The sequence below is a fragment of the Nocardioides sp. AE5 genome (assembly GCF_031844485.1).
Taxonomy (GTDB): Bacteria; Actinomycetota; Actinomycetes; order Propionibacteriales; family Nocardioidaceae; genus Nocardioides.
The window spans coordinates 113,213-158,956 of the sequence record NZ_JAUZVI010000010.1 but is presented as its reverse complement, the minus strand read 5'-3'; the positions used below and the strand labels follow the sequence as shown (position 1 = coordinate 158,956).

General features: G+C 69.0%; 50 protein-coding genes (1 of these 50 running past the window's edge). 26 read left to right on the top strand and 24 right to left on the bottom strand.

Annotated elements, in window-relative coordinates; genetic code table 11:
• Nucleotides 1-113: helix-turn-helix domain-containing protein (locus tag Q9R27_RS18780; protein ID WP_397219836.1), on the bottom strand; the 113-nt coding region annotated here is incomplete at its 3' end.
• A gap of 396 nt (nt 114-509) precedes the next feature.
• Between Q9R27_RS18780 and Q9R27_RS14930 the strand changes: the two genes are divergently transcribed.
• The 4 genes from Q9R27_RS14930 to Q9R27_RS14915 all read left to right on the top strand — a co-directional run bounded on the left by Q9R27_RS14930 (nt 510) and on the right by Q9R27_RS14915 (nt 4,599).
• Nucleotides 510-902 (top strand): hypothetical protein, encoded by a 393-nt coding sequence (locus Q9R27_RS14930; protein WP_311253190.1) that lies wholly within the window; start codon nt 510-512, stop codon nt 900-902.
• Between the two features lie 65 nt (nt 903-967).
• Nucleotides 968-1,501, top strand: coding sequence for a flavin reductase family protein (locus Q9R27_RS14925; protein WP_311253189.1), 534 nt, complete (start codon nt 968-970; stop codon nt 1,499-1,501).
• Nucleotides 1,502-1,557: 56 nt separating this feature from the next.
• Nucleotides 1,558-3,156, top strand: a complete 1,599-nt coding sequence (locus Q9R27_RS14920; RefSeq protein ID WP_311253188.1) for a fatty acyl-CoA synthetase — start codon at nt 1,558-1,560, stop codon at nt 3,154-3,156.
• Between the two features lie 117 nt (nt 3,157-3,273).
• Nucleotides 3,274-4,599 carry an MFS transporter gene (locus Q9R27_RS14915; RefSeq protein WP_311253187.1) on the top strand — a complete coding sequence of 442 codons (1,326 nt, stop codon included), beginning with the start codon at nt 3,274-3,276 and terminating at the stop codon, nt 4,597-4,599.
• 52 nt (nt 4,600-4,651) lie between these two features.
• On the opposite strand, the gene Q9R27_RS14910 is transcribed toward Q9R27_RS14915, so the two are convergent.
• From Q9R27_RS14910 to Q9R27_RS14895, 4 genes are read right to left on the bottom strand one after another with little or no spacing between them, the layout of a single operon-like run.
• Nucleotides 4,652-6,223 carry an AMP-binding protein gene (locus tag Q9R27_RS14910; protein WP_311253186.1) on the bottom strand — a complete coding sequence of 524 codons (1,572 nt, stop codon included), beginning with the start codon at nt 6,221-6,223 and terminating at the stop codon, nt 4,652-4,654.
• A gap of 7 nt (nt 6,224-6,230) precedes the next feature.
• Nucleotides 6,231-7,382 (bottom strand): acyl-CoA dehydrogenase family protein, encoded by a 1,152-nt coding sequence (locus Q9R27_RS14905; protein WP_311253185.1) that lies wholly within the window; start codon nt 7,380-7,382, stop codon nt 6,231-6,233.
• Nucleotides 7,379-8,299, bottom strand: a complete 921-nt coding sequence (locus Q9R27_RS14900; protein WP_311253184.1) for a crotonase/enoyl-CoA hydratase family protein — start codon at nt 8,297-8,299, stop codon at nt 7,379-7,381. The genes Q9R27_RS14905 and Q9R27_RS14900 overlap by 4 nt, the downstream gene beginning before the upstream one ends.
• Nucleotides 8,300-8,305: 6 nt before the next feature.
• A complete protein-coding gene (locus Q9R27_RS14895; protein WP_311253183.1) occupies nt 8,306-9,112 on the bottom strand; it encodes an enoyl-CoA hydratase/isomerase family protein in 807 nt (268 codons plus the stop codon).
• A 132-nt stretch (nt 9,113-9,244) separates the two neighbouring features.
• Here Q9R27_RS14895 and Q9R27_RS14890 point away from each other — a divergent pair, with 132 nt between their 5' ends.
• The 7 genes from Q9R27_RS14890 to Q9R27_RS14860 are packed head-to-tail and all read left to right on the top strand — an operon-like array spanning nt 9,245 to nt 15,506.
• Nucleotides 9,245-9,871 carry a TetR/AcrR family transcriptional regulator gene (locus Q9R27_RS14890; RefSeq protein WP_311253182.1) on the top strand — a complete coding sequence of 209 codons (627 nt, stop codon included), beginning with the start codon at nt 9,245-9,247 and terminating at the stop codon, nt 9,869-9,871.
• 25 nt (nt 9,872-9,896) lie between these two features.
• Nucleotides 9,897-10,556, top strand: coding sequence for a nitroreductase (locus Q9R27_RS14885; protein ID WP_311253181.1), 660 nt, complete (start codon nt 9,897-9,899; stop codon nt 10,554-10,556).
• Nucleotides 10,557-10,590: 34 nt separating this feature from the next.
• Nucleotides 10,591-11,628 (top strand): phosphotransferase family protein, encoded by a 1,038-nt coding sequence (locus Q9R27_RS14880; RefSeq protein ID WP_311253180.1) that lies wholly within the window; start codon nt 10,591-10,593, stop codon nt 11,626-11,628.
• 35 nt (nt 11,629-11,663) lie between these two features.
• Entirely contained in the window at nt 11,664-12,893 is a 1,230-nt protein-coding gene (locus tag Q9R27_RS14875) for an acyl-CoA dehydrogenase family protein (protein WP_311253179.1), read from the top strand.
• Nucleotides 12,890-13,678, top strand: a complete 789-nt coding sequence (locus Q9R27_RS14870; RefSeq protein ID WP_311253178.1) for an SDR family NAD(P)-dependent oxidoreductase — start codon at nt 12,890-12,892, stop codon at nt 13,676-13,678. The genes Q9R27_RS14875 and Q9R27_RS14870 overlap by 4 nt, the downstream gene beginning before the upstream one ends.
• A gap of 31 nt (nt 13,679-13,709) precedes the next feature.
• The gene (locus Q9R27_RS14865; RefSeq protein WP_311253177.1) at nt 13,710-14,753 is read left to right on the top strand and encodes an LLM class F420-dependent oxidoreductase; all 1,044 of its coding nucleotides are present in this window, start codon (nt 13,710-13,712) and stop codon (nt 14,751-14,753) included.
• A 6-nt stretch (nt 14,754-14,759) separates the two neighbouring features.
• Nucleotides 14,760-15,506, top strand: a complete 747-nt coding sequence (locus tag Q9R27_RS14860; RefSeq protein WP_311253176.1) for an enoyl-CoA hydratase-related protein — start codon at nt 14,760-14,762, stop codon at nt 15,504-15,506.
• A 156-nt stretch (nt 15,507-15,662) separates the two neighbouring features.
• Here Q9R27_RS14860 and Q9R27_RS14855 read toward each other — a convergent pair whose 3' ends face one another.
• Nucleotides 15,663-15,893 carry a hypothetical protein gene (locus Q9R27_RS14855; protein ID WP_311253175.1) on the bottom strand — a complete coding sequence of 77 codons (231 nt, stop codon included), beginning with the start codon at nt 15,891-15,893 and terminating at the stop codon, nt 15,663-15,665.
• A gap of 53 nt (nt 15,894-15,946) precedes the next feature.
• Complete coding sequence (locus Q9R27_RS14850; protein WP_311253174.1) at nt 15,947-16,174, bottom strand: AbrB/MazE/SpoVT family DNA-binding domain-containing protein; 228 nt, start codon at nt 16,172-16,174, stop codon at nt 15,947-15,949.
• A 165-nt stretch (nt 16,175-16,339) separates the two neighbouring features.
• Between Q9R27_RS14850 and Q9R27_RS14845 the strand changes: the two genes are divergently transcribed.
• Nucleotides 16,340-16,834 (top strand): nuclear transport factor 2 family protein, encoded by a 495-nt coding sequence (locus Q9R27_RS14845; RefSeq protein WP_311253173.1) that lies wholly within the window; start codon nt 16,340-16,342, stop codon nt 16,832-16,834.
• Nucleotides 16,831-17,664 carry an SDR family NAD(P)-dependent oxidoreductase gene (locus tag Q9R27_RS14840; protein ID WP_311253172.1) on the top strand — a complete coding sequence of 278 codons (834 nt, stop codon included), beginning with the start codon at nt 16,831-16,833 and terminating at the stop codon, nt 17,662-17,664. The genes Q9R27_RS14845 and Q9R27_RS14840 overlap by 4 nt, the downstream gene beginning before the upstream one ends.
• Nucleotides 17,665-17,869: 205 nt before the next feature.
• Here the strand turns inward: Q9R27_RS14840 and Q9R27_RS14835 are convergent, their stop codons facing one another.
• The 7 genes from Q9R27_RS14835 to Q9R27_RS14805 form a co-directional block, all read right to left on the bottom strand.
• Complete coding sequence (locus tag Q9R27_RS14835) at nt 17,870-18,616, bottom strand: enoyl-CoA hydratase/isomerase family protein (protein WP_311253171.1); 747 nt, start codon at nt 18,614-18,616, stop codon at nt 17,870-17,872.
• 173 nt (nt 18,617-18,789) lie between these two features.
• Nucleotides 18,790-19,635, bottom strand: coding sequence for a 3-hydroxybutyryl-CoA dehydrogenase (locus Q9R27_RS14830; protein ID WP_311253170.1), 846 nt, complete (start codon nt 19,633-19,635; stop codon nt 18,790-18,792).
• A 140-nt stretch (nt 19,636-19,775) separates the two neighbouring features.
• On the bottom strand, nt 19,776-20,612 hold the full coding sequence (locus tag Q9R27_RS14825; RefSeq protein WP_311253169.1) for a helix-turn-helix domain-containing protein: 837 nt from the start codon (nt 20,610-20,612) through the stop codon (nt 19,776-19,778).
• Between the two features lie 34 nt (nt 20,613-20,646).
• On the bottom strand, nt 20,647-21,795 hold the full coding sequence (locus Q9R27_RS14820) for an acyl-CoA dehydrogenase family protein (protein WP_311253168.1): 1,149 nt from the start codon (nt 21,793-21,795) through the stop codon (nt 20,647-20,649).
• Nucleotides 21,776-22,885: an acyl-CoA dehydrogenase family protein gene (locus Q9R27_RS14815; protein ID WP_311253167.1), complete on the bottom strand. Its 1,110-nt coding sequence runs from the start codon at nt 22,883-22,885 to the stop codon at nt 21,776-21,778. The genes Q9R27_RS14820 and Q9R27_RS14815 overlap by 20 nt, the downstream gene beginning before the upstream one ends.
• Nucleotides 22,882-23,640: an enoyl-CoA hydratase/isomerase family protein gene (locus Q9R27_RS14810; RefSeq protein ID WP_311253166.1), complete on the bottom strand. Its 759-nt coding sequence runs from the start codon at nt 23,638-23,640 to the stop codon at nt 22,882-22,884. The genes Q9R27_RS14815 and Q9R27_RS14810 overlap by 4 nt, the downstream gene beginning before the upstream one ends.
• The gene (locus Q9R27_RS14805) at nt 23,637-25,136 is read right to left on the bottom strand and encodes an AMP-binding protein (RefSeq protein WP_311253165.1); all 1,500 of its coding nucleotides are present in this window, start codon (nt 25,134-25,136) and stop codon (nt 23,637-23,639) included. Before Q9R27_RS14805 ends, Q9R27_RS14810 begins: the two co-directional genes overlap by 4 nt.
• A 206-nt stretch (nt 25,137-25,342) precedes the next feature.
• Here Q9R27_RS14805 and Q9R27_RS14800 point away from each other — a divergent pair, with 206 nt between their 5' ends.
• The 7 genes from Q9R27_RS14800 (at nt 25,343) to Q9R27_RS14770 (ending at nt 33,089) form a co-directional block, all read left to right on the top strand.
• Nucleotides 25,343-26,872: an ABC transporter substrate-binding protein gene (locus Q9R27_RS14800; RefSeq protein WP_311253164.1), complete on the top strand. Its 1,530-nt coding sequence runs from the start codon at nt 25,343-25,345 to the stop codon at nt 26,870-26,872.
• Nucleotides 26,873-26,959: 87 nt separating this feature from the next.
• A complete protein-coding gene (locus Q9R27_RS14795) occupies nt 26,960-27,895 on the top strand; it encodes an ABC transporter permease (protein WP_311253194.1) in 936 nt (311 codons plus the stop codon).
• A complete protein-coding gene (locus tag Q9R27_RS14790; protein ID WP_311253163.1) occupies nt 27,895-28,812 on the top strand; it encodes an ABC transporter permease in 918 nt (305 codons plus the stop codon). Before Q9R27_RS14795 ends, Q9R27_RS14790 begins: the two co-directional genes overlap by 1 nt.
• Complete coding sequence (locus tag Q9R27_RS14785) at nt 28,809-29,822, top strand: ABC transporter ATP-binding protein (protein WP_311253162.1); 1,014 nt, start codon at nt 28,809-28,811, stop codon at nt 29,820-29,822. The genes Q9R27_RS14790 and Q9R27_RS14785 overlap by 4 nt, the downstream gene beginning before the upstream one ends.
• Complete coding sequence (locus Q9R27_RS14780) at nt 29,819-30,865, top strand: oligopeptide/dipeptide ABC transporter ATP-binding protein (RefSeq protein ID WP_311253161.1); 1,047 nt, start codon at nt 29,819-29,821, stop codon at nt 30,863-30,865. Before Q9R27_RS14785 ends, Q9R27_RS14780 begins: the two co-directional genes overlap by 4 nt.
• Nucleotides 30,862-32,364, top strand: a complete 1,503-nt coding sequence (locus Q9R27_RS14775; RefSeq protein WP_311253160.1) for a carboxyl transferase domain-containing protein — start codon at nt 30,862-30,864, stop codon at nt 32,362-32,364. The genes Q9R27_RS14780 and Q9R27_RS14775 overlap by 4 nt, the downstream gene beginning before the upstream one ends.
• A gap of 83 nt (nt 32,365-32,447) precedes the next feature.
• A complete protein-coding gene (locus Q9R27_RS14770) occupies nt 32,448-33,089 on the top strand; it encodes a TetR/AcrR family transcriptional regulator (RefSeq protein ID WP_311253159.1) in 642 nt (213 codons plus the stop codon).
• 100 nt (nt 33,090-33,189) lie between these two features.
• On the opposite strand, the gene Q9R27_RS14765 is transcribed toward Q9R27_RS14770, so the two are convergent.
• Genes Q9R27_RS14765 through Q9R27_RS14750 form a run of 4 tightly spaced genes read right to left on the bottom strand, consistent with a single transcriptional unit; the run spans nt 33,190 to nt 36,486 of the window.
• Nucleotides 33,190-34,215, bottom strand: a complete 1,026-nt coding sequence (locus Q9R27_RS14765) for a TIGR03617 family F420-dependent LLM class oxidoreductase (RefSeq protein ID WP_311253158.1) — start codon at nt 34,213-34,215, stop codon at nt 33,190-33,192.
• A gap of 17 nt (nt 34,216-34,232) precedes the next feature.
• Nucleotides 34,233-35,036 (bottom strand): SDR family NAD(P)-dependent oxidoreductase, encoded by an 804-nt coding sequence (locus tag Q9R27_RS14760; RefSeq protein ID WP_311253157.1) that lies wholly within the window; start codon nt 35,034-35,036, stop codon nt 34,233-34,235.
• Nucleotides 35,033-35,596, bottom strand: coding sequence for a nuclear transport factor 2 family protein (locus Q9R27_RS14755; RefSeq protein WP_311253156.1), 564 nt, complete (start codon nt 35,594-35,596; stop codon nt 35,033-35,035). Before Q9R27_RS14755 ends, Q9R27_RS14760 begins: the two co-directional genes overlap by 4 nt.
• Complete coding sequence (locus Q9R27_RS14750) at nt 35,593-36,486, bottom strand: LLM class F420-dependent oxidoreductase (RefSeq protein ID WP_311253155.1); 894 nt, start codon at nt 36,484-36,486, stop codon at nt 35,593-35,595. The genes Q9R27_RS14755 and Q9R27_RS14750 overlap by 4 nt, the downstream gene beginning before the upstream one ends.
• A 155-nt stretch (nt 36,487-36,641) precedes the next feature.
• Here Q9R27_RS14750 and Q9R27_RS14745 point away from each other — a divergent pair, with 155 nt between their 5' ends.
• From Q9R27_RS14745 to Q9R27_RS14730, 4 genes are all read left to right on the top strand, one after another.
• Nucleotides 36,642-37,343 (top strand): PaaI family thioesterase, encoded by a 702-nt coding sequence (locus Q9R27_RS14745; protein WP_311253154.1) that lies wholly within the window; start codon nt 36,642-36,644, stop codon nt 37,341-37,343.
• Nucleotides 37,340-38,179 (top strand): 3-oxoacyl-ACP reductase family protein, encoded by an 840-nt coding sequence (locus tag Q9R27_RS14740; protein WP_311253153.1) that lies wholly within the window; start codon nt 37,340-37,342, stop codon nt 38,177-38,179. Before Q9R27_RS14745 ends, Q9R27_RS14740 begins: the two co-directional genes overlap by 4 nt.
• A 28-nt stretch (nt 38,180-38,207) precedes the next feature.
• The gene (locus tag Q9R27_RS14735; protein ID WP_311253152.1) at nt 38,208-39,854 is read left to right on the top strand and encodes a class I adenylate-forming enzyme family protein; all 1,647 of its coding nucleotides are present in this window, start codon (nt 38,208-38,210) and stop codon (nt 39,852-39,854) included.
• 156 nt (nt 39,855-40,010) lie between these two features.
• A complete protein-coding gene (locus Q9R27_RS14730; protein WP_311253151.1) occupies nt 40,011-40,610 on the top strand; it encodes an ABC transporter substrate-binding protein in 600 nt (199 codons plus the stop codon).
• Nucleotides 40,611-40,683: 73 nt separating this feature from the next.
• On the opposite strand, the gene Q9R27_RS14725 is transcribed toward Q9R27_RS14730, so the two are convergent.
• Complete coding sequence (locus Q9R27_RS14725; RefSeq protein ID WP_311253150.1) at nt 40,684-41,967, bottom strand: DUF222 domain-containing protein; 1,284 nt, start codon at nt 41,965-41,967, stop codon at nt 40,684-40,686.
• 321 nt (nt 41,968-42,288) lie between these two features.
• Here Q9R27_RS14725 and Q9R27_RS14720 point away from each other — a divergent pair, with 321 nt between their 5' ends.
• The gene (locus Q9R27_RS14720) at nt 42,289-42,795 is read left to right on the top strand and encodes a hypothetical protein (RefSeq protein ID WP_311253149.1); all 507 of its coding nucleotides are present in this window, start codon (nt 42,289-42,291) and stop codon (nt 42,793-42,795) included.
• Nucleotides 42,796-43,006: 211 nt separating this feature from the next.
• Nucleotides 43,007-43,240, top strand: a complete 234-nt coding sequence (locus tag Q9R27_RS14715) for a FitA-like ribbon-helix-helix domain-containing protein (RefSeq protein ID WP_311253148.1) — start codon at nt 43,007-43,009, stop codon at nt 43,238-43,240.
• Between the two features lie 16 nt (nt 43,241-43,256).
• Here Q9R27_RS14715 and Q9R27_RS14710 read toward each other — a convergent pair whose 3' ends face one another.
• From Q9R27_RS14710 to Q9R27_RS14690, 5 genes are all read right to left on the bottom strand, one after another.
• Entirely contained in the window at nt 43,257-43,667 is a 411-nt protein-coding gene (locus tag Q9R27_RS14710) for a nuclear transport factor 2 family protein (protein WP_311253147.1), read from the bottom strand.
• Nucleotides 43,664-44,224: a nuclear transport factor 2 family protein gene (locus tag Q9R27_RS14705; RefSeq protein WP_311253146.1), complete on the bottom strand. Its 561-nt coding sequence runs from the start codon at nt 44,222-44,224 to the stop codon at nt 43,664-43,666. The genes Q9R27_RS14710 and Q9R27_RS14705 overlap by 4 nt, the downstream gene beginning before the upstream one ends.
• Nucleotides 44,224-45,078: an LLM class F420-dependent oxidoreductase gene (locus Q9R27_RS14700; RefSeq protein WP_311253145.1), complete on the bottom strand. Its 855-nt coding sequence runs from the start codon at nt 45,076-45,078 to the stop codon at nt 44,224-44,226. Before Q9R27_RS14700 ends, Q9R27_RS14705 begins: the two co-directional genes overlap by 1 nt.
• Before the next feature lie 168 nt (nt 45,079-45,246).
• Nucleotides 45,247-45,588: a DUF202 domain-containing protein gene (locus Q9R27_RS14695; RefSeq protein WP_311253144.1), complete on the bottom strand. Its 342-nt coding sequence runs from the start codon at nt 45,586-45,588 to the stop codon at nt 45,247-45,249.
• Between the two features lie 20 nt (nt 45,589-45,608).
• Nucleotides 45,609-45,744: the 3' portion of a DUF202 domain-containing protein gene (locus tag Q9R27_RS14690; RefSeq protein WP_311253143.1), read on the bottom strand. The gene runs 212 nt beyond the window's last position; 136 of the gene's 348 nt are visible here — the last part of the coding sequence; its start codon lies beyond the right edge, outside the window; it ends in the stop codon at nt 45,609-45,611.

Below are 45,744 nucleotides of genomic sequence, written 5' to 3'. Positions count from 1 at the left end.
CTGAGGGCACGCCGGACGGTGTTGCGGGAGATGCCGAGGCGACGTGCAATGCCCTTGATGGTTTCTCCCGACGCATGGAGAGTGTTTATCCGCTCCCATTCGTCGGCGTTCATTTGATCTCCAGGATTTCGAAATTCAGCGGTGATGCGGATCACTGTGATGCACGCGTCCGAGCATTGTCAAGCAAGCTTCGACGGTCGTCGTTGCCGGCGCGGGGTCGGGGTGGGCATGGGGGTCAACTTGCGGAATCCGGATCAGGCCGAGTGGTCCAAGCTTCCTGTTGAGATGTCGATCTTGTGCGTGATTTGGCGGCCGGGAAGGGGGTCACCCGGTTTGGGTGGCGGACCACGTAGTTGCCCGGTTCAGGCACGAGCCGGATCGCGGCAGAGTAATCGGCGTCACATCCGATCGCCCGCCAGGGTGGGCATCGAATATCAATTCCGATATTCGTTTGATCGCGCCATGTCGACGCAGGGTCCACCCATTTCTTTTTCATGGAGGAAATCATCATGTCCGCCAATATCGACGCCCTCAAGAATGCCTTTGCTGCTGCCGACGCCGGCGACGCTGGCCCGCTGGTCGCCCTCTATGACGACAACATGTCGTGGGCCGGCTTCACCCTCGAAGGCACCCAGACCGTCTACACCAAGGCATCGTTCCTGGAGGCGTTCGGCGTGCTGGCCAAGCTCGACGCCTCGGCCAACGAGGTGCTCGAGGCGACCGAGACGCCGGAAGGGATCGTCACCGCGACGCTGCGCCTCTACCGCAAGCTCGGCGACAAGGAACTCGACGTCCAGGGCGTCTTCACCCACCGCTTCGTCGACGGCAAGGTGACCGCCGGATCCGACGTTGTGCCGCCCGAGTTCGAGAAGTTCTGGGCCGAGACCGGCCTGAGCGCCTGAGCCGGCGCGGCCCAGGACCATCTAGAGATTCCGCGGAACCTCTCAAGGAGAGAACGATGACCGTCATGGCAATCCGACCCCACACCTCGGCAGCCCTGGGCCGCGCCGTCCGTCCGCTGCACAGCACCACGCCCACCTCGCAGTTCCGCGACGTGATGGCCAACATGGCCGCTCCCGTCTCGGTGATCACTGCCGCCGACGACGGCGTGGGCAGTGGCGCCACGGTCAGCGCGCTGATGTCGCTGTCGATGGATCCGGAGATGATCGTGGTGGCGCTGGACCGCACGTCGGCGACCTTGGGGATGATCCAGCGCACGCGCCGCTTCGGGGTCAACATCCTGGCCGCGGACCAGCGCGACGTGGCGATGGCATTCGCCTCCAAGGGCGCGGACAAGTTCATCGGGCTCGACCATTGCCTGGAGTCCGGTGTGCCGAGGCTGGGTGGCATCTCCGGCTGGGTGCGGTGCACCGTCGAGCGGATCCAGCCCGGTGGCGACCACGTGCTGGTCTCCGGCCTGGTCGAGCGGGCGTTCCACGACCCGACCCTGGAGCCGATGACCTATCAGGGACGCAGCTTCGGCACCCACCGCCCCGGCTGAAGTCCGGACCGGGCACGACGGCGTACGCACGGCAATGGAGCAGGAGGAGACCCACGATGGGGATGTTCGACGGGCTCGGCGGCCCTGACGTGGTGGCTGCGCGCCACCAACGCATCGGCGACCTGCCCCGCCGGGCAGCACGACGTACGCCGGACAAGGTGGCGATCATCGACGGCGACGTGCGACTGACGTTCGCCGACTTCGACGAACGCGTCGACCGCTTCTCCCAGGCGCTGCACGCCGCCGGCCTCGGCCGGGGCGACACCCTGGCGCTGCTCTCGCACAACTGCTGGCAGTTCCCCGCGATCGCCTTCGCGGCCGCCCGCCGTGGTGTCGTGCTGGTGCCGGTCAACTTCATGCTCGGAGCGGCGGAGATCGCCTGGATCCTGGACCACTGCGAGGCAAGCGCCTTCGTGGTCGAGGACGCCCTCGTCCCCGTTGCGACCGATGCCCTGGCCGCCTGCGGGCGTGAGGTGCCGGTGCGTGCCCGGATCGACCTCGACCCCAGTGTCGCCCTGCCCAGTGATGGGGGATGGGTGCCAGTGGCCGGATGGCTCGACCACGAGCCCTGCGCCTTGCCCGACGTCGAGCTCGGCGACGACGAGCCGGTGCGGATCATGTACACCTCCGGCACCGAGTCGCGGCCCAAGGGCGCGGTGCTGGGCAGCCGCTCGCTGATCTGGCAATACACCTCATGCATCGTCACCGGTGGTATGGAGGCCGAGGACGTGGAGCTGCACTCGATGCCGCTCTATCACTGTGCGCAGCTGGACAACTTCCTCTCCACGAAGATCTATCTCGGGGCGACCAGTGTCATCCTGCGCCGTCCCGATCCGGACGCGATCCTGGCTGCGATCGAGCGCCACCGGATCACGAACCTCTTCGTCCCGCCGACGGTCTGGATCAGTCTGCTGGCCAGTCCTGCGTTCGCCAGCACGGACCTGTCCAGCCTGCGCAAGGGCTATTACGGCGCCTCGGCGATGCCCACCCAGGTGCTGCGCGAGCTGACCGAGCGGGCACCGGAACTGAGGCTGTGGAACTTCTATGGGCAGACCGAGATGGCCTCGCTGGCCACCGCCCTGCCGCCCGCGGAGCAGTTCACCCATGGCGGGTCCGCGGGCTATCCGGCGCTGAACGTCGAGACGATCATCGTCGATGACGACGACGTCGAACTGTCGGCCGGCGAGGTGGGCGAGATCGTGCACCGCAGCCCGCACCTGATCCTCGGCTATCTCAAGGACCCGGAGCGGACCGCCGAGGCGTTCAAGGGCGGCTGGTTCCACTCCGGCGACCTGGGCTACTTCGACCCCGACGGCCGCCTCTATGTGGTGGACCGGAAGAAGGACATGATCAAGACCGGCGGGGAGAACGTCTCCAGCCGCGAGGTCGAGGACGCCCTCTTCGAGCACCCCGCGGTCGGCGAGGTCGCCGTCTTCGGAGTGCCGCACCCGCGCTGGATCGAGGCGGTGACCGCGGTCGTCGTACCCCGTGCCGGCGCCGAGGTCAGCCCCGACGAACTGATTGAGTTCGCCCGGACCAGGCTGGCCGGGTTCAAGGCGCCCAAGACCGTGGTGCTGGCCGACTCGCTGCCGAAGAACCCGAGCGGGAAGATCCTCAAGCGCGACCTGCGCCAGACGTACGCCGTCACCGACTGATCCGCACAAGGTCGACTGGATCGCCTGCAGAAGGTAGAGCGCCAGGTCCAAGCTCATGGTGGTCGACGGGGCGAGCGCGTCGGGAATGAACGGAACAAGCCCGGAGTTGTCGCCGTCGTGAACCTTCAGGACTCCCGGCGCATCTCGATCCTGCTGGGTGTCCTCTTCGGGCTGACCGGCCTGGGGTCCGCCTCGGCCGCGATCGTGATCCCGGTGCTGGCCGACGACCTCGGCGTCAGCGTCGGGGTCGGCACCTGGACGATCACCCTCTATGCACTGCTGCTTGCGGTGGCCACCCCGATCTATGGTCGCGTCGCCGACCTGGTCGGGGTCCGGTTGCCGTTGATGGTCGGGATCGGGCTGATGGTGGGTGGCGCCACGCTGTCCGCGCTGGCGCCGTCCTTCGGCGTACTGCTGGCGGCCCGGGTGCTGCAGGGCGCCGGTGCCGCGGCCGTGCCGACGCTCGGCGTGGCGGTGCTCAGCTCCCGTTATGACGGACCCGTCCGTGGGCTGGCGCTGGGTCGCCTGGCCGGTGCGGCCGCCTGCCTGTCTTGTCTCGGGCCGTTGGCCGGGGGACTGGTCGAGGCGCAGTTCGGGTGGCGTGCGGTGATGGCGCTGCCGGTGCTGGGCCTGCTGATCGTGCCGTTCATCTGGACGGCACTGCATCGCGACGGGACCGGCGCCCGCCTGGACATCCTCGGTGCCGCGCTGGTGGCGGGCACCTCGGCCGGTCTGGTGCTGCTGATCCAGTCGCCGTCCACTGGCGTCGCGGTGGCGGTGGTCGGCGTGGTGCTGCTGCTGCTCGGCGTACCCGCCGTCACGATGCAGGTACGCCGTCACCCCGAGGGCTTCTTGCCGATCACGGTGATCACCAACCCTGCGGTGGTGCGCAGCGCCATGGCAGCGGCAGCGATCCCGGCAGCGTGGTTCGGGCTGCTGATCGCGGCGCCGGCCGTGATGATCCACCACGGATGGGAGCCCTGGCAGGTGGGGTTGCTCCTGGCGCCGAGTGCAGTGATCGCCCTCTTCGTCCCGCGCGTTGCTGCGCCCTGGCTGGAACGCTTCGGTGGGGTGGTGGCGCTCGCGGCCTCGGGCGTCCTGGCAGCGATGGCCATGGTGATGGCGGCCGTCGGAGCCGCCCAGGAGTCACCGGTGCTGCTCGGACTCGCCGTGCTCCTGGTGACGATGTCGTTCGGGGTCGGACAACCGTCGCTGATGAGCGTGGTCGGCGACGCCGTCCTGGTTGACGTGCGTGGCATCGCGCTGGGCATCGCCACCCTGCTCTTCATGACCGGTGGCTCGGTCGGCTCGGCGGTGGTGGGTGGCTTTGGTGAGGCCTTCAGCATGGGCTGGGCCCTGATGATGCTGGCGGTGCTGCCGTTGGCCGGGCTTGTCGTGCTGGTGCCGATGCTCGGCCGGGCGCGGCTGGCCCAGCCCGACTGACCTGCGTGGATCCGGGCCAGCCGTCAGCTTGGCTCGTTCCCCTCTCGGTGGGTCAGGAAGGTGAGTTGGCGGCGTACTCGTCACGCAGCAGGCGCTTGTAGAGCTTGCCGGTGGCGTGGCGCGGCAGCGAGCTCCGGAAGTCGATCGAGCGGGGGCACTTGTACGTCGAGAGCCGCTCGGCGCAGAAGGCCATCAACTCGGCCTCGAGTTCTGGACCCGGCGTCACTCCCGCCGCGGGTTGGACGACGGCCTTGACCACCTCTCCCAGCTCGGGATCGGGGACGCCGAAGACGGCCACGTCCTCGACCAAGGGATGGAGGACCATGACGTTCTCGGCCTCCTGCGGATAGATGTTCACCCCGCCGCTGAGCACCAGGTCGGCGCGGCGGTCACTGAGATAGAGATAGCCGTCCTCGTCCAGGTAGCCGATGTCGCCGACCGTGGTCCAGCCCCGATCGTTGTGTGCCTCCCGGGTCCGCTCCGGGTCGTTGTGATAGCGGAAGTCGAGTCCGCCCTCGGACCAGATCGTGCCGCTCTGCCCTGGCGGCAGGGGATCGCCGGCGTCGTCGAGGACGTGCGGTGTGCCGGAGAGTGCCCGGCCCACGGACCCCGGACGTTCGAGGGCCTCGGCGGACGTGATCGCGGTGAACAGGTTGTTCTCCGTGGAGGAGTAGTACTCCTCGATCACCGGGCCGAACCAGTCGATCATCGCCCGCTTCACCTCCGGTGGGCACGGGGCGGCGGCGTGGACCACTGCGCTGAGGGTGGACACATTGGCTGCGGAGCGCACCTCCTCGGGCAGCTTGAGCATCCGGACGAACATGGTCGGGACCATCTGGGTGTGGGTGATCCGGTGCTGCTCGATCAGTTCCAGTGCCCGGGTCGCGTCGAACTTCTCCATGATCACGGCCGTGCCGCCGAAGCGGTGCACGGTCATCGTGAACCGCAGTGGTGCGGCGTGATAGAGCGGCGCGGGCGACAGGTAGCGGGTCCCGGAGTCGAAGCCCCAGCGGGAGGCGAGCAGGCTGGCCACGCCGGGCGGCGTACCCAGCGGTGCCAGCGGGAGGTCCGCCTCGACGCCCTTCGGGGCGCCGGTGGTGCCGGACGAATAGAGCATGTCGACCCCCTCGGCCTCGTCGGCCAGGCGAGTCGACGGCAGGTCGCGGGTCGCGTCGGCCAGGCTCGGGAACCCCGGAGCCTCACCGTCCACGCAGAAGGCGTGCGTGATGCCGGTCTTCGCCAGGACCTCGGCCCCGACCTCGGCCGTGCCGGTGCTGACCAGCAGCACCTTCGCGTCGGAGTCGGTGGCGATGTACGCCGCCTCGGTCGCGTTCAGTCGCGTGGAGATGGCGGTGTAGCGCAGGCCCGAGCGCTGGCAGGCCCAGGCGGCCTCCAGCATGCCGACCACGTTCTCGCAGAGCAGGGCGACCTGGTCGCCGTGGGCCAGGCCCAGGTCACGGAGCAGTCGGGCGGTGCGACGGGCGGAGTCCACCAGTTCCCGATAGGTCACCTGCTGGCCGGAGCCCGCCATCAGGTAGGCGATCCGGTCCGGGTCGCGTTCGGCCCAGGTGTCGGGGAACTGGATGGTCTGGTCGTCCTGGCGGTGTGCAGTGTCCTGTGTCATGTCGGCCTCAGGGACGCCCGACGATCTTGCGGCCGATGATCATCTTCATGATCTCGTTGGTGCCGCCGAAGATCCGCTGGATCCGGGCGTCCTGATAGGCGCGCCCGACCGGATATTCGAGCATGAATCCATAGCCGCCGTGGAGCTGCAGGCAGCGGTCGATCACATCGTTCTGCAGGTCGGAGGTCCACCACTTCGCCTGGGCCGCGTCCACGTCGGTGAACTCGCCGGCGTTGTAGGAGCCGATCGCCTGGTCGACGTACACCCGGGCCACGTTGACCAGGGTCTGCATCTCGGCCAGCTCGAACTGGGTGTTCTGGAAGTCCGCGATCCGCTGGCCGAACGCCACCCGGTCCCGGGTGTAGGCAATGGTGTCGGCGAGCACTGCCTCGGCCACGGCCACCGCATGGGCGGCGATGGAGAGTCGCTCCAGTGGCAGCATGTTCTTCAGCTGTCCGAAGCCGCCGCCGACCTCACCGAGCACGTTCTCGTCCGGGACGAAGACGTCCTCATAGACCAACTCCGCGGTGTCCTGCGCGTGCAGGCCGACCTTCTTCAGCTTGCGCCCCCGGGAGAAGCCCTCCATCTCCCGCTCCACGACGAAGAGGGTGAAGGCGTTCGGGCCGCCGGCCGGGTCGGTCCGTGCCACGGTGATCACCAGGTCGGAGTTGATGCCGTTGGTGATGAAGGTCTTCGCGCCGTTGAGTACCCACCCGCCCTCGACCTGGCGGGCCGAGGTCGTGATCCCCTGCAGGTCGCTGCCGGTGCCGGGCTCGGTCATCGCAATCGCGCCGATCCGCTCCCCGGCGACCATGGGCGGCAACCACCGCTGCTTCTGCTCGTCGTTGCCGATCTCGTTGATGTAGGGGATGGCGATGTCGTCCTGCAGCGAGAAGCTCGAGGCGAGTGAGGTGGCGTGGACCTTGGCGAACTCCTCCAGGATCACGTTGCGGAACCGGTAGTCGCCACCCGCCCCGCCGTACTCCTCCGGGGCAGCGAGGCCGAGCAGGCCCTGCCTGCCGGCGGCCATCCACACGTCCCGGTCGATGATCCGCTCCTCCTCCCAGCGTTCCAGGTGCGGTGCCACTTCGCGGGCGACGAACTCGGAGACGACCTCGCGGAAGGCCTCGTGGTCTGCGGTGTAGAGAGTGCGCTTCATCGCGGGTCCTCCAGGCTGGTGGGATCGAAGGCGGGAGCAGGGAAGGTGGTGAAGAGATTGGGCAGGTCGGACGAGACCCGGTTGGGGAAGAGCGCGGGGCGCTTCTCGACGAAGGAGGCAAAGCCCTCCGCGCCGTCGGCGCTCACACCGCGCAGGTTGATCCCCAACGACTCGGCCTGGTGGGCGATCACCGGGTGCTCGGCACCCTGCATCCGCCACAGCAACTGGCGGGCCAGGGCAGCCGAGACCGGGGCGGTGTTGTCGGCGATCTCGGCCGCCAGTGCGTACGCCGTGGGCAGCAGCTCCTCGGCCGGGTGCAGGCTGCGGACCAGACCACCGGCGAGTGCCTCGTCGGCCTTGAACACCCTGCCGGTGAGCACCCATTCCATCGCGGTCTGCATCCCGACCAGGCGGGGCAGGAACCATGACGAGCAGGACTCGGGGATCACCCCACGGCGGTTGAAGACGAACCCGAACTTGGCGCCGTCGGCCGCGAGCCGGATGTCGGCGGCCAGGATCATCGTGGCGCCGACTCCGGTCGCCGGGCCGTTCACGGCGGCGATGATCGGCTTGAGGCAGTCGAACATCCGCAGCACCACCCGGCCACCGCCGTCCCGGCGCCGGGGCATCGGATCACCCGGTACGTCGTACTGGGTGCCGGCCGGTGCCGTTTCGGCCGTCCGCCACGCCACGAACGCGTCGCCTGCGTCCACCACGTCCATGCCGGCGCAGAAGCCGCGGCCCGCACCGGTGAGCACGACGGCCTTGACGTCGTCGTCGGCGTCGATGCGGTCGAAAGCCTCGATCAGCTCGGCCTCCATCTCATCGACGAAGGCGTTGAGCCGCTCGGGCCGATTCAGGGTGATCGTGGCGATGCCATCGGTCACGTCGTAAAGCAGGGTTGTCGGCTCATTCATGGTTGCCTACCTGTGCTTGTAGTCGGGGGAACGCTTCTCCAGGAAGGCCCGGGTGGCCTCCGGTTGGTCCTCGGTGAGTGCGGTGATGACCTGCTGGCGGTTCTCCAGTTCGATGCCGGCGCGGAGGCTTGGCATCTCCAGGGCGAGCCACATGCCCTGCTTCGTCAGGGCGACCGAGGCGGGCGGGTTGCGGAGGATCTCCTCCGCCTTGGCCAGGACGGTGGCCATCAGCGCGTCGTCGGCCACGACCTGGGTGATCAGCCCGATCCGCTCCGCCTCGGCGGCGTCGAACTTGCGACCGGTCAACATCAGCTCGTGCGCGTGGCCGGCGCCGACGATGCGCGGCAGCAGCCAGGAGACACCGATGTCGCAGGCGGAATAGCCGGCGCGGATGAAGGCGACCGCATAGACCGACTCCTCCGCGGCGATCCGGATGTCACTGGCGCAGACCAGGGCCAGGCCACCCCCGGCCGCGGCCCCGTTGACTGCCGCGATCACCGGCTGGGGGAGGGTGTGCAGCTTCTCCACCAAGCCCGCGATCTCGCGCTGGCGGTCCAGGGAGCCGAGGGTGGGGCCCATCTCCTCGACCCGCTCCGGGTCGCCATAGCCGTTGAGGTCGAGCCCGGCGCAGAAGGCGCGGCCGGCGCCGGTGAGCACCACCACCCGGACGTCGCGATCGGCTGCGATCGCGTCCAAGGCGGAGTGGAGCTCGGCAACCAGGGAGGCGTTGAGGGTGTTCAACGCCTCGGGGCGGGACAGGGTGAGGCGTCGTACGCCGGGGCTCGGCTCGTCGATCTCGACCAGTGCAGGCATTGAAGGATCTCCTCGGGGACGGATTCCACCTTACATCTAAACAAATGATCGTTTGGATGACTAGACTTGCGCTGGAGTTTGCCGACCGGCAGGCTCAGGGCACGCGGAACTGGATGGCCGAGGAGGAGCAGCATGGCCCAGGCAACGGGTGGCAAGCAGCGGCTCGGCAAGGAGCCGGTGCTCAAGGCGGCCATCGCCAACTTCACCGAGCGTGGCTATCACGCCACCTCGATGCGCGACATCGCGCGCGATGCCGACGTCACCGTCGCCTCGATCTATCACCACTTCCCGTCCAAGCAGGACGTGCTGCAGGAGATCATGGTCCAGGTGCTCAGCGACGTGATCTCGCTGACCCGCACCGCCCTCCTCGGTGCCGGTCGCGAGCCCGCCGACCAGCTCTCCGCCCTGGTCCGGGCCTGGGTGCTCTTCCATGCCGACCGCCGGGCCGAGGCCCAGATCGGTGCCTCCGAGATGCGCTCCCTGGACGGTCCCGGTCGCAAGCTCGTGGTCACCCTGCGCGACGAACAGCAGCGGATGTTCACCGATGTGATCCAGCGTGGCGTCGACGAGGGCGCCTTCGCCACGGCGTACCCGAAGGAGGCGACTCGGGCGATCATCAACATGGGCCGCGCCCTGGCGGAGTGGTATCGGCCCACCGGCGAGGTGTCGCCGACCGAGATGGCCGAGCGGTACGTCGCGCTGGCACTGGGCACGGTCGGTTGCTCGCCCGCGCCGCCCACTGCCGTCGCTGAGAACTGAGCCTGCCTCAAGAAGGAGAAGCCCTGTGGAGTTCAACCAGATCCTCGCCGAGCGGTGGAGCTGCCGCGAATTCGAGGACCGCGAGGTGCCCGAGGCGACCCTGCGCGAGATGTTCACCCTCGCCCAGCGGACGGCGTCGTGGTGCAACACCCAGCCGTGGACGACGTACCTGCTCTCCGGGCAGGCGCGCGAACGCCTGGCCAAGGCGCTGGTCGAATCGGTGATCGCCGGTGGAGGTGGCGCCGACCTGCCGATGCCCGAGAAGTACGTCGGGGTCTACCAGGACCGGCGCCGCGGGGCGGGATATGCGCTGTATGAGAGCCTCGGCATCGCCCGCGAGGATCGTGAGGCGCGGGACGCGCAGATGCTGAAGAACTTCTCGTTCTTCGGTGCCCCGCACGTGGCGATCGTGGTCACCGACGCCAACCAGGGCACCTACGGCGCGATCGACTGCGGTGGCTATGTCGCGAACCTGCTCAACGCCGCGCACTCGCTCGGCGTGGCCACCATCCCGCAGGCGGCCGTCGCAATGCAGTCCCCGGTGGTGCGCGAGGTGCTCGACCTGCCCGCCGACCAGTTGGTGGTCTGCGCGGTCTCGATCGGGTACGCCGTGGCGGACCACCCGGTGAACCAGTTCCGCACCAGTCGCGCTTCGGTGGATGACGCGGTCGTCTTCGTGCGCTAGAGTATCTGAACAATCGTTTAGATAGGAGTCGATGGTGGGCAGCACCGAGGAGCAAGGACTCGACGTCGCGGCGCTGGAGCGCTACCTGGCCGCGGAACTGACCGACGGACTGGCCGGTCCGCTGCAGACCCGGCTGATCGCCGGCGGCCGCAGCAACCCGACGTACGAACTGACCGACGGCACCTCGGCCTGGATCCTGCGCCGCCCGCCGTACGGCGAGATCCTCCAGTCGGCACACGACATGTCGCGTGAGTCGCGCGTCATGTCCGCGCTCGCGGGCAGCGCCGTCCCGGTGCCGCGCGTGGTGGCCCAGTGCGAGGACGACTCCGTGATCGGTGCCGGCTTCTATGTGATGGACAAGATCGAGGGGCGCACCTATCGCACCGCCGAGGACACCGGCACGCTCACCCCCGAGCAGCGGGCGGCACTGACCGAGTCGATGCTCGACACCCTGGTCGCGCTGCACGAGATCGAGCCGGCCGCCGTCGGCCTGGCCGACTGGGGCAAGCCCGAGGGCTACCTGGAGCGGCAGGTCCGCCGCTGGGCCCGGCAGTGGCACACCATCAAGACGGCCGAGCGTCCCGAGGTCGACGAGCTCGTCGCGATCCTGGAGCGCTCGATGCCGCCGCTGAAGTTCCCCGGCATCGTGCACGGCGACTACAAGATCGACAACCTGATGGTGGCCCACGACGACCCGAGCCAGATCCTCGGCGTGCTCGACTGGGAGATGTCGACGCTGGGCGACACCCTTGCCGACCTCGGTGTGCTGATCAGCTTCTGGGACGAGATCGGCCAGTTCCACAACCCGATCACCGCCGGCGCCACCGCCCACGACGGCTTCCCGACCGGCGCCGAAGTGGTGGCGAAGTACGCCGAGCGCCGCTGCATCTCCATCGATGACCTCGAGTGGTACATCGTCTTCGCCGACTTCAAGATCGCCGTGATCCTGGAGCAGATCCACGCCCGCCACCTCAAGGGCACCACGGTCGGGGACTGGTTCGACGACATCGGCGACATGGTCGAGCCACTGCTCGGCCGGGCGCGCGATCGCGCCATCCGTGCAGGACTCTGAACGATCCACCGAACGACCATCTGGGAGGCAAGGACATGCAAGAGATCGAAGGGCTCGACCTGACCCCGTCGCCGAAGGCGCAGGAACTGCGTGCCACGCTCGTCGACTTCATGAACGAGGACGTCTTCCCGGCCGAGGAGGCCTACCACGCCTACCGCGTCGAGAAGGGCCCCGAGGACCACACCCTCCCGCCGGTGGTCGAGGAACTGAAGGCGAAGGCACGCGAACGCGGCCTGTGGAACCTCTTCCTCCCGGCAGTCTCCGGGATCAGCAACCTCGACTACGCGGGCCTCGCGGAGATCACCGGGTGGAGCCTCGAACTCGCTCCGGAGGCGCTGAACTGCCAGGCCCCCGACACCGGCAACATGGAACTGCTCCACCTCTTCGGCACCGCCGAGCAGAAGTCGCGCTGGCTCGACCCGTTGATGGACGGCACCATCCGCTCCGCCTTCGCGATGACCGAGAAGGCCGTGGCGTCCTCGGACGCGACGAACATCGAGACCTCGATCGTGCGTGACGGCGATGAATACGTGATCAACGGGCGCAAGTGGTGGACCAGCGGTGCCGCCGACCCGCGGTGCAAGGTCTTCATCGTGATGGGCAAGACCGACCCGAACGCCGCGCGCCACGTGCAGCAGTCGATGATCCTCGTCGAGCGCGACACCCCCGGGGTCGAGATCGTCCGCGACGTCCCCGTCTTCGGGCGCCACGACCAGCACGGGCACTGCGAGGTCCTCTTCACTGACGTCCGGGTGCCGGTGAGCAACCTGCTCGGCGAAGAGGGCTCCGGCTTCGCCCTGGCCCAGGCTCGCCTCGGCCCGGGCCGGATCCACCACTGCATGCGCGCCCTCGGTGCTGCCGAGCGCGCCCTGCAGTTGATGGTCGAGCGCGTCCAGTCCCGGGTCGCCTTCGGCAAGCCGCTTGCCGAGCAGGGGATGATCCAGCGCGAGATCGCCGAGTCGCGCCTGGAGATCGAGCAGGCGCGGCTGCTCTGCCAACACGCCTCGGCCGTGATCGACGCCAAGGGCAACAAGGCTGCGGCGCCGTTCGTCTCGATGGCCAAGGTCTCGGTCCCGCGGATCACGCTCAACGTGATCGACCGGGCGATCCAGGTCCACGGCGGCATGGGCGTCAGCGACGACGTGCCCCTGGCCGCGATGTATGGCTGGCACCGGGCGATGCGGATCTTCGACGGCCCGGACGAGGTGCACCTGCGCACCATCGCCAAGACCGAACTCGCCGCCTCGGCGGAGCTGCGCCCGTGAGCGAGCACCCTGATCAGTGGCCGCTGCCCAACGTGGACCAGTCGCTGGCGGGTCAGGTCGCCATCGTCACCGGCGCCACCGCGGGCCTGGGCGAGCGCTTCGCCCGGGTGCTGGCTGCCGCCGGCGCCAAGGTGGCGGTGACCGGACGGCGTACCGAACGGATCGCTGAGGTGGTCGAGGCGATCACCGCCGAGGGTGGCACGGCGTACGGCGTACGCCTGGACGTGGCCGACCCCGCGTCGATCGAGGCCTGCGTTGCCGAGGTCAGCGCCGAGCTCGGCACCGTGCAGATCCTGGTCAACAATGCCGGCATCCCCGACGCCGCCCGGGCGCACAAGATGTCCCTGGAACTGGTGGATGCCGTCCTGGACACCAACGTGCGGGGCCCCTGGCTGATGTCCACCGAGGTGGCGCGGCGGCTGATCGCCGCCGAGCTGCCGGGGCGGATCGTCAACCTCTCCTCGATCAACGCCTTCCACTACGCGGGGGAGGGTGCCGCGCTCTATGCCACCTCCAAGGCCGCGGTGAGCAGGATGACCGAGACCCTGGCCGTGGAGTGGGCGCGCCACCGGATCAACGTCAACGCCATCGCCCCGGGAGCCTTCGCCTCCGAGATGATGGACGGGATGATCTCCCGGATCGGTGACCCGTCAGCAGCCTTCCCGCGCAAGCGGCTCGGCCACCCGGCCCAGCTCGACTCCACCCTGCTCTACCTGGTTGCGCCCACCTCGGAGTTCGTGACCGGCACCATCGTGGTCGTCGACGACGGCCAGACACACCGCTGACCCACTGCTCGCCCCAACCCTGGAGGACCCCATGCGCCTGGGCATGATGATCGACTATTCCGGCGGCTTCGAGGAGGCCGTCGAGGAGCTCACCGACTATGAGGAGGCCGGGCTCGACCTGATCGCCATCCCGGAGGCGTACTCGTTCGACGCGGTCAGCCAGCTCGGCTACATCGCCGCCCGGACCAGGACCATGGAGCTGGCCTCGGCCATCCTCCAGCTCTACACACGTACGCCGTCGCTGACCGCGATGACCGCGGCCGGGCTCGACCATGTCTCGGGTGGCCGGTTCACCCTCGGACTCGGTGCGTCCGGCCCACAGGTGATCGAGGGCTTCCACGGCATCAAGTACGACGCCCCGCTGGGCCGCACCCGCGAAGTGATCGAGATCTGCCGCAAGGTGTGGCAGCGCGAGCCGGTGATCCACGAGGGCAAGCACTACCAGATCCCGCTCCCCGCCGACCAGGGCACCGGCCTGGGCAAGCCGCTGAAGATCATCAACCACCCGCTCCGCCCGCGGATCCCGATCTCGGTGGCAGCGATCGGCCCGAAGAACGTCGAGCTCGTCGCGGAGGTCGCCGAGGCCTGGCAGCCACTCTTCTTTCACCCGGGCAAGAAGGACCTGGTCTGGGGCGAGTCGCTGGAGGCGGGCCTGGCCAAGCGTGACCCGCAGCTCGGTGAGCTGGACATCATGCTCTCCATCAACTTCGCCTTCGGTGACCCCGAGCCGCTGCACCTGCAGCGGGTCCGCGACCAGCTCGCGCTCTACATCGGTGGGATGGGCGCGCGGGGCAAGAACTTCTACAACTCGCTGGCCACCCGTTATGGCTATGAGGCAGAGGCGAAGGAGATCCAGGACCTCTACCTGGCCGGCAAGAAGGCCGAGGCCGCAGCCGCGGTTCCCGACGACCTGTTGCATGCCGTTGCCCTGCTGGGCGATGAGGACCACCTCCGTGCCCGGGTGGCGGAGTTCAAGGCCGCCGGGGTCACCACGTTCCTGCTCACTCCGCTGGGGGAGACCCCCGAGCGACGCCTGGCGGACGTGGCCAAGCTGGCCGAGATCGTCAAGGGCTGACTGCGCATGGGTTCCCTGCGTATCGAGGACCGCGGCCACATCCGCATCCTCACCCTCGACCGGCCCGAGCGGCGCAATGCGATCGACCAGGCGCTCGCCGAAGAATTGTCGGCTGCCTTCGAGGAGATCGAGGCGGATCGGGCGGTGCGCGCCGTCGTACTCACCGGCGGACCGGAATTCTTCTGTGCTGGCACAGATCTCAGCTCGGCCGAGCCGCCGCGCACCGAGGCGGGCGGGCCCTACGGCTTCCTGGCCCGAGTACGTCGTACCCCGCTGATCGCAGCCGTCGAGGGGTTCGCCTTCGGGGGCGGATTCGAGTGCGTCCTGGCCAGCGACCTGGTGGTCGCCGCCCGGGGCGCGCGGTTCGGAGCGCCGGAGGTGAAGCGGGGAGTGGTCGCCAACACCGGGGCGCTCTTCCGGGCCGGGGAGCGGCTGCCGTTCAACGTGGCCACCGAGATGCTGCTCACCGGTGATCCGGTCGACGCCGAACGTGGCCACGCCCTGGGCTTCGTCAACGTGCTCACCGAGCCCGGTGATGCGCTCGCCGGGGCGTTGGCGTTGACCGAGCGGATCGTGGTGAACAGCCCCGACGCGGTGGCGATCTCGCTGGGAACCGTGGCCCGGCATGCCGCCGAGCGCGAGGCGCGTGCCTGGGAACTCACCGCCGAGGCCGATGCGGAGATCGCCGGGTCGCCAGATCGGGCGGAGGGCATCACCGCTTTCTTCGAGAAGCGGCCGCCCAACTGGGGCTGAGCCTCATCCGGCCTTCAGTCCGGTGGCGCCTGCAACGGCAGGCGCGGGAAGTACGTCCGATATCGGCGTGCATCGCGCGTCAGGAGTGTGTAGCCGGCCACGGCTGCATGGGCACCGATGTAGAAGTCCGGCAGCGGTGACCGCTTGGCGCCCCGATCAGGTCGGTAACGCAGGAACGCCTTGCCAGCGACGAATGCGGCCGACCACGGCAGGGGTTCCCCTGACGAAGGCGTTGTCCGGAAGGGCAGCGTCCAGGTCTTCGATGTGGGCGAAACCAACGGATACCTCGGCATAGACGAGCGGGTTCAGGATCACTGGGCCAGAGTTCAGAGCGAGCGCCATCGCTTCGCTCGACCAGGGGCCCCAGACCGGATCGTCGGTGAGCACGTCGAGAAGGACGTTGGAGTCGACCAGTGTCCCCGTGCGTGGTTCAGTCAACGTCACTCGCCGCGGAGCAGGTCCAGGAGTTCATCCGTGGTCATCTTCGTGTCCGCGCGACCGCGCATGCGACTGACGATGCGGTGGCCGCGACCTTCGCTGGCGACCCGGTGCACGATGCGCAGTGTGTTGCCGTCCTCCACGACTTCGACCTCGTCGCCCTCGGCAAAGCCATGGCGTCGCCGCAACTCCGCGGGGATGGTGACCTGGCCCTTGCTGTTGAGCCTCATGGATCCTCCAGATAGGTAGGACGCGGAGCATTTGAAACTACCGGATGCCGAGGCATGGTTCAGGACCTCCCCTGTTCACCAGCCGGCACCGTCGCTGCGCGTCCGCGCCGGATCTGGTTCGCTGTCCCCGATGGCCGTGTCACGGCGTACGAAGGAGGAACCTGCATGTCGGCGACCACCGAGGAACGCCTTGCCCGCCTGGAGGCGATCGAGGAGATCAAGGCGCTCAAGCACCGCTACCTGCGTGCCTGCGACGCGAAGCGACCCGACGAGTTCCGCGACTGTTTCATCGCCTCCGGCGCCGTGCTCGACTATGGCCCGCGGATCGGGAAGTTCACCGACGCCGACGGGATCGCCGAGGTGTTCACCGCGATCGCGCTGCAGCGGGTCGACGACCAGTACGTCGTCCTCGACATGCACCACGCGTTGCACGCCGACATCCAGGTGCTCGGCGACGGGGAGGCGAGCGGCGCCTGGACGCTCCGCTTCCGCCAGGTCGACCGGCGGCGCGGGACCGAGACGGTGAGCGCCATCGAGTACGCCGACCGCTACCGGATCGAGGACGGCGCCTGGCGGATCGCGAGCAGCGTCGTGACCGTGCTGTGGAGCCTGACCACGCCGCTGCCCGAGGGCCACGTGATCGTGGAGTCGTTCGGATGAGCAACGGAAGCGGCAAGGTCGCCCTGGTCACCGGCGGCAGCAAGGGCGTCGGGCAGGGCATCGCCGTCGGGCTCGCCGAGGCTGGCTGGACGGTCCACGTCTCCGGGCGCAACACCGAGCGGCTGGCACGGACCGTGGAGCGGATCGAGGCCGCCGGCGGGACTGGACATGCGCACGCCTGCGAGCACACCGACGACGACGCCGTACGTCGTCTGGTCACTGACGTGCACGATGCCGGGGGCCGGCTGGACCTGCTGGTCAACAATGCCTGGGCCGGGCCGCGGATGAACCACGTGACGCCGGAGAAGTTCTGGGAGCGGCCGCTCTCGGACTGGGACTCGCTGATCTCCGTCGGGCTGCGCGCCCACTACGTCGCGCTCCATGCCGCCGCCCCACTGATGATCGCTGCCGGGTCGGGACTCGTTGTGAACATCTCCTCGGTCGGCACCCGGGCCTACCTGCACTCCACCCTGTATGGCATTTCCAAGGCCGGCCTGGACAAGCTCACCCACGACGCGGCCCTGGAGTTGCGCGAGCACGGCGTCACCGTGCTGTCGCTGTGGCCGGGCCTGGTGCGCACCGAGCAGCTCCTGGCCAGCGGACTGGACAACATCGCCGGCGTACCGATCACCGACGCCGAGACCCCAGAACTTCAGGGGCGGGTGCTGGCCGCCGTGGCCGCCGACCCGGACCTGCATGCGCGCACCGGATCTGTGGTGATCACCGCGGAGGAGGCGGCTGCGCGCGGCATCATCGAACCCGACGGCGGCACGCCGATCTCGCCGCGGCTGATGTTCGGCGGTGGGCCAGTATTTCCACCCCTGCCCTGAAGCACGAACGCTCAGTCGTTGTGTCGCGAAAGCTCAATCGTTGATGCTCGAACGCTCAGTCCTTGCGCTCCATCTGTGTGCCGCGACGCCGTACGTCGTACTTCCGCGCGGTCCTGACAGGGTGCGGTCACTTGGGCAGTGGGGTGACCGGCGGATCCACATCAAGCATTGAGCTCTCGGACATCAACGAGTGAGCGTTCGTGTGTCAGCGCTTGGCGAAGGCCTCGAGCAGGCGCTGGGCGTCCTCGGTCTGCACCGCGCGGTGGATGGTCTCCGCCTCGTCGATCCCAGCACCGGCGCGATCGGTCTCCCACGAATGGCGGATCAGGCGTCGTGCCTGTCCCAGCGCGAAGACCGGACCAGCGGCCAACGTGGTGGCCAGCTCCTCGGCACGTGCTGCCTCGCCGACCTCGGTGACCAGGCCCCAGTCGAGCGCCTTCTCGGCGTCGATCGGGGTGTTGGTCAGCGCCAGGTGGAGCGCCCGCTGCTGGCCGATCGCCCGGGGAAGCAGCCACGACGCGCCCACGTCGGGGACCAGCCCGACGCCCGGGTAGGCGATGACGAACTTCGTTCCCGGGGCGGCGATGATGATGTCGCCGCTGAGCATCACCGAGAGGCCGGCGCCGGCGACCGCGCCCTGTACGGCGACCACCACCGGCTTCTCGAGCGCCGCCAGGGCTTGGGTGGCCGCGTCCAGGGTGACAGCAAGCTCCTTGAGGTAGTCGGCCTGGTTCTCGGCCTGCACCATCGAGGCGACGTCCCCACCCGCGCAGAAGCGCTTGCCCGCTCCGGTCAGCAGCACGGCGCGCACGGCGTCGTCCGCGGCCGCCTTCTCGATCAGTTCGCCGAAGAGCGTGGCTGTCGGCATGTCGAACGCGTTGGCGGCCTCGGGCCGGTTCAGTTCGATGCGGGCAACGCCGTCACTCACGGCGTACGTGATCTGGTCAGTCATCGGGGTTCCTTCGTCATGAGGTGGACGGGGTACGTCGCGTGGTTGCTGCGTGATGGGCTGTTGTCCCGACTTGTGCGGTGTTGTTGACGGAATTCCGCGTCACAGCACGTGTTGAGCGACCGTAACCCCGCGTTACAAGGGGCGAGGGGAGGGGGCAGCGGCAGGGGCAGTGGTCAGGAGTAGGTGTAGAAGCCGCGGCCGGTCTTGCGGCCGAGCAGGCCGGCGTCGACCATCCGGGCGAGCAGCGGCGGGGCGGCGTACAGCGGCTCCTTGAACTCCTCGTAGAGCGACTCGGCCACCGCCTTGGTGGTGTCCAGGCCGATCAGGTCGGCCAGTGCCAGCGGGCCCTGCGGGTGGGCGGCGCCGAGCACCAGGCCGTTGTCGATGTCCTCGGCGGTGGCGAACCCGGACTCCATCATCCGGATCGCGGAGAGGATGAAGGGGATCAGCAGCGCGTTCACCACGAAGCCGGCACGGTCCTGGCAGTCGATGGCGGTCTTGTCCAGGGTGGACTCGACGAACTTCCGCGAGCGCTCGGTCACCTCCGGGTCGGTGACGATCGAGGGCACCAGCTCGACCAGCTTGAGCACCGGGACCGGGTTGAAGAAGTGGATGCCGAGCACGCTCTGCGGGCGGGAAGTGACCACGCCCAGCTTCATGATCGGGATCGAGGAGGTGTTCGAGGCAAGGATCGCGTCGGGGGAGGTGACGATCCGGTCCAGTTCCTTGAAGAGCGCCACCTTGGCGTCCTCGTCCTCCACGATCGCTTCGACGACGAGGTCGCGGTCGGCGAGTTCCTCCAGCGAGGTGACGATGCGGATCCGGTCCATCACCGAGGCGACGGAGTCGATCTTCCCCTTGGCCTCGGCCCGGGCCAGCGACTTCTCCAGGCGCGCGCGGCCGGCGTCGGCAGCGGCCTGGCTCGACTCGGCGACGACGACATCGAGGCCGGCGCGGGCACAGACCTCGGCGATGCCGGCTCCCATCAGTCCGCAGCCAACTACTCCGACCTTCTCCATCGTCTCTCCTCAGTGTGCCTCGGATTGGGGTATGCCCCGGGTTGGGGCGTGCCTTGCCGTGCGTGGCGCAGCGATGCTCGCCCAGGCGCAGGGGCGCGTGGACGAAAATACCGGCTACTGCACAGTAGTAGGACATCCAACTAATTCGGGCGTGGTTCGAACCCCGGTGCCCGACCGCGTTGCCGGCGCCGGTCACTCCGATCCTCCGCGGCCAGGTCGGGGAAGAGCGCGGTGCTGGCGGACCTCGCGGCGAAGGCGAGAAGCGGGACCACGCGATCCTCGCGGAACGCGCCGCGTGTGGCGAGTGAGAGGGCGCCGACAGGACCGTCCGGGCCGAGCACGGGAACCGCGAGTGAGCGGATGGAGCGGTGGCACCGGTTGAAGTCATCGCGCGCGATGCCCCGTCGTGACCTGATCCTGACCAACTCACCGTGCAGCCGATCGAGGCAGCGGACGTGGTCCGTGCCGGTGTGGCGCATCAGGAGGTCCACGCGCTCGGGGCTCTCGCAGGCCAGCAGCGCCCGACCACTCACCGTGAGGTCGGCGCGGTACGTCGCGCCAACCCGGCTCGGCACGCTGCGGGCCGCCGGTCCGCCGACCTTGTCGAGATAGAGGACGTACGGACCTTCGAGGACGCTGAGGTGCACCACCGCTCCCGTGGCGGCATGCAGGTCATTGAGGGTATTGCTGAGACTGCTGCGCAGCCACAGGCTCTGTGAGGAGTCAGGTCCACGCCCGGTCAGAACGCGATGTCGTGGACCGATCGCATAGCCACGGTTGTCGTGCTCCACCCAGCCGAGATCGTGGAGTTGGGTCAGCAGCCGGGAGGTGGTCGAGCGGGGCAGGTCGGTGGCCGCCATGATCTCGTCCAGACGCAGCCGGGACTGCGTGGACAGCAGCGTCTCCAGGATGCTGACCACGCGCTCGGCCATGCCGGTGCGAGACTCCGGGAGCAAGGTTGAGCCGGCTTCACTCATGCCACTCGCTCCGCCAGGAAGAGGTGCCCGGGGATCATCGGTTCCACCGGGGGAGTCCCAGTTCGTGGGCAAGGACATCGCGGACCACCTCCACCGAGCCGCCGTACAGCGTCGAGACCTGCGAGGAGCGTCGGTGGAACTCGAGGATCCCGGCAGGATCCTCGCTCCACGGGTGCCCGGTCGCCGCCGTCCTCGCGCCGACCAGTTCGCACAGGTCGCCGACCCGACCCAGGTAGGCCTCGGCCGAGGCGATCCGGCCCGTGTGGCCCCACGTGGAGGACGCTGCCATCAGGTCCACGGCCACTTCCGCGAGCACCCGGCGTACCTCCGGCTCATCGGCAGGCAGGGTGCCATCGGCCGGGGTCACCGCCCAGGCCAGAGCCGCCTCGAGGGCCTCGGCAAGGCGACGACTGTGACGGGTGGCGGCATCCACGACATGCCGGGTGGCGCCGAGTCCGTGCTCGCGATTGAGAGGCCCGAGCAGGACGGCCCACCCGTCGTTCTCGCTCCCGATTCGCATCGTGTCGGGCACGCGTACGCCGTCGAAGGTGACCACGTTCGTGCGTTCGTCCAGGGTGTGCATTGCCGAGACGTGGACGCCGGTGGCCTCGGTCGGGACCAGGAACATGGTCAGGCCAGCGTGCTTCGGGGCATCGGGGGCGGTGCGGGTCAGCAAGAAGATGTACCGACAATGATGGGCGCCGGTGGTGAAGACCTTCTGGCCATGGATGACCCAGTCGGTGCCGTCGCGTCGGGCGGAGGTACGCGCCGCGGCGATGTCGGATCCGCCCTCGGGCTCGGAGTAGCCCATCGCGATGCAGGCCGCGCCGCTGGCCGCCTCGGTTGCGATCCGGGCGGCCGTCGTTGGTGCCGCGTGCTCCACGATCGCAGGCAGGATCGTGCGGGTGGTCGAGAGGTTCAGCCGAGGAGCCGCGGCGCGAGCGAACTCGAGGTCGAGCGCGCGGGCGTGCCTGCGGTCCAACCCGGCCCCTCCCTCGGCGACCGGCCACTCGGGCATCACCCAGCCACGCCGGCCCAGCGCCCGGTGGAAGGCCGGATCGAAGTCGTCACGCCGATCGATCAGGCCCGCCAGCCGATGCTGGTCCAACTCGGCACCCAAGAAGGCCCGGACCTCCGAGACGAACGAGACGAACTCGGGATCCTCAAGACGTCCGAAGTCCATGAGGGCCTCCTTCCTGTGCGGCTCGGTCGAGCAAGGTCCGGCCGACCTCGTCGAGCAGGTGGCGGCGGGTCCCCGCGACGACGCTGGTCGCCTGGACCCACGTGAAGTGGTCGGAGACCGGTGACTCCAGGGCGACGCCTGCTCCGCCGTGCACATGGACCGCGGTCTCGACACAGAAGCGACTTGCCGCGAGCGCGGTCAGGAGGGCTGCCGCCGGGAGCTCGGGATAGCTGTCGGGTTCGTGGTCCTGGAACCAAGCGGCTCGGCGGACCAGGTTGGTCAATGAGGCGAGGCGGACATGGCAGGTGGCCAGGGGGTGGGAGATGCCCTGGAGGCTGCCGATCGGAACACCCCGCGTGTGCCGGGAGGTGGCGAAGGAGAGCGCCAGGTCGACCGCCGGTGAGGCCGCACCGCCCAGGGCGGCGGCCTGCAGCACCCGCCACGCTGCCCGCGCCGAGCGGGCGACGTCGTCGGCCCCCGCCCCGGCGAGCAGGGTGGTCGTTCGAGAGCCGGGGGTGTCGTCGGTGCCCAGTGCGATTCCGGCTGCGTTGTGGATCGACGGTGCCGGCTCGGTGCTTTCGACGAGGATGATCTCCCCTGGCTGCAACCGGACCACGAACCGGGTGGCCGCGGCGCCTGGGACGAGACGGCTACCGGGGACCGGGCAGAGTGCCAGGAACTCGTTGCCCGCGACCGCCTGCTGCAGGAGCGTCTCGGTCTGCGGGTGACCGATCGCGGAAAGCACCTGGATGCCGATCAACGTCTCGACGAAGGGCACGCGCAGCAGGCGCCGGCCCATCAGTTCGACGCAGAGCGCCAACTCCACCAGCGCGCCGTCCTGGCCGACGTGGCTGAGATCGGTGACCCCGATCGCGCACGCGCGCTGCCACGGCGCCATGTCGGCTGCCCAGGGCGTGGCATCGCTCCGCTCCGCGACGGTGTCGCTCCCCTCTGCGAGGGTGCCGAGCGCCCGACCCACCGTGTCGCGCAGGGACTCCTGCTCGAAGGTGAGCGCGTAGTCCTCCACGCGGTGCTCCATCACCTCGACCTGATGTCGGCGCTGGAGCCGTTGTTCGATCGAGATCGTCATCGTTCCAGCTCCCCCGAACGGGTCGAAATGACCTGACCCTGCGCCTCGGCGTCCAGCGCCTCGATGAAGCTGCTGGCCGCGGCGAAGTGCAGCGCCTGCTTTGTCGCGGCCAGGGCCGTGGGGGAGAGCGAGGCGAGACGCTCGGTCCAGTCGCGGAGGAGCGAGTCGAGCCCTGCGGGTTCGACGACCGTGTTGACCAAGCCGATGGCGGCGGCCTGCTCCGCGCTGAGGTTGGCACCGAGCAAGGTGAGCTCCAAGGCCTTCTTGAGCCCGACGGTCCTGGGCAGCGTCCAGCTCAGGCCACTGTCCGGCCCCAGGCCCCGGTCGACGAACGGCAGGGCGAAGGATGCCCGTGTCGTCGCCACGGTCAGGTCGGCGGCCAGGGCCAGCGAGACCCCGGCGCCGATCGCATAGCCGTCGACCACGGCGATGATCGGCTGCGGGGTGCGGTGCAGGGCCAGCATGGCGCTGCCGACCAGGTGGCGCATGTTGCGCATGCCGGTCCCGGTGCTGCTGGGCGGAGCTGGCTCGCCCGCCACGGTCCGCGGCAGCTCTCCGCCAGCGGAGAAGACGCCCTCGGAGCCGCGCAGGACCACGACGCGGTCCTCGGCACTGAGGGCGATCGTCCGGAAGGCCTGCTCGAGTTCGGCGAAGGTGTCCAGGCCGATCGCGTTCCTCTTCTCGGGCCGATCGATCGCCACGGTGACGACCCCGTTGTCCCGGGTGACGACCAGGTGCGGTTGGCTCGCGTTCATGCGTTGGTCCTGTCTTCCAGGGACTCGCGTACGGCGAGTCGGCTCAGCTTCCCGGTCTCCGTGCGGGGCAGCGCAGTCACGAACTCGATCCTCTTGGGTGCCTGGTAGGAGGCGAGCCGCTCGCGGGCGTGCCTGGTGAGCGCCTCCCGGGTGCTCTCGTCCGGCTCCCAGCCGGGGCGTAGCTCGACGACGGCGGTGACCCGCTGGCCCCATTCCGCGTCGCTCACCCCGACGACGCAGATGTCGGCGATCCCCGGGTGGCCGGCAAATGCGTTCTCGACCTGGTTGGGATAGACGTTCATGCCACCGGTGAGGATCAGGTCGGTGCGCCGGTCGCAGAGGTAGAGATAGCCCTCCTCGTCCAGATAGCCGATGTCGCCCAGGGTGCTCATCGAGCCACGGCGTGCCCGTTGGGTCTTCTCCGGTGCGTCGCGATAGCTCCATTCCTGCCCGCCGTCGAACCAGACCTGGCCCTCCGTGTGGGGCGGCAGCTCGTTGCCGTCTTCGTCGAGGATCCGGATCGCGGATCCGGAGACCACCTTGCCGACCGAGCCGCGATGCGCCAGCCATTCGGTGGAACTGATCCCGGTCGATCCGCCGCCCTCGCTGCCGCCGTAGAACTCGTAGAGGACGGGGCCGAACCATGCGATCATCGCCTCCTTGACCGTCGGCGCGACGGGGGCGGATCCGTGCACCACCAGGCGTAGGGACGACAGGTCGTGGCGGTCGCGGACCTCCTGGGGGAGGGCGAGCAGGCGCACGAACTGGGTCGGGACCATGAAGACCGAGGCCACTTGGTGCTCCTCGATGGCGGCCAGCAGGCCCTCCGGGTCGAACTTCTCCATCAGCACCAGGTCCGTGCCGAGCAGCAGTGCACCATCGCTGTAGAAGAGGGGCGCGGCGTGATAGATCGGGGTGCAGACCAGGTGCGGTCCGTCCGCGGCGCCCGGCGTGCGTTCCAGCATCGCGGCACCACGCAGGGCCGAGAAGGTGGGAGGGGGGCCGTCCTGGGTAGGTCGGACGACGCCCTTGGGACGGCCCGTGGTCCCGGAGGTGTAGGGCATGATGTCGCCGGCCAGGTCGAGGATGTCCGGGTGATCGGGCTGGGTGGAGAGCTCCGCCTCGAGGCTCCGGAAGCCTTCGATCTCACCGTTCATCGCGAACCTGATCGCACCGCTGGGCAAGTGCGCCGCACCCACCAGGGAGGCATGAGCTGCGTCCGCGACGAGCACGGTGGCGCGTGAGTCGCCGAGAACGTAGTCGATGTCCTCAGCCGTCCAGCGCCAGGAGAGCGGGACCACCTTTCGCCCGGACCAGGTCGCTCCGCGCAATGCCCACATGAAGTGAGGGGTGTTGCCGCCGAGGAGCGCCACGGTGGCCCGCTGGTCAACGCCCAGCGCGTCCAGCAACGCAGCAAACTTCCGTGCGTGCCGGAGCACGTCCTCGCGGTCGACCGCGTGGACCCGCGGCCCCCGGTGTGTTTCGGCTGGAGTCATGGTCAAGGCCATCTCTTCCCGGGGCAGAGCAGGGAGCCCCTAGCAGTGGAGGTGTTCCGGAGCATAGGGCGGCCGGAGCAAAAATGAAAGGTGATTCCAAAATAGATTCAGGTTCTTGACAGGGCGTGATGTCGCTCATAGTGTCTGCGGTCATCGCACCGGGGACAGCCGAGCCCGTAGGTGCCCGAGCACTGGAGAGCCAGGGAATGAAACGAGGAATTGCCCGGATCGCGGGCGCAGTGGCGCTGGTCCTGATGGCGGCGTGTGGCGCTGGCAACGGAGGCAACGGGCCGGCGGACCCGAACGCCGAGATCGACCCCGCGCAGCCGATCGTCTACCAGAACAGCTGGGCGGCCAGCAGCCTTGACCCACACAAGACTCGACTCGGTGCGGACGGCCTCTTCCTGGCCATGATCTACGACCGCCTCGTGCATCGGGACACTGCCGGCGACCCGATCCCGGGCCTGGCCGAGTCCTGGGAGGTGGACGACGCCGGAACGGCGGTGACCTTCCATCTGCGCGAGGGCGTCACCTTCCACGACGGCGCCACGTTCGACGCCGAGGCCGTCAAGCTCAACATCGCTCGGGCGATGGAACCGGACAGTGGTACGGCGCCGCTCCTGGAGACGGTCGAGAGCGTCGAGGTGATCGACCCGCAGACCGTCGTCTTCCATCTGGAAATCCCCGACGGCTCCCTGATCCTGACCCTCTCCGACCTGCCCGGGATGATGGTCAGCCCACAGGCGTTCGGCGAGGACCTGGCCACCAAGCCGGTTGGGGCCGGGCGCTACACGCTGGCCGAGTCCGATGCCGGGGCGCGCTATCTGCTCGAGGCGTATCCGGCGTACTGGGATCCGGAGAGTGTCGGCGCGGACACGTTCGAGTGGCAGGTTGTCGCCGATCCGCAGACTCGTCTGAACGCGATCAGCTCCGGTGACGCGAACCTTATCCAGGTCTCCACCACCATCGTGGCGCCGGCCCGGGCCCGCAACGATCTCGTGGTCAGCGCCCAGAACACGCTCAACTCCCACACGCTCAACTTCAACCGCACCAAGAGCGAGTTCGACAAGCTCGAAGTCCGTCAGGCAGTGCTCTATGCGATGAACCGCGAGGAGATCATCGCCGGCGCGCTCGACAACGAGGCGGCGGTCGCCAGCCAGCCCTTCCCGAAGGGCTACTTCGCTCACAACGCGGAACTGGAGAATCTCTACCCGCACGACCCGCAGAAGGCCAAGGACCTGCTCGCCAGCGTCGGTCTGGCCGACGGATTCTCCTTCGAGGTCCTGGTCCTCAACGTTGCCCAGATGGTCCGCGAGGCGGAGATCATCAAGGCCCAACTGGCCGAGGCCGGCATCGACATGACCATCACGCCGGTCGCCCTGGCCGACCTCTCCGCCGCCTTCAACCGCGGCGAAGGGGATGCGGCGATGAACGCCTGGGCGGGGCGTGGAGACCCGTCGCTGCTCCTCAAGCAGTACTTCGACGCGGAGGCCCCGGGCAACCCGTCCAAGTCCTCGCCCGACGGCTTCGACGAGGCGCTCACCGCGGCCAACTCCGTCTACGAGACCGGCGAGCGCGGCACCCTCCTGCAGGAGGTGTCCCGGATCCTGATGGAGGACGCGGTCTATGCGCCGATCGCCTTCTTCCACCAGGGCGGTATCGCCAGCAACACGGTGGTCGGCTACGAGCCCTATCTGGTCGGAGACGAGTTCCGCGGCGTCGGCGTGGCCAAGTGAGTTCTGCCTCCCGCCTCCGGCATCCACCCGGAGGCGGGAGGCGGCCATGACCCGACCCAACCACGAAAGGAGGGCCACGTGCTCGGCATGATCCTGCGACGACTCGGCATGATCGTCCCGATGATGGTCATCGCATCGTTCCTGACCTTCTCCTTGGTCCTCCTCATCCCGGGAGACCCCGCCACCCGCATCGCCGGGGAGAGCGCAACCCCTGAGCAGGTCGAGCAGGTGGCTCGGGACCTGGGCCTCGACAAGCCCTTCCTGGTCCAGTACGCCAACTTCGTCCAGGGCGCGGTCACCGGCGACCTGGGCACCAGCTACACCTACAACGTGCCGGTGGCGACCATGCTCAAGGAGCGGCTGCCGGTGACGCTCTCGCTGACCATGGTCGCGCTCCTCTTCGCGCTCCTGCTCGGGATCCCGTTGGGGGTGATCGCGGGCAGGTACGCAGGCCGTCTCCCCGACCGCGTCGCCACCGGATTGACGACGCTGGGGCTGGCCGTGCCCAACTTCGCCCTCGGCCTGTTGATGATCCAGATCCTCGCCGTGGAGCGGGGCATGTTCCCGGCCACTGGATATCGTCCGATGTCCGAGGGGTTGGGCGAGTGGTTCATCAGACTGGTGCTCCCGGGTCTCGCCCTGTCCATGATCGTGGCCGCCGAGATCGCTCGCCAACTCCGGGCCTCGATCGCCGACACGCTTCGGCAGGACTACATGCGCACGGCGACCGCGAAGGGGCTCAGCGCGCCGACGAAGCTCTTCAAGCACTCGATGCGCAACGCACTCATGCCGGTCGTGACGGTGCTCGGCATGCAGATCGCCTATCTGCTGGGAGGGACCGCGGTCATCGAGGCGGTCTTCGGGATCTCGGGCCTGGGCGACTTCGCGGTCCAGGCCGTGCTGGGCCGGGATCTGCCCGCGATCCAGGGGATCATCCTGTTCGCGGTGATGGTCACCTTGGTGATGAGCCTGATCGTCGACATCTCCTATGGATATCTGAACCCGAAGGTCAGGAGATCGTGATGAGTCTCGAATCCGGCACTCCCACAGCTCCCGGTACGCCGGGAACCCCCGGCCTCACCGAGACCGCGGGCCGGGTCGCTCCCCGTCGGTTCGTGCACCGTTTCCTCGGACGCAAGGTGAACGTGCTGGCAGCAGGCTTCCTGTTCGTCGTGACCCTGCTCGCCCTGCTCGCCCCCTGGCTCGCCCCGCACGACCCCCTCACCCAGGACATACCCGCCGCGCATTTGCCGCCGTTCTCGCCGGATCACCTCCTTGGGACCGACATCCTGGGGCGCGACGTCCTCTCCCGGATGCTCTACGGGGCCCGGGTGGCCGGCCAGGCCGCACTGGTCTCGGTGCTCATCGGGATGGGCCTGGGCGTCATCCCCGGCGCGATGGCAGGCTATCTGGGGGGCTGGTACGACGCCGTGCTCTCCCGGATCGCCGACACCGTGCTCAGCTTCCCGCCACTCCTGCTGGCCATGGCCATCGTCGGCGTGATGGGCACCAACCTGACGAACGCGATGCTGGCGATCGGACTGGTCTTCGCGCCGCGCTTCTTCCGGGTGGTCCGCTCAAGCGTCATCTCGGTCCGGGAAGAAACCTACATCGAAGCCTCCCGGAGCATCGGCACCTCGACCGCGAAGATCATCCGTCGTCACGTCTTCCCCAACGCGCTGTCGCCACTGATCGTCCAAATCAGCCTGGCGTGCGGATTCGCGATCCTCGCCGAGGCATCACTCAGTTATCTCGGGCTCGGCGTCAACCCGCCCGATCCGTCCTGGGGAAGGATGCTCCAAGAGGGCCGGGAGTCGCTCTTCTACACCAAGTGGCCGCTGGTCATCCCGGGCATCGCGATCGCCCTCAGCGTCCTCGCCTGCAACCTGCTCGGAGACGGCGTACGCGACTCCATGGGCGATGAAAGGGGTCACAAGTGAGCGCCGTACCCACGGCATCCGACCGGCTGCCGCTGCTCGAGGTGGAGGGACTGGAGGTCCAGTTCCGCGGGTCGAGCGGATGGACCACGGTCGTCACCGACGTCGCTCTGCGGGTCGACCACGGCTCAGTGCTCGGCCTGGTCGGCGAGTCCGGATCCGGCAAGAGCGTCACCTGCGCCAGCATCCTGCGCCTCTTCCCAGCCGGCTCGGGCCGGATCGCGGCAGGCCGGATCGTCTTCAACGGGACCGACCTGACCACCTTGGGAGAGCGTCAGCTCAACCGGGTCCGCGGCCGGGACATCGGGATGATCTTCCAGGAGCCGATGACCAGCCTGAACCCCGTGCTCACCGTCGGGGAACAGATCGCCGAGGTGGTGCGTCGGCACGGGAAGGTCGGTCGACAGGCGGCCCGGGCACGGGCCCGTGAGGTGCTGGACCTGGTCCGGATCCCGAATGCCGCGACGCGGATGAGGCAATATCCCCACGAGTTCTCCGGGGGGATGCGCCAACGGGTGATGATTGCCATGTCGTTGGCCACGAGCCCCTCTCTGCTCATCGCCGATGAGCCGACGACGGCCCTCGACGTGACCATCCAGGTGCAGATCCTCGACCTTCTCAAGGACCTGGCCGCGGAACTCGAGATGGGGATCCTCCTGGTCACCCACGACCTCGGCGTGGTTGCCGACATGTGCGACGACGTGGTGGTGATGTACGGCGGTCAGGTGGTCGAGACGGGCAGTTGCGCGGAGATCTTCGCCGAACCTCGACATCCGTACACCGCTGACCTGATGCGGGCCCGGCCGAGCATCGAAGGTCGCCAGGAACTCTATGTCATTCCCGGTCGCCCACCCACGCCGCTGGAGTGGCCCGGTGGGTGCCGATTCGCGGCGCGTTGCCGGCACCGGATCGAGGACTGCGAAGCCGCGCCGGTGGACCTCCACCACCTGGGTGACGACCGACTCTCCCGGTGCATCCGGGTCTCCGAGCTCGAGTTGGGTGGTGTCCGATGAACGTCGAGACGACGGACCGCGAGGTGCTTCGGGTCCGGGGCCTCACGGTCACCTTCCACCCGAAGGGACGGCGCAAGGCGCCCGTCCAGGCGGTGCGGGGCATCGACCTGGTGCTGCACCAGGGGGAGACCCTCTCGGTGGTGGGCGAGTCCGGCTGTGGCAAGTCCACCACCGCACGAGCTGTGCTCGGTCTGGTCAAGGCCGCCGGTGAGATCGAGCTGATGGGCCGCCGCTTCGACCAGATGTCGCCCCGGGAGAAGACCCGTGCCCGGGCCGATATCCAGATGGTCTTCCAGGACCCCTATTCGTCCCTGGACCCCTCGCAAAGAGTGGGTGTCTCCATCGCCGAGCCACTCGAGGTGCACACGGACCTGGACGCGAAGCAACGGCGAGCCCGGGTCGAGGAACTCCTCGAGACGGTGGGCCTCTCCGCCGAGCATGCCGACCGGTTCCCGCACGACTTCTCCGGCGGCCAGCGGCAGCGCATCGCCATCGCACGTGCCCTGGCCTGCTCGCCCAGCATCGTGGTGGCGGACGAGGCGGTCAGTGCGTTGGACGTCTCCACCCAGAACCAGGTGCTCAAGTTGCTCGAGGAACTCTCCTCGAGCCTGGGCGTCGCCTATCTCTTCATCTCGCACGACCTCGCGGTCGTGCGACACATCTCGGACCGGGTCGCGGTGATGTATCTCGGGACCCTCGTGGAGGAGGCTGCCGCGGACGCACTCTTCGCCCAGCCGCTCCACCCGTACACCCAAGCTCTGCTCTCATCGGTCCTGGTGGCCGATCCGGCCAGGCAACGGCAACGGACCGATGCCCGGTTGAGCGGAGACCTGCCGGATCCGTCGAACCCGCCCTCCGGCTGTGTCTTCCGGACACGTTGTCCGCATGCCATGGAGGTCTGTTCGCGAGAAGTGCCCGTCCCCGTGCCACGCAGCGGGGGTGGAACGGTGGCCTGCCACCTCTTCACCGAGGCCCATGAGGGCGCTGACCCGGGGGAGCCGTCCCCCACCGACAACCTGACTGCGAACGGAAGCACGCGATGACCAAGGATGAGTGGGCCCCCCTCCTGGAGGAGTTGGGGGAGCGACGATCCGCCAATCAGCAGATGGGCGGGCCGGAGAAGGTGGCGCGCTACCGGGACGGCGGGAGGGTGGAGGCGCGCTCTCGGATCGCGGAGTTCCTCGACCCGGGGACATTCGTGGAGATCGGCACCCTGGCCGGTCCCGACGCCATTCCCAGCGATGCCTTCGTGGCAGGGCATGGCCTCGTCGACGGCGGGCCGGTCCTGGTCGGTGCCGAGGACTTCACGGTCGCCGGAGGGTCGATCGGGACCTCGGCTGCCTCCAAGCGTCATCGCCTGGCCCAACTGGCACTGCAGGAGCGGGTGCCTCTGGTGATGATGCTCGAGGGCGCCGGGCACCGGGCCACCAACGCACTGGAGGGCCATCGCCCCGCGCCGAATGACCTGCAGGCGATGGCCGACCTGGCCGGCTATGTCCCCACGGTCGCGATCGTCACCGGCCCGTCGGCCGGACACGGAGCCCTGGCAGCGCCGCTGTCGGACTTCGTGATCATGGTCGAACAGCATGCCTCCCTCTTCACCGCCGGCCCGCCCTTGGTCCGCGCCTCCCTCGGCGAGGTCGTGGACAAGGAGTCGTTGGGCGGTTCAGCGGTCCATGCCGTGCAGAGCGGAGTGGCCCACAACGTGGCCGGCTCCGTGCCGGAAGCCTTCGCCCAGGCCCGTCGCTATCTTTCCTACCTCCCGCGCAATGCATGGAGTCGGCCGACGCCGACCAGCCCGGATGAGGAGGAGCGGGAACTGGTCGACATCCTGGAGATGATCCCGCCGAACGACCGGCAGCCCTATGACATGCGCCCGGTGCTCGATCTCGTCTTCGACACGGACAGCGTCTGGGAGATCCAGCCCCAGCACGGTACGTCGATCCTCACCGCGCTGGTTCGGCTCGGGGGACAGCCGATGGCAGTCGTCGCCAACCAGCCGATGATCCTGGCCGGCTCGATCGACGTCGCGGCGGCGGAGAAGGCGGCGCGGTTCATCGAGATCACCAGTTCCTTCCACCTGCCCCTGGTGCAGTTGGCAGACAACCCGGGCGTGCTGGCCGGGAGTGCGTCGGAGCGCGCCGGGATCCTGCGCAGCTCGGCACGGATGTTCGCCGCGCAACGGAGGGCGGGGGTGCCCAAGTTCCACGTCACCTTGCGCAAGGCGTTCGGATTCGGCAGCTCGGTGATGGGGATGAACAGCTTCGACAACCAGACTGTCTCCCTTGCCTTTCCCGGCGTGACGCTGGGAGGGATCCCGGCCGGAGTCGGTGGACGGACAGCCAAGGCGTCGTCGGAGATGCAGGAGGCGTTGACGGCCAACGAGGCGGCCGGGCCGTGGCGGTTGGCCGCCTCGGTCACCTACGACGAGATCATCGATCCGCGCGAATTGCGCAACGCCTTGCTGGCCGCCGCGCGCCTGGCCACGGCTCGCCTGACGGAACCGGTGGAGCCGAAAGCGCGGGTCGGATACCTACCCTGAATCATTTTCGTCTCCGATAATCGACACGAGGTCCCTGCCCGGGACCGGATCCAACGAACGCACTGAACTGGACGGGGCCCTCCATGCAGAACGAACCGCCACTGCCGGTGTCCTCGATGACGCGGGGGCAGTTGGCCCGGCGTCGACGCCTCACCAACGCCGTGGTCGAACTCCTCGGTGAGTTCCCACCCGAGCAGTTGCAGATGAAGCAGGTGGCCGACCATTCGCTGGTCTCGCTGGGGGCCATGTATCGCTACTTCTCCTCCAAGGACCACCTGCTCGCCGCTGCCCTGACCGACTGGCATGCTGGGTTCGCCGAGCATGCGATCGAGGCTGCGGGCACCTCTGCCGGTGCGGGCCGGGAGGTGAGGTTCGAGGAGGTGTGGAAGTTCGTTCTGTCCCAGTTGCGCGGGTTCGAGCGCTACCCGAACTTCGCGCGGCTGATGAGTGTCATCTATGCATCTGCCGACCCCTATGCCAGCGAGGAGATCCGGGCCGTCTCCGTGCGCAACCAGACGATGATGACAACCATCCTGCAACCCCTCGGTGAAGAAGTCGCCAAGCCGGCGTCACGCGCGATCGCCTCGACGCTCACGCTCCAGGTGATGCACTGGCAGGCGGGTCGCCTGAGCATGGAGGAGCTCGAGGCCGAGGTGGAGCAGGTGGTGCGTCTAGTCCTCGCTGCGGTGAACCGGGCACCCGCCCTCACGACTCCAGCGGAGTGACTCCGGCAGAGTGACCCGTGGCCGGATGACCATTCGGCCCGGCGTCCCGCCCACCCGGCACCAGCACATCCCCGACCCCCAGCACATCCGGGCACCCGGCTCACCCCAACGATCCGCCCGGAAGGGCATGCAGGGCCTTGGCCAGACGAGACAGGTTGTCCGCAGTGATCTGCTGTCCCGGGAAGTAGACACAGACCTTCTGGGCAACATGCCCGAAGCGCTCCACGATCTTCGCGGCACACTCCTCCGGCGTCCCCACCACAGCCATTGCGGCCACCATCTCGTCGTCGACCAGTGCTGCCATCCCATCGACGCCGCCGACCTTCGACAAGCGGTTCAACTCCGGCTGGAGGTCGGCCCTCCCCTCGGCATCGAGGACCGGAAGGTACGCCGGTGTGGAGCCGTAGAAGGCAAGGAGCCGTCGTACCCCGTCGCGTGCAGGGCCGAGCTCCGCCTCGGTGGTGCCGACGCCGGCGATGATCTGCGGGATGACCTGGAAATCGCCTTCCTCCCTGGCGGCTCGGGCCAAGCCTTCGCGCACGGCGGGCAAGGTCCGCTCCTCGAAGTGTCGAGCGGAGTTGAACGGCATCACCAGGAGCCCGTCGGCGACCTCGGCCGCCGTTCGCGTCATCACCGGGCCCAGGGCTCCCATCAGGATCGGCGGGACCCCGTGGGGGTTGGGCCCCGGATCGAATGCGGCGGCCATCAGGGTGTGACGGGTGAACTCGCCCTCGAAGGCCAAGCGTGTCCCGTGCTGCCAAGCGTGCAGGATCGCCTTGACGGCCAGCACCGACTCGCGCATCCGTGCTGCCGGACGTGACCAGGTGGCGCCGTACCGGTTCTCGATGTGCGGACGGATCTGGGAACCGAGCCCGAGGGAGAACCTGCCTCCGGAGAGGAGTTGGAGGTCGTACGCCGCATGGGCCAGGTGCAGGGGACTGCGAGGAAGGGCGATGGCGACGTTGGTCATCAGGTCGACTCCGGTCGAGGCGGCCTGCCCCAGGGGCAGGAAGACGTCGTGGGCACCCTCGAAGGTGAACAGGCCGTCGACGCCACAGGCGACCAGCCACTCGGCCCGCTCACGGGCCGCGGCCGGGGCGGCGTCCAGCTGGACTTCGATCTGCATGGTGGCGGCTCCGGGGCTCAGGGGTGGTTCGGCATGTTGGTCCAGCCCTTGTGGTCCTCGCGGGCATACCAACCCGAGGCGGCCAGCGTGCCACCGTCGACGGGGATGGTGTGCCCGGTGATGAAGCCGGCATCGGGTGAGGCCAGGAAGGCGACCACGCCGGCGAAGTCTTCCGGCTGGCCGAACCGGCCCAGCGGCAACCAGCTGCGCAGCAATCCGGGATCCCGCCCGCGCAGCATCGCCTCGCGGGAGGTCTGCGGTGTGTCGGTCAGGTCCGGGGCCACCGCATTGACCCGGACGCCGTGCTCGCCGACCTCGACGGCCAGGGACTTGGTGAAGGCCGAGACTCCGGCGTTGTACGCCGAGTAGACGGCGTGGCCGGGGATCCCGCGGAATGCCTCGACCGTGGAGACGTTGACCACGGCACCATGGCCTTGTTCGATCATCCGTGGGACCAGGGCGTGGCACATCTTGAAGACATGGAGCAGGTTCACCTCGTACAACCGCTGCCACTGCTCGGGGGTGCTGTGGCCGAAGGTCTTCGACGCGGGGCGGAAGTCGCCGACATTGTTGACCAGCACGTCCAACCGGCCCAATCCGGCCACGGTCTCGGCGACCTCGGCCACGGTCTGGTCGGCGGAGACATCCCCGAGCACCACCCGCACGGTGCCGCCTGCTGCCGCGATCTCGCCGGCGGTCGCCTCGGCGGCCATCGCATCGATGTCGACCAGGACCAGGGAGTCGCCGTCCGCGGCCAGGCGGCGGACGATGGCTGCACCGATGCCCTGGGCGCCACCGGTGACCACGCTGACCCGCTTCATCGCCGGTCCCGTCCGCTCGTGTCGCCTGCCGGGTCGGCGGTGCCCTCTGCGGCACGGGCCGACCCGTCCGTGTTGCCGTCGCCACGCGTGTCGCGAGCCAGCTTCACCGGGCTGGTCGAGAGGAACGCGACCCAGGCGGAGCGCTCGGCGAAGCGCCAACCCGACGGCGTACGTCGATAGCTGTCGCGATAGGTGACTGCCCAGGTCACGTCACGCAGCGCACCGTCGCGCTCACTGATGTGGTGAGCCAGGCAACTCACCCGCCCGGTGGCGGTGTCTGGGTCCGGGCCGGCGTCGAAGAGCTCACCGGTGACGGCGTGAAAGGTGACGAGCAGCTGGTCGAGCCCGGCAAGGGCCTGCCGGATCTCCTCGGTGCCCCGGTGCCGGTGAGTGGGCTCGAGCGACTGGGGAGGCCCGGCGGTGGTGAGCACGCCGTCGTCGGTGAAGAGCGCCGCGACGCCGGCCGGATCGCGGTCGTCCACCAGGGCGGCATAGCGGTTGACCAGGTCGCGCAGGGCCACCGAGTCGTCGCCGGTCAGCGAGGTGTCGTCACGGCTCATGGGAGGCCGAGCCGTTCGGCGCAGGCGGTGAGTTCGTCGCACGCCTCGGCCAGGTCGCTGGTGCTTGAGGCGGCGAGCACGATCCGGTCGGCTCCCTGATCGGCGAGCCGCTCTGCGCGGGCCTGGTCGATCCGGGTGACCAGGTGGCCGAGGGAGAGTTCGAGTGCCTCCGGATCCCGTCCGACTCGCTCGGCCTCGGTGCGCATCAGGGTGACCAGCCCGGCCAGTTCCTCGCCGGCCACGCCCAGGGGTTGCAGCCCGTCGCCGTACCGTCCGGCACGACGCGCGGCCGCACGGCTGTGACCGCCGATGTGGAGCGGTACGCCGGCGGTGCCGCCCGCCCGCTGGACCGGCTTGGGGTACGACATCGCACCCTCGAAGTCGAAGAACTCCCCGTGGTGGTCCACGCCGTCCGGGGCGGAGTCGGACCACAGCTTGCGAAGCACCTGCAACTGCTCGTCGGCGCGGCGGCCGCGGGCCTCGAACGGGGCGCCGCAGGCCTCGATCTCCTCGCGCATCCAGCCCATCCCGACGCAGATCCGCAGCCGGCCGCCGGAGAGGGCATCGACGGTGGCCAGGCGCTTGGCCAGCACCACCGGGTGATGGTTCGGCAGCACGAGCACACCGGTGGCCAGGCCCAGGGTGGTGGTCTGTCCGGCGATGAAGGCCATCAGGTCCAGCGGGTCCGGGATGTCCAGGTCGTCGGCGAGCTCCATCCGCCCGGAGCCGTCATAGGGATAGACGCTCGCATAGCGGCTCATCACCACGGCGTGCTCGACGGCGACCAGCGACTCGAAGCCGCAGGCTTCGACATGCTTGGCGTAGGCGGAGATCCAGGCTGGGTCGGCAGTGGTTCCCGCAGCGGTGGGTGCGATCACGGCGTACTTCATGGCTGTCAAACGTAGGGAACCGACCGCAACCGGTCGAGGCCGTTCCCGGTGGGCGGAAAAGCCGCGATCGCAGGTTCCGGTGGACGGGATCCCCGTGGTGGCCGGCGTCGCCCGACGGCTAGAACCATGGGGTCCCCACCCGAACCGGAGTTGACGTGAACCCAGCCGACGAGGCAGCCGCATCCCTTGACCGGCGTACGGCGACGATCGACCTGGTCGCCGCCACCCGGACCCTCATGCACGCCGCTGCCACCAGCGACTTGCCCGCCGATGACCTAGCCGAGGAGACCAAGGCGATCCAGGACGTGGCCAGTCGGTTGGCCCGACGCTCTCGCCCGCGGGTGCTCCGGATCCCCTTCGAGTTGCCCGGCAGCATCCGCGCGCAAGGGCCCGATGCGGTGTGGCAGACCTATGAGCTGAACCCCTTCGGGATCCCCCTGCAGGTCCGGTTCGACGGCGACTCCTCGCACGGCACGTTCGTCGCCGACGGACTCCATGAAGGGCCACCCGACAGCCTGCACGGCGGCTGGTCGGCCCACCTGATGGACTGCATGCTCGGTGGACTGGTCCAGGCAACCGGGGCGATGTCGGTGACCGCGACCCTGGACCTGCGCTATCGCCACAAGGTGCCACTGGAGCGTCGTGTCGATCTCTTGGCCGAGATCACCGGCCGCAGCGGTCGCAAGATCCGCGCCCAGGGCAGGATCGAGGTCGACGGCATCGTCTGTGTGGAGGCCAGGGGCCTCTTCGTCAGGGTGGACGGGGGCAGTGCCGACCAGGAGGCAGCACCGGGCGCCGCGGCCCCGACCGCAGCAGCCCCGACCGCCGCCACCACCGACGAGCTGAGCCCCCGATGAACTATGCACTGACCGGGCTGGAGGACAAGGTTGCCGTGGTCACCGGAGCGGGACGGATGCGGTCGATCGGGCGCCAGATCGCGGTCGAACTGGCCCGCGCCGGCTGCGACGTGGTGCTCACCGGGACCGGCCGGGCACCCGAACGGCGACCCGAGGACGAACAGGCAGCCGGCTGGAACGACATCGAATCGGTCGCCGAGGAGATCCGGTCCCTGGGTCGCCGTGCCGTGCCGGTCGTCGCCGACGTCTCCGACCCGGCTCAGGTTGACGCGCTGCTGGCCACCACCCTGGCCGAGTTCGGCCGCGTCGACGTCGTGGTCAACAACGCCGCGGCCTCGCGGGGCGGTGACCGCGGTCCGCTGTTGGAACTCGACGTGGAGGACTTCGACCGGGTGGTCCGGATCAACCTGCGCGGCACCTTCCTGATGCTGAAGGCGTTCGCCACCGCGATGCTCGACAACGAACCCGACTCCCACGGGCAACGCGGCACGGTGGTCAACATCTCCTCGATCGGCGGCAAGCAGTCCGGGCCGGGCACGGGTGTCTATTCCGCGTCCAAGGCCGGGGTCCAGTCCCTGACCTCGACCGCGGCCAAGGAACTGGGCAAGGACGGGATCCGGGTCAACGCGCTCTGTCCCGGCGTCACGGCGACCAGTCGCCTCGATGATCTCAGCGCAGAGCAGTGGCAGGCGTACGTCGGTGCCAATGTCCCGCTGGGACGGGTCGGTGATCCCCTCGAGGTGGCCCACGCTGCCGTCTTCCTGGCCAGTGACCAGGCGGCCTGGGTGACCGGGCAATGTTGGAACGTCGACGGCGGCCAACTCACCATTCGGTGAGACCGTCCTGTTCTTTGGAGGAACCACGATGACCCCCCGCGACGCGGCACTGGCCCGCCTCACCGCTGCCGGCCAGCGCTTCGAGATCCGGCGAGAACCGGTGCACGGCATCTCGCTGCCGGTCTTCCGGAACCGGCACCGCTCGCTGGGCGAGCTGCTCGAGGCTTCACTGGCGTTCGGCGATGCCGACTACCTGGTCACCCGCGACTCCCGGCTCACTTTCGCCGAGCACCATGCGGCCGTTGCCGCACTGGCCACCGCCCTGCGCGACGAGTACGGCGTACGCCCGGGCGACCGGGTGGCGCTGTGCGGTGCCAACTCGGTGGAGTGGCTGCTCGGGTTCTGGGCCACCGTCGCCGTCGGTGGTGTTGCCGTCGGAATGAACTCGATGTGGGCACCCGATGAACTGCGCCACGGGCTCGACCTGACAGCCCCGAAGGTGCTGATCGCCGACGGGCCGCGCGCCGCGCTGCTCGGCGCCGACATGGGGGCTCCGGAGGTCCGGACCGGCGATGTGGATACGGCGCTGATCGGCATGGAGACGGGTGTTGCCGAACTGATCGCCCGCCACCGCGGCGCCGCCATGCCGCGGGTCGACGTGGACGAGGACGACCCGGCAGTCATCCTCTTCACCAGCGGCACCAGTGGTCGCTCCAAGGGCGCCACCCACTCGCACCGCAACGTGCTCTGTGCGGTCTGGTTCCACCTGCTCAACGACGCGATCGCCGCGGACCTCGGTTTCCCGCAGGCGGATCGCCGTTTCCTGCTGGCCACGCCGCTGTTCCACATCGCCGGGCTGCACAACCTGGCCGTGGTCCGGCTCGCGGTCGGTGACACCGCGGTGCTCCACCTCGGCCGGTTCGACATCGACGCAGTTTTGCGGCTGATCGCCCAGGAACGGGTCACCAACTGGGGTGCCGTGCCGACGATGCTCTCCCGCCTGGTCGAGACCGACCTGTCGCCCTATGACCTGGGCTCGTTGCGCACCCTCTCGATCAACAGCGCCCCCTCCGCCGCGGCGTTGAAGGCCCGGATCCGCGAGGTGCTGCCGGCTGCCGGGGGCGCCATGGGTACGACGTACGGGCTCACCGAGTCCTCCACCGCCGCCACCCTGGCCAGCGCTGCCGACCTGGCCCGCGATCCCGACTCGGTCGGCCGGCCGGTGGTGAACCTGGAGGTCGAGGTGCGCGACGACGACGGACGCGTTGTGCCCGAGGGCGTCGAGGGCGAGGTCTGCCTGCGTGGCGCGCAGATGATGCTCGGCTACTGGCGCAACCCCGAGGCGACCGAGGAGGCCCGGGGCGGCGACGGCTGGTTCCGCACGGGAGACCTGGGCTCGATCGTGGCCGGGCACCTGCGGATCGCGAGCCGTCGTTCGGATCTGATCCTGCGCGGTGCCGAGAACGTCTATCCGAGCGAGGTGGAGAACCAGATCGCCGCCCACCCGGACGTGATGGAGTGCATCGTGCTCGGCACGCCCGACGCGGACCTGGGTCAGGCCGTTGCCGCGGTGGTCGTGGTCCGCGAGGGCAGCGACGTCGACGAGCATGCGTTGCGCGCGCACCTCGAGCCGCGGCTGGCGCGCTACAAGACCCCGACCCGGTGGGTGATCACCACCGACCCGCTGCCGCGCAACGCCACCGGCAAGGTGAACCGGCGCGAGGTCACCGTCTGACGGTGGGGCGACGGCGTACGACGCGGACCAGCTGGATCGTGCGTGCCAGCCGGGTCAGTGCGCGCCAGCGTTGATCAGCGCGGACCAGCCGGATCAGCGCGCGCCGCTCCACCCCGGGAACATCGCCCGGCTGACCTGGCGGGCAGCCCGGGCCACGTGCGGGGCGAGCGCATCGAGGCGCAGGTGTTTGCCACCTGGCACACCGACGTCGAGCCGCTGCCCTTCGACCCCGACCGCGCCCGGGAACTGCTGGACGAGGCCAAGGCCGACGGGTACGACGGCAAGATCACCTGGCTCGACGGTTCCGACCCGGCATCGCGCGCCACCGCCCAGGCCGCCAAGGGATTCCTGGAGGCCGTCGGCTTCGAGGTCGACCTGGACCTGGTCGCCAACGTCCAGGAGCAGATCGTCAAGGTCGCCGTCGATCGCAGCCATGACGTTGCCGGTTGGGGCATCAGTTGGCGCGAGGCCGGCCCCTATGGCCGGATGTTCGCCACGCTGCACAGCCAGGGCAACCTGTCGGCCGGCATGCCCACCTCGCCCGAGATGGATGCGCTCTTCGACGAGTTCCAGGGCGCGGAGAGCGAGGAGGACCAGCGCGAGGTGATGGGTCGGATCCAGGCGCAGTGGAACGAGCAGGTCCCGGCGCTGATCCTCAGCCCGACCTTCGAATACCTGCTCTGGTCCGAGGACCTCCACGGCGTCGTGGAGAGCACCAACTCGATGGTGCTGCTGCACGAGGCATGGATCGGCTGATCAGGCTCCGTCCACTGATCGGCCCTGGGTTGAGCGCGGGCGTGAGGTCACTGCGGTGGCCTCACGCCCGCAGCTAATTTCGCCGGTGGAAGGTGATCATCCCGTTGCCCGCCGACCTGCTCCGATAGCGCGGATCGTGCATCAGTCGGTGATGGTGCGGGCAGAGCAACCGTCCGTTGGTGAGGTCCGTCGCGCCCCCGCGGGACCACTCGATGTCGTGGTGGGCGTGGCAGACCCGCGAGGGCATGCCGCACCCCTCGGCCGTGCAACCCTTGTCGCGCAGCGCGAGTGCCCGGAACTGGGCGGTGCTGAAGAGGCGTCGGGTCCGACCCAGGTCGAGCACCTCGCTCGAGCCATCCAGGACCGCGGGCAGGATGCCGGACCTGCAGGCGAGGCGGCGAGCCTCGGCTGCGCTGATCCGGGTGCCGTCCTCGAGTGAGGCAACCCCGAGTTCCTTGCGCAACTGGGACAGGTCGATGGTGACGTTGAGGGCGACCGTGCTGCCGGCGTGGCTGGGCAGTCGGTCTGCGGGGAACGATTCGATGAGCTCCATGAAGGCGTGCCCCATCCGCTCCGGCGTGATCGCCGGTCCGCTGCGGCGATCGCTGTGCTGGCCGGTTGCTGCGCCGTCCTGGTGACCGGCGTCCGTGGGTTCCGGGTCGTCGCGCCGGGGATCGGCGAGGGCCAGGATCTGCTGGCGGAGGAGTTCGCCGTGGAGGGCCGGGATGTTGAACCTTCCCCACACACGGCCCTTGCCATCGTTGGTGAGGGTGATCCGGGCGGTGGCGTTGGCGTGCCGCTCTTCGCGCTCCAGGCGCTTGCCTTCCTCCTCCTCGAAGCGGTCGGGGTCGATCACCTCGAGGATCCGCTTGCCGAGGATGCGGAGTGCACGGGCATCGTGCTCGCGGGCACAGGAGAGGAGGTGGTCGCGCGCCTTGGTCCGGGTCCCGGGGTCGAGATCGTCGGGCAGGTCCTCGACGGTCTCGATGATGACCTGGGCCTGATCTGTCCGCAGTTCTCCGTCGAGCAGTGCGGTGGCGACCACGGCGTACGTCGGGTGGGCGAGGTGGTGGCCGAACCGGAGGCGCCGGCCCGCGTCGCCGCGGGTGAGGTTCGCGCGACGGGCCCACCAGTGTGCCGTGTGCCGGGACCCGTCGCTGTCCCCGAGGCGCCGCTGATCGGCAGCAGCGGCGATCCGTGCAGTGGCCACGGAGAGGCGGTCGGTCAGGGCAGTGCACTGGTCGAGGAGGTGCGTGATCTCGTCGTCGGCCAGGGGTGGGAGCGAGAGGTCGGCGAGTTCGGCCAGGTCGCTGTCGAGGCGCTCGAGCACGCGATGCGTGTGGGGGAGCGTGGTCATCGGGCCGAGGCCTCCTCTCAAGCGGTCGACCCCGGGGCAGGGTCGCGCGTTGGTTGGATGCCCCTGGGGCCCAGGTCGCCGGCTGCGTTGGGAATGGCCAGAGGGGAATGCACCCGCCGCGATCCGTGGAGCTGGAGTGCAACGGGCCCGACGCCGAAACCCACCGCTGGCGGGCGACACCTCTGGGAAGTGCCGGGTCCGTATCCCTGAGCGCCGGGATATTGGATCGAACTTGTGTTCGATTCTAGTGGGTCGATGTCGTGGTCACAAGGCTTTCGGGCATCCAGTTCTGGCGCATCTGTATGGCGGTAGGTCTTGGGCATGAACCCGAAGCGATCGCCCCTGGCCGGGCTCCTGATCGCTGCGTTCGTGTTGGTCGGATGCAGCAAGGGCGACGGGCGCGACGGCCCGATCTCCGCCGAGGCGGTCGCGGTGATCATGCTCGACCACCTCGACGTACTGCCCAACTACACCCTCGGCGGACAGAACGCGGAGCACGCCGAGCGCGTGGGGGCGGTGTTCCGGGTGCACGGCGAGACCTGGAATGACGGTGAGGTCCTCTCCCTCGACGTGGATCGCCCCGACGCCGACGCCGTGGACTGCGCTGCCCTTGCTTCGGCGGCAGGGTGCGAGGTCACCGAGGACGGATCGCTGCTGATCGCCTGGTTCGATCCGGAGCCCCTCGGCAACGGACTGGTCCGCATCGTCGACCTGCGGGACGACGCACGCGTCGAGCTTGCCTACAGCGCCGTCCGCCCCGCGGGCGATCCGCGTGGAGCAGGAACTGGGCATTCCCTGGGAAACCTTGATGGACCTGGCCACGGATGATCGGCTGGGCCCGACCACCACGGCCGAGGTGTTGCGCGAGGCCGTCGAGTTCGAGTGGTCCGAGCCGCCGGTCTATGACGACGAATGATGCGGATGCGCTGATGTGATCATCGGGTGAATTCCTTGTCAGCAGGTGACTGGAAGTCCACCCCGTTGTCGGGTGCCATCGCGGGCGAGCGAAAATCATGCAGGGCAGCGATACCCTGCTTGTGTGGCAACTGTGCTGATCCGCAACCTCGATGACGCTGCCTACGCAGTCCTGCGTGAACGGGCCGCGGCATCGGGGCGCTCGTTGCAGGAGTACCTCCGCATCAATCTTGAGCGGATGGCCGTCGAGCCGACCGTTGAGGGGGCCATCCAGCCAGCCAAGGTCGATATCCCGAGGCAAGCAGCGCTGACGATGGACGACATCGTGGAGACCCAGCGCGCGGGGCGCGCGCGTTGATCCTCCTGGCCTGGCCTCAGGGGCGCAGGACCGCGAAGTCACCGAGCATGATCTCCATGGTGAAGCGCCGGTAGGAGAGCTTCCAGCCCTCGGGCGTGCGCACCCACCGGTCGTCGTACTCACCCATGCATTCGAAGAACTTGCCCTCCATCTCACCGGCTCCGGCGTGGTAGACCCGGGCATAGGTGAGCGAGTGGGCGGTGTCACCGTCGATGGTGACCCGGTGGTTGCCGAGCAGGTGCTGGCTGGGGCCGCAGCCCCCCAGGTGGTCCCGGGTCTGGGCTGCGATCGCCGCCGCGCCGTCCGTGCCGTAGCCGTGGGCGTCGGGCAGGAACGCTGCCTCCAGCGCAGTGAAGTCACGCTGGTCGAGCATCGCGGCCACGTGCGCCAGTTGTTCGATGATCTGGGTGCGGTCGTCGGTGCTCACGGTGCTGTTCCCTCCGGTGCCTGTGCGGGTTGGCCCATGGCGCCGCGGCGCAACAACTCGGGTGCCTCGGGGCGCCCGTCGAGGACCCGGCTGGTACGCCGCGTGGTCACCCACCCCTGGTCGCTCCGGGCGAGTTCGAAGTGGTGCGCGGTCGCCCGGCGTACGACGAACTCCGGCGCCGCTGCCTCGGGATCAGCGCTGGCTTCCCCGCGGCGCCCGACGAAGCGACCGCCCTGGTTGACCACCATCAGCGAGTGACAGACCGCGACCGCGGTGTCGCCGGTGATGGTGACCTTGGCCGGGCCGAGGAAGTGGGCACAACCGGCCTTGATCCAGTGCTGGTGGCCCGTGGAGTGGACCATGGAACGGACCTGCTCGCGGTTGGTCATGGTGATCTCGTCGACGTCGTAGATGCCGTCCTCGCTCCACAAAGCGGCGACCTCGTCAGCGGCCCCGGAGTCGACGAGGGGCCCGTAGCTGGCGATCATCTCGGCGATCGCCTGCTTGTCCTCCAACTCCTGCAGGCGTGACTCGAGTGCGGCCAGGCGGTTTTCCATCAGAGCTCTCCTTCGATCGCGGCCAAGGCCTCGAGTTGTTCGCAGTAGTGATCCGCCGAGGTCGCGGCGATGGTCGCGCTCACCACAGTGGCCCCAGCAGCCAACACTCGGGCCACCTTGTCCCGGGTCTGCTCGGGCTCGCCGATCGGGTCCAGGGGGCGACCCGTGCCGAGGACGACCTCGAACCCCTCGGGCAGATCGGACGCGCCGAGCATCCGGGCCAGGTCGCCCAGGGAGAGCCCGAACGGCACCCAGCCGTCGCCGAGCTCGAGTGCGCGGCGCAGGGAACGGGGGGTGCGTCCGCCGATCCAGAACGGCAGGTGCTCCTGGACGGCGTGCGGCTCGACGACGAAGTCGTCGAAGTCGAAGTGGGGGCCGTGATAGCTGGGCTGGCGCTTGCCGAGGCTGGCGCGCAGTGCGCGCAGGGCGTCGTCGGCGATCTCCCCGCGCCCGGCGAAGGTGGCGCCGACCAGGTCGAACTCCTCCTCCAGCGAGCCGACGCCCAGTCCGAGCACGACGCGTCCGCCGGAGACCAGGTCGAGGGTGCCGTAGCGCTTCGCGATCTCCAGCGGGTGGTGGTAGCCGAGCACCAGCACCTGGGTGGCCAGGCGGATCTGCGTGGTGTGGGCGGCCAAGTGGCTCAGGGTGACCAGCGGATCCCAGTACGTCGCGCCGCGCTGCTCGGCGATCGCGGTCGGGACGGCGACGTGCTCACTGCAGGTGAGGTGGTGGAAGCCGAGCCGGTCGGCGGTGGTCGCGATGGCGACGAGTTCGGCGACGCCTGCGTCTGCCTCCCACTCGGCGTGGGAACCTGGGTTGGCGGTCACGATCGGGCTGGTGATGCCGATCCGCATGGATCCTCCTGGCGTTGACGGCGAGCGCGTGTGTGGCGCTGCGTGGAGCCTGTCAGGGCCGGGTGGCAGGTGGGACGGGGTTCCCGCTCACCGGAAGGAGGGCGTGCTGGCTGCTGGCTGCTGGCCGCCGGGCCGTGGGTGGTCCTGGCCCGGATCGACCGGCCGGCATCACGTGAGCAGGAGCAGTAGTTCGCCCGCGGCGATCAGCACGGTCGCCACTGTCAGGGTGAGCCCGGCCCGACCGCCGCGACCACGGATGCGCTCGCGCTGGCCGGTGCTGTGCCGATAGCGCAAGGAGGCCTCGAAGAAGATCCAGGTCCCCAGCATCGCGGCGACCACCAGCAGGGCGAGGGCGGCGCGGCCGTTGTCGTCGATGGCCAGACGGGCCATGATCGCGGCGCCGGCGGTCAGGGTGAGCGCGGTCCGCTGCCAGGCCAGCGCGGTGCGCTCGTTGGCGATGCCGGGGTCGTAGGGATCCGCGACGGGTTTCGGTTGCCGCTCGATGCTCACTGGTTCGCCCGTACGCCGGCTCAGCGCAGCCCGGTCATCACGATCACCGCGGCCGCGATCACGACCAGGGTGAAGATCGCCCCGAAGCCGAACGAGGGCAGTGGCTCGGCGCACCGGATCGCCCGCTCGGCGAGTGCCCACCGGATCCATGAGGCG

What these genes read in the sequence shown, in the direction of transcription:
- Q9R27_RS14765 (WP_311253158.1), bottom strand. Translation starts at nt 34,215, where the DNA reads ATGCAGATCGAAGTCCAGCTGGACGCCGCCCCGGCCGCGGCCCGTGAG.
- Q9R27_RS14750 (WP_311253155.1), bottom strand. Translation starts at nt 36,486, where the DNA reads ATGAAGTACGCCGTGATCGCACCCACCGCTGCGGGAACCACTGCCGAC.
- Q9R27_RS14895 (WP_311253183.1), bottom strand. Translation starts at nt 9,112, where the DNA reads ATGCCTGCACTGGTCGAGATCGACGAGCCGAGCCCCGGCGTACGACGC.
- Q9R27_RS14890 (WP_311253182.1), top strand. Translation starts at nt 9,245, where the DNA reads ATGGCCCAGGCAACGGGTGGCAAGCAGCGGCTCGGCAAGGAGCCGGTG.
- Q9R27_RS14760 (WP_311253157.1), bottom strand. Translation starts at nt 35,036, where the DNA reads ATGAAGCGGGTCAGCGTGGTCACCGGTGGCGCCCAGGGCATCGGTGCA.
- Q9R27_RS14875 (WP_311253179.1), top strand. Translation starts at nt 11,664, where the DNA reads ATGCAAGAGATCGAAGGGCTCGACCTGACCCCGTCGCCGAAGGCGCAG.
- Q9R27_RS14700 (WP_311253145.1), bottom strand. Translation starts at nt 45,078, where the DNA reads ATGCGGATCGGCATCACCAGCCCGATCGTGACCGCCAACCCAGGTTCC.
- Q9R27_RS14825 (WP_311253169.1), bottom strand. Translation starts at nt 20,612, where the DNA reads ATGAGTGAAGCCGGCTCAACCTTGCTCCCGGAGTCTCGCACCGGCATG.
- Q9R27_RS14770 (WP_311253159.1), top strand. Translation starts at nt 32,448, where the DNA reads ATGCAGAACGAACCGCCACTGCCGGTGTCCTCGATGACGCGGGGGCAG.
- Q9R27_RS14840 (WP_311253172.1), top strand. Translation starts at nt 16,831, where the DNA reads ATGAGCAACGGAAGCGGCAAGGTCGCCCTGGTCACCGGCGGCAGCAAG.
- Q9R27_RS14795 (WP_311253194.1), top strand. Translation starts at nt 26,960, where the DNA reads ATGATCCTGCGACGACTCGGCATGATCGTCCCGATGATGGTCATCGCA.
- Q9R27_RS14720 (WP_311253149.1), top strand. Translation starts at nt 42,289, where the DNA reads ATGAACCCGAAGCGATCGCCCCTGGCCGGGCTCCTGATCGCTGCGTTC.
- Q9R27_RS14900 (WP_311253184.1), bottom strand. Translation starts at nt 8,299, where the DNA reads ATGAATGAGCCGACAACCCTGCTTTACGACGTGACCGATGGCATCGCC.
- Q9R27_RS14755 (WP_311253156.1), bottom strand. Translation starts at nt 35,596, where the DNA reads ATGAGCCGTGACGACACCTCGCTGACCGGCGACGACTCGGTGGCCCTG.
- Q9R27_RS14810 (WP_311253166.1), bottom strand. Translation starts at nt 23,640, where the DNA reads ATGAACGCGAGCCAACCGCACCTGGTCGTCACCCGGGACAACGGGGTC.
- Q9R27_RS14780 (WP_311253161.1), top strand. Translation starts at nt 29,819, where the DNA reads ATGAACGTCGAGACGACGGACCGCGAGGTGCTTCGGGTCCGGGGCCTC.
- Q9R27_RS14830 (WP_311253170.1), bottom strand. Translation starts at nt 19,635, where the DNA reads ATGGAGAAGGTCGGAGTAGTTGGCTGCGGACTGATGGGAGCCGGCATC.
- Q9R27_RS14790 (WP_311253163.1), top strand. Translation starts at nt 27,895, where the DNA reads ATGAGTCTCGAATCCGGCACTCCCACAGCTCCCGGTACGCCGGGAACC.
- Q9R27_RS14925 (WP_311253189.1), top strand. Translation starts at nt 968, where the DNA reads ATGGCAATCCGACCCCACACCTCGGCAGCCCTGGGCCGCGCCGTCCGT.
- Q9R27_RS14835 (WP_311253171.1), bottom strand. Translation starts at nt 18,616, where the DNA reads ATGACTGACCAGATCACGTACGCCGTGAGTGACGGCGTTGCCCGCATC.
- Q9R27_RS14805 (WP_311253165.1), bottom strand. Translation starts at nt 25,136, where the DNA reads ATGACTCCAGCCGAAACACACCGGGGGCCGCGGGTCCACGCGGTCGAC.
- Q9R27_RS14775 (WP_311253160.1), top strand. Translation starts at nt 30,862, where the DNA reads ATGACCAAGGATGAGTGGGCCCCCCTCCTGGAGGAGTTGGGGGAGCGA.
- Q9R27_RS14845 (WP_311253173.1), top strand. Translation starts at nt 16,340, where the DNA reads ATGTCGGCGACCACCGAGGAACGCCTTGCCCGCCTGGAGGCGATCGAG.
- Q9R27_RS14820 (WP_311253168.1), bottom strand. Translation starts at nt 21,795, where the DNA reads ATGGACTTCGGACGTCTTGAGGATCCCGAGTTCGTCTCGTTCGTCTCG.
- Q9R27_RS14920 (WP_311253188.1), top strand. Translation starts at nt 1,558, where the DNA reads ATGGGGATGTTCGACGGGCTCGGCGGCCCTGACGTGGTGGCTGCGCGC.
- Q9R27_RS14860 (WP_311253176.1), top strand. Translation starts at nt 14,760, where the DNA reads ATGGGTTCCCTGCGTATCGAGGACCGCGGCCACATCCGCATCCTCACC.
- Q9R27_RS14815 (WP_311253167.1), bottom strand. Translation starts at nt 22,885, where the DNA reads ATGACGATCTCGATCGAACAACGGCTCCAGCGCCGACATCAGGTCGAG.
- Q9R27_RS14725 (WP_311253150.1), bottom strand. Translation starts at nt 41,967, where the DNA reads ATGACCACGCTCCCCCACACGCATCGCGTGCTCGAGCGCCTCGACAGC.
- Q9R27_RS14910 (WP_311253186.1), bottom strand. Translation starts at nt 6,223, where the DNA reads ATGACACAGGACACTGCACACCGCCAGGACGACCAGACCATCCAGTTC.
- Q9R27_RS14740 (WP_311253153.1), top strand. Translation starts at nt 37,340, where the DNA reads ATGAACTATGCACTGACCGGGCTGGAGGACAAGGTTGCCGTGGTCACC.
- Q9R27_RS14850 (WP_311253174.1), bottom strand. Translation starts at nt 16,174, where the DNA reads ATGAGGCTCAACAGCAAGGGCCAGGTCACCATCCCCGCGGAGTTGCGG.
- Q9R27_RS14905 (WP_311253185.1), bottom strand. Translation starts at nt 7,382, where the DNA reads ATGAAGCGCACTCTCTACACCGCAGACCACGAGGCCTTCCGCGAGGTC.
- Q9R27_RS14865 (WP_311253177.1), top strand. Translation starts at nt 13,710, where the DNA reads ATGCGCCTGGGCATGATGATCGACTATTCCGGCGGCTTCGAGGAGGCC.
- Q9R27_RS14800 (WP_311253164.1), top strand. Translation starts at nt 25,343, where the DNA reads ATGAAACGAGGAATTGCCCGGATCGCGGGCGCAGTGGCGCTGGTCCTG.
- Q9R27_RS14705 (WP_311253146.1), bottom strand. Translation starts at nt 44,224, where the DNA reads ATGGAAAACCGCCTGGCCGCACTCGAGTCACGCCTGCAGGAGTTGGAG.
- Q9R27_RS14930 (WP_311253190.1), top strand. Translation starts at nt 510, where the DNA reads ATGTCCGCCAATATCGACGCCCTCAAGAATGCCTTTGCTGCTGCCGAC.
- Q9R27_RS14735 (WP_311253152.1), top strand. Translation starts at nt 38,208, where the DNA reads ATGACCCCCCGCGACGCGGCACTGGCCCGCCTCACCGCTGCCGGCCAG.